Raw genomic sequence first — 57,671 nt, 5'->3', positions numbered from 1 at the left:
AAAAGGAATTAAGTCCTCGTGATCGGAGTTTAATCACAGTTACCGCTTTAATCACTAAGGGTGCCTTTGAACAACTTCCTTACCATATGCAAACAGCAAAGAATAATGGGATTACAAAAGAAGAAATCGCAGAAGTTATTACTCAACTTGCCTTTTATGTTGGCTGGCCAAATGCCTGGTCAGCATTCAACGTTGCCAAGAAAGTTTGGGATGATTAATGTTTACAGACTGAGAATTAACTCAACAGAAAAACACCGAAAATCAGCTTGCCAGCCGATTTTCGGTGTTTTTCTCACTCTCTATGAAGTTACTGCTGTTTTGATTTCAACCAAAATGATAATACAAAACCGATTAAAGCAAAAATAAAGGAAGCTAAAAATGCGTATCGATACCCATAGTTAAGCTGCTCAGCCTGCAACAAATTGTTACCTGCTACGTGCTTACTACCAAAGGCAATAATCATCATTAATACTGCTGTTCCAAGTGAACCGGCAATCTGGCGAGCAGTCGATGCTGCAGCATTTCCATGAACATATAAGTCAATTGGTAACGCGTTAAGTCCTTCTGTGAACGTTGGCATCATTACAGTAGCAATTCCAATAATTCGGAAAGCATATGCTCCTGCAACAAGTAGCAAATTAGTCTCTGGAGTAAAAAATATCATCGGCATAGTCCCCAAAATAATAATAGCATAGCCGATTAATGAGAGTTTCTTAATACCGAATTTATCATATAGTCTTCCAGCAATCGGACCTGTTATTCCCTCCAAAATCGCTCCAGGTAAGAGCATCAGTCCAGCCTGAAATGCTGAAAGGCCATGAACTCGTTGTAAATATAGTGGTAAGACTAGCTCAACACTAAGTAATGCGATATTACTAATTGCACTTAAAATAGTCGTTAAATTAAAAGTATAATTCCTAAAAACGCTTAAATTCACCAATGGCTTTTCTAACTTTAATTGGCGCCAGCAGAAAAATACTAATACGACAAGCCCCATTATTGTAATAAAGCCATTTGTAAAATTAATTGTTCCCATATTGCCGATATCAGAGAAGCCATATAATAGCGCCCCAAAGCCAAGGCAAGATTCTACTACAGATAGCCAGTCAACTCTTTGTGTTCGATCAATCTTATTAACATTTTTAGCATTAAAAAGACTGATGACCAGTAGGATAATAGTTAAGGGAATTAAAATTCCAAATAACCATTTTAAACCTAAGTTATCAATGATCCATCCACCAACCGTTGGACCTAGAGCTGGACCAAATGCAATCACCAAGCCAATTATTCCCATAATAAAGCCTCGTTTTTCTTGAGGATAGAGTACGAGAACTACATTTTGAATTAAAGGAATCATTGCCCCGGCAGCGATCGCTTGAATTAATCGGCCAAGTAATAATAGCCAGAAATTACTTGCTAAGAAGCCGCAAGCTGAACCGAGTAAGAAAATCAGTAACAGGCTAATAAAAGTATGTTTAGTATTAAAACGGTGGAAAAACCATGCGGATAACGGAATCATTAATCCTGTCACAAGTTGGTAACCAGTGCTAACCCATTGCGCTATTGACTGGCTAACACTGTATTGATTAATAATTGTTGGTAAAGCATTGTTGAAAAATGTTTCAGTTAACATCATTATAAATGCTCCAAAGATTAATACTGCTACCATTTTTACTTTTTGCTTATTAGGTGTGTCAATTGTAATCATATGTTTTTTCTCCTTCTAAATGTAGCTAGCTACACTTTGATCTAAAAATAAAGCAGGTTATTGCAAATTATTAATCATCTGATGCAACACCTGCTGAAAAGTATCGTAATCTGACTTTTTAATATTATCTCGTAATCTTGATTCCATCTTCTTAGCTGGATCCCGGATTATCTTCAGATTTTCTTTCATAAATTGTTGTCCTTGAGTTGATAACATTAAAATAATTTGACGCCTGTCCTGATCACTTGTAGTTGTTTCAACTAAATTCAATGCAACCAATCGCCGAATTATTCCTCGCACAGTAGGGTGACTAATTTTGAACTTTAATTCAATCTCTTTTTGGGTTACCGTCTTTTGATGATCATATAAAAAGGCTAAAATTGAAATTTGGGTCCCTGTTAAGTTAATTCCATTGGCAACCAATTGGGCATTCATCTTTTTTTCAATCAAAATACTCAGAGTTTTGATTTGTGGTCCAATATAATCCTGTGTAAGTAGTTCTGTTGACTTCATTCTTTAGCATCCCCTCTCTCAATAACTGTAGCTTACTACATAATTTTGAATAATACAAGAAAAGCACATAATTTTACTCCATCCGTTTGGTTGCTTTTCTCTACTACTTATTTAAAATCCACCCTTTTTGATAGCGATTACTTTCCTTGCCCAATCAGTAAAACAAGTTCATACTAATAGTATCCTATTAGGCAAGGTGTCAATTATGAAAAAATTTAATTTATTTGCCCTTTTAATGCTTACTTCCCTAGCATTATTCTTGGCATCCGCACAACCAAAAATCAAAGCAGAGCCAGTTGATCGTCAGACCCAGAGTCAACTTCAAGACTACCTAAAATCACACCATATTAACGGCGTAATGTTGGTCAATGGTAAGGGAAGCAAGGCAGTCACGATAACAAATCGCGAAACCACCAATAAACGGGAAATTGTTACAGCAAACCAGCTCTTTCCAATTGCTTCTCTCCAAAAGATCATGACTGGAACCGCAATTTATCAATTAAAACAACAAAAACAGCTAACCTGGGATACCTCCTTGCACCGTTATTTCCCGCAAGTCGATGGTAGCGATGATATCACTATCCGTGAATTAATGAACCATACCAGCGGCCTCGTTAATAACGACCGTCCCCCATTTCCATTAAAGGGAGAAAAACAGCAAGTTGCTTATATGCTAAAACATTTGCGGAATAATCATGTTCATACCTGGGATTACCAAGACGTAGACTATGAGATGTTGGCAGCGATCATTAGCAAGCAAACCCACTTGAGTTACAATGCTTATATTCATAAAACCTTTACCAAACCTCTCCATCTCCACCAAATTAAAGACTTTTCGGAAGTTAAGCAGAAAGAGGTTTCGCAGCCAATGGATTTCGCTGTTGATTGGCACCGGGTAACCATTACGACTTCTTCAGATTTTGGGGCAGGCAATCTTTTTATGTCGCCTAATAATTACTGGAAGTTTGTATATAATGATGTTCTGAGTAACCCTAAAATGATCCCTGCATTTTACCAACAAGCCAAAAATCAGGAAGTCGCTTATTTTGGCGGAGTATATTTTGATGGCGATATTATCCGCGCTAATGGAAGTATCCCCGGCTACAACTGTTGCTTTGTCGCTAATTACAAGACAAAGAGAATGATAATGCTTTTTTCAAATAATATTGATTACCTAACCCTTAAATCAGCATCAGATGACATACTGCATAACTATATGGACGAATAATTAAAATAACGACTAAAAAATACCACCTGACAAACACAAATATTTGTCGGGTGGTATTTTCAATTACTCTCCTTTTAAAATTGACATTTAGTAATTTACTAAAAGTAATAGTATCATAATCGTATGCAATTAATCACTTACATTTCTGGATCAAAACCGTTTGCCATCATGACTTCGCGACGTGGGCGATCACCGTCAGAACCTGGCTTATCAACCCCGATCGAGTCACGAACGTCCTTCTCAGGACTGTTAATGAGACTAACCACATAAGCGGCCACACTCTTTCGCGAGATTTCAGTTCCTTTAAAGGCTTCGTCGTTATTATAGCTAGTTGTTTCGTAATCAACCTCATCATTATCAGTTAACCACGCTGGTCGAATAATCGTGTAATCCAGATCACTATCACTGATAATATCAGCGGCATCACGGTAAGTTTGTAAATAGCCAGGTAATGCCCGGGCATTCAATTCGCCAAACTTACCAGGAACTTCATCGTAAATTCCCAGTGAAGAAGTCCAAATCAGGCGCTTAACACCTAACTTATCCATTGCAGCAACTAGTTTTTTCGCTTGATCAACAACATTGCCAGCCAAACTTGCATAGACAATATCCTGTCCCTTGATTGCAACTTCGAGATCAGCGCTGCTAGTCGCATCCCCAACAATTACATTTTTATCTGTCAATTCTGGATCAAGTTTAGCCTTATTCCGTACAAACATCGTTAAATTAACATTTTCATCAGCCAAAAGCATCTTGTCAGCCCATTGAGCAATCCGACTGTTAGCACCAATAATTAAAATGTTCTTTGTCATAATAAAGACCTTCTTTCTTGAATTAATCCTTAATTGTCAAATATTGATCTAAGCTCATTCGTTCTGAACGGAACTTATTAATCTTGGCGTCTTTTGGATAGCCAAGCCCTATTCCCACGGCAAATAGGTAATCATCGCTAACCCCTAATACTTGGTGTAAATAACTTGGATTGAAAACAAACTCTTCAGCGGGAATTGAATCAATCCCCATATCTTTAGCTGCTAACATCAAAGTCTGACCAAAGGCGCCTAAATCATAAGTTGTCCATGGATTGATATTGCGTGGTAAAAGCAGGTAAGCAATTGCGGGGGCATTGAAAAGTTTTTCTGAATCGCGATACATATCATTTCCATCGGCACCCAAGAAATGATGAATACCACTAGACCATATCCGCAAGTTAGACTGACCTTGCTTTCCCATGCTTCCGCGGTGGAGGGATGGGAACTCAGAATGTTCTGCCCGTCCTGATTCATGGTATGATCGAATCTTTTCCAAACTATCGCCAGTCGCAATTACCACTTTCCAAGGCTGAGTATTGGCCCATGAAGGTGCTTTACCAGCAGTTTCAACAATTTTTTCAAGATCTTCTTTAGCAATTGGTTGGGACTTAAAATCACGAACTGAATGACGATTATTTACCGTATCAATAAATTCCATTTCTAATCCTCCATTCTTTCTTTAACGCATCTCTTACTTTATGTAAGTATAATAGTTCATGCTAAAAGAGAGCGGAAGTATTAAAATGTTATTAGCTAATAACTTTAGGTTAAAAGGATAATAGTAATGAATGACCAATTAACAACTTTCATCTCGGTAGCAGAAAATAAAAGCTTTAATAAGGCAGCTAATCAGCTGTTCATTTCTGCCCCTGCTGTCACTAAGCAGATCAACACTTTAGAGAAAAACATTCACGTCACCCTCTTTAATCGTACTCATAGCGGTGTTTCATTAACCCCAGCTGGTAAATCTTTCTATCAAGATGCAAAAAAATTAGTGGCAGCTTACACCCGATCCATTAGTCACGCCCAAGATTTAGCCGATGAAAAGCAAACACTAAAAATCGGTGTCGGCCCACTCGCAACTGGAGTCGGCACTAATAATCTATGGTTAGAAATTAGTCAAAAATACCCCCATATCACTTTTCAATTTATTCCCTGTTCATGCGCTTTAGGTAGTTTCAATGAATTTCTTGCGGGTATTAATAAAGACTTCGATTTAGTTTCGTCGGTGTATGACACTAACTTGCTACAGGCATATAACCTTGAGGCTACTGAATTAGACATTACCCCGTTAAAAATTTCCGTCCCGGTGCAGAATCCATTAAGTAATAATGAACGTCTAACCTTAAATGACTTAAAGGGACAGACCATTGCCCTAGCACCGCGAGGAGAATTTAATTGTTTTGACCAAGTAAGAGATGTGTTGGAAAAAGATCCAACTATTACGATTAAGGATATTAATAGCTTTGATATGCCGACTTTGAATTCATGCGTGGAAAATAATTGGCTGCTCTGCTCAGCTGAAGATTGGCAAACTGCCCACCCAATGCTCAAAGCTAAAACTGTTGGCTGGAACTTCACTGCCCCGTTCGGTTTAGTTTATGGAAAAAAGCATCGACAAGTTGTGGACACGATTGTTGATTTCGTGAACACAGTAATTCGTTAAAAATAAGGTTCCATTTACACTGTTTGTGTAGACGGAACCTTATTCTTTGTTATTTAAAGCTGATAGTCTGACTAGCCTAGCCATTTGGGGATTTTTTTCGGTAAAAAAACAAGATTAGTAATCCTATTACTATACATGCTACTGCTCCCGGCCATAGATCTGCCCGAATGATTAAAATAAACACGGCATATGAGATTAGTGCTATTCCTGCTAAGTAGCTATATTTTTTATTTAAGCAACTAATCAACCATAATATTGCACAAAGCAAGGAAGATGTGAAACCAATAACGCTTTTATTATATGTATCGTATACACAAGCAATAGAAAGTACTAATATTACAATTATATTCCACTTATTCTTCTTAATAAATTCTTCCATGATCATTATAGAATATACTCTTACCCCCTGAAATAAATTATAAGTAAACTAATGCAATTAAGAACAAAATCGCAGATACTAGCCACATGCTTGGAATTACTATAAAAAGTAATAATCCATAAAATATAAACCAGCTTAGCTAACACGAGTTGCGTCAATTGACCATTTAGTTTTAAAGCTCTTTCATTTTATCAAAAATTAGTATAAGTAAGCTATACCTATTATTTCCGTTAGCGGAACTTGGCTATTAAAATATTTCCACTAGTGCCACCTAATTTTTAGGGTTATTTCTATTAAATAATTCTTTTTACTGAAGTTCAGCTGAAACCAAAGCTGCGCCTAGTAGTAGAACACGTTACATTTAATGAAAAACTAGAAAAGTTATCGTTTGCGCTTATGTAGAAGAAGAAAAGATCCTCTCCAATGTTGCCAAACTTTTGATATCATTGATGATGTAATGAATGAACTTTTCAACAACTAGATAAAAAATAAGGAGGCATCCCCATGTTTGACGATATCTTAAAGTATAAAAAGTGGCCATTATGGAAGAGAATACTATACCTAATTCTAATGGCTTTACCTTTACCAATTAAATAATATTAGATTCATTCTCGCATTTTTCGCTGAATTTTCCTAAACATTCTATTAATTAAGATTCCTCGATTACATTTGATTAGTTGCTTTAACGCTTATTTAACATGTCGTCGTTATTCCGTAAGCGTCATCCTAATTTACACCTAATGCAAGGTCTAGGAATTTTAAGCAAGTGTCGATTAGCAGATAATAACATTTTTCACCACAAGCCCATATCTATACAAAACTCCCATCAGAATAGACACCGATAAATTAGATATTTCCGTGCCTGCTCTGATGGGAGCATATTATTGTTTACTTTTTTGCTGATGATGAAGACAAGTTATAATAACCGCCCATAATCATTCCATTCGCCAAACATCTTACCTTGCTCTGACTGATCGATTAATTTTGCTAGGCGTTTATCGAAGACAGCCCGATCTTTCTTTTTATCACGTTGGATACTATCAATTCGTACTCGCTGATAGAGTTTAGGAAATGATTGAAAGTTTTGCCAAGCTTGGGGATGATCATTAAAAGCCGCCTGAATATCCTTATCAATTTTAAATGAATCTTCGGACATATCTGGAAGTTCTTTACGTCCCGCATTAGTCATTAACCCTAATCGTTCGAGACGCCGACAACGCTCCTTATTTAGTTCTGACCACTGACTCCGTTTTGTACGAGGCGTAAATCGTTGCATATCAACCCCGTTAATCCGTTTATGGGTCGTATCAATCCAGCCAAAGCAAAGAACTTCTTCAACCGCATCTAAGTACCATAGCTGATTTTTCGGCTTATGCTTACCCTTTTTCGCTACCGTCCAACATTCAGATTTTTTATCATGGTTTTCCTCAAGCCATTGACGAAATTCTTCTCTAGTTGTGACATCTAAAATATTTTTCGGCTCCAAAAACATTCATCCCTTTAACTATTTGATTGCTCTTTATCTGATATTACTAAAGCGTTCCGAATTTATTAACCAGCGATTTTTAGGAACGGCAATATTGAACCGTTCGTGAATATACGCTGGATTACTTTTTTGCAAGTAGTCCTTTCCCCACTTATTCAGGGCATAAATAACTGGTCGCAGGCTCGCACCAAGGTTACTTAAACTATACTCCACGCACGGTGGCACCTCTGGATAAACATGTCGGTTGACTAACCCATCAGCTGCCATTTCCTTTAGGCTTTGTGTTAACATTTTTTGACTGATTCCCATTACGCTTCGCTTTAAATCGCTATAACGTTTAGGACCCGCAAGTAAATCCCGCATGATTAAAATTTTCCATTTACTACTTAATAAAGAAATCGTAACAGCGCACGGACAAATTTTATTAACATTACTTAGTGCGTCATTCATAAAATCTCTCCCTATCTCCCAATGAATCATTATTCCTACTTTTTAGTAACTATCCCACTTTAAAGTCGGTACTTACTAATTATTAGTTCCAACTATATAATAACACTCGACATTAACATAACGGAGGATTTTTATTATGGAATTTACAGAAACAGTCTTTAATCGTCACGCCACCCGCCATTTTACAAATCAGCAGTTAGGACAGGAGCAACTCATCTCAATCATCAATGTCGCCAAGCAGGCACCGTCCTGGGCAAATGATCAACCTTGGAAGGTAGTCATTGCTACGGGAAAAACACTTGATAAAATTAAAGAATCTCATTTCAATGCATCTAATCATAACCTACCAGCACACTCTGCTATTTCACCCCTTCATCGCACCGCAATGGGCTTGCAAGGACAAAAGAATGCCGCAAACCAGTCAAAAAGGCTCGCCTCTTTCCTTGGCGCACAAGAAAAGCAAGTGATTGATAATTCAGCGCATTTATTTAACGCAGCAGCAATTGTCTACCTCCTAGTACCAAAGGAGACCTCTTTCTGGTCAGCGTACGATCTCGGCGCCTTTGGACAAACATTAATGCTAGCAGCTAAAGATCAGAGAATTGATTCAATGCCTGCCTTTGAGTTTGTTAAGTATCCCAATAACTTATACTCAATCCTTAAAGTTAATGATGATTACCAGTTTGCCATCGGGATTGGTTTGGGGTATCAGGACAAAGATGCATTAATTAACCATTTTCGCTCAACACGGATGGATCCGACAGAGTTCTTAACAATTAGAAATTAAACGTTGGGGTTACTTTTTCTCTATTTCTAGTGTCGGCACATGTTAACATTAGATTGGCACCATTTGACGTTAAAATAACGTTCCTTACCTCATATAATAATGACAACATCAAACGAAAGATAACATTTGAGGAGGAAGTTATTATGTCAAACAAAACTGCTTTAATTACTGGTGCAACTGGTGGTCTTGGTAAAGAATTTGTCCGCATTCATGCAGAAAAAGGCGGCGACCTCGTCCTCGTTGGCCGAAATCCACAAAAGCTTGAACAGCTTCAACACGATGTCCAAAACAAATACCACGTTAAGGTAACAACGATTGCCGTTGATTTTACTGAATTTAATGCTGCGGAACAAATCTTTGGTGAATTGCAAAAAGCTAACATCCGAGTTGATTACCTAATTAACAACGCCGGACTTGGTGGACAAGGAACGTTCCTTGAGCGAACAATGGAACAGGACATCAACATGGCAAAAGTTAATATGATTGTTCCAACTAAATTAATGAAACTAATTCTTCCACAAATGGTAAAGCGTGGTAGTGGACGAGTACTTAATGTTTCATCTTTGGCCGCCTTAGTCCCTGGACCACTCCAAGCAGAATATTACGCAACAAAGGCCTACCTGACTTCCCTTAGTGATGCACTCTGGTACGAGTTAAAGGATACTGGAGTAACGTTAACCACTCTAATGCCCGGCGCCATGGAAACCGGCTTTGCTAAGGCGGGTGACTTAACTAATACCAAGATGTTTGCCAATGCCGTCAGTCCGAAAAAGGTTGCCGAGGAAGGCTATCAAGCGATGCTCAATGGTAAAATGAACGTATATACTGGTCTTCGCGGTTGGCAACAACCATTTGCTAGTATGATGCCAATGATGCCGAAAAAGGCAATGATGCGCTTTGTTGCAGATCAGCAATCAAATAACAAGAAATAGGTGATTGAGTGGAAAAATTTATTATTGATGGTCGGTATGGGCAATTACTGGCTGCTAACGGCGTTCAACCGCAAGAGGTTTTAACAAAAGCCAAACTACCAGTAGATACATTCGCACATGAGCGCCTAAGGCTAAGCGAATCTGAATATTTCGCCATGATTTCGGCAATTAACGATGTAACAGATGACCCCCTGCTCCCAACGAAACTTGTTGCCAGCGACCATATTGAAACATTTTCACCACCAATTTTTGCCGCTTATTGTAGTAAAAATGGCGAACAGTTCTTACAACGGCTTGCTCACTATAAGGCATTAATTTGTCCTGTTACATACCAAATAAAGCGAGAAAGAAAAATAACAACGGTTGCTCTTGTTACCTCAAACATCCATGAACCATTACCACCATTTTTTGTCAAAGGCGAGTTTGCGTTTATGGTTCAACTTCTTACAAAAGCTACAAAGGAAGTAATTAAACCACGCAAAATCACAACAACATTTAGTGAAAAGGATATTAGTATTCAGGATTACTTCGGCTTGAACTTTACTCTTGATACTAGCAATACCATTACTTTTAGCAATAGTGATCTACAAATACCGTTTGTCAGCGAAAATACTTCGATCCTTGAATATCTAGAGCCAGAATTAAAAAAGCGGCTTGCTGATTTGGATATCGATGATTCGTATGGTAAACGCGTTCGCAATGTCCTTGTTGAAATATTACCACGTGGTGAATTTTCAATTGAAGATGTTGCTCGGGCATTGGGAATTAGCAAACGAACCCTGCAAAGAAAGTTAAAAGGAGAAAACACTAATTTCCAACAACAATTGAATGCTACCCGTGAAATGTTAGCAAAAAATTACCTGCTAAACACCTCAATGACAACCGATGACATTGCTTTCTTATTAGCATATCAAGAAACTAATTCATTTTTGCGGGCATTTAATACTTGGACCGGTCTGAGTGTCCAAAAGTATCGCGAACAGCACAATTAGGCGCCTGACAAAAATTTAAACAAGATTATAAACGGGATATAGAATTTGACTTTACCAAATTCTATATCCCATTCTTTAATCTTTAACTATTTCCTTACTCGGCTTATCTTTAATAACCACAGAAATTCGCTAATCCCACAAAGAGCAAAACCAATCACTAAGCCAAAGTTACTTTGCATTCCATAAAATGAAATTCCCGTACCGATTAGGAAGATCATCAACATCACGCAATAATCTTTTAACTGTAATTTAACATCACGATGGTTATAAACGCCATTTGCCACAAGACATATATAGTATCCCAAAATACTGATCGACAATAATAGCCACAAATTCATCCGTGACACCTCTGATTCGGCAAGATAATCAAGCCCTGCCGTCATCGAAAGAAGAGCAATCACCATGAATACGTGAGAATACATTAGGACGAAACCGCGTGAACGCTGGTGGTGATTAATCAGCAGCTCGTCCTGAATAATATATGCACCAAACATTGTCACTAGTAGTACAAAAATTAATGCAGGAAACGGCTGAATTATCGAACCCTTGAAGTAGCGCGTAATATTAACTAACGATTCACCAAAAGTAATGATAATAATCAAGCCGAGCCGTTCTACTAAGTGCGGAAAATTCACGTTCTCTGGAACAAATTGTTTATACACAACTAATGGCATTAAAAAGCCAATCAAGCCACCTAATACACACAGGAAAATGCCGTAGTGATACCCGATTAGTAATCCACTTAATACAGCAATCAATTCTAATATTAAGGTTACTGCAAAGGCCCGGACATCATGATCGCGCATCGGCTGTTTCTCAGAGCCACAGAGGTACTGCCAAATTAAACCAGCAACTATTAGTACCACTGCCGAATTAAAAGTTCCAAATGTGACTGAACATTCAGTGTTGATATTATTAGCAAGATAGGTCATTGCATACATACTGATTAGCAAACCAATTGTATCAATGATGCGACTTTTGCCGAAGCGATTAATATATAATGCCTGATAAAGCCAAATCTGCATTACCATAATAACAACAAAAACAAATTCAATGTAATTAAATAGCGGAATCCCACCTGCAACGGGATGATGAATCATTGCGGTGATTTTAGAAATTGCATAGACAAAAATCAGGTCATAAAATAGTTCCAACATTGAAACCCGTTTAGCGATGATTTTTTGCAAAACGCTCCCCTCCTAATTTGATAAATAAAATTGTTAGATTACTCCTGTTAAGTTTATCAAATTACTAATAATCCGCAATAATTTCTCTTGTACCATATATAAAAGCGTTCAAGTAGTCATCAACACGATTACTTGAACGCTTATTTAATTATCTATTTATTTTTTAATGTTTCATATGAAACATTAAAAAATAATCAATTTACAAGCTTTTAAATTTAGTGGTCATTATCAACGCCTAGTACTTTTTTAGAAGTAGCATTAATATTTACTTCTTTAGTCTTATTGTTATCAGTGACTTTAACTTCCCAAACGCTCTTATTCTTTGTTTCCTGCTTCAATTCCCATTCAACGCCACTGCCTTTTTTAGCTGCTTTTTCAGCAATTGTATTTGCTTCATCGCGGCTGATCGCTTTACTTGGATCTAGTGAATATTTTTTATCGCCATTTTCTAGTTTTTCTGTTTTGCTAGAAATCACTTTCCCGTTTTTGGCGTTAACCTTAACTTTATACTCATTTGTGTTATCAAAGCCCTTTATTTTGTACACATATTGACCATGATCGGGTTCTAATTTAACTTCATTGATTTGCTTATCTTTATATTTCTCATTAAATTTATCGATTGCCGCTTGCTGATCAATTTTTATATCTGCCTTATTTGCCTTTTTTCGTTGAACTGCTGCAATTACATCTTCGTGGTGATCATGACTTGCCATTATTCCGAGCGTCCCACCAGCACCTAATAATAATCCGCCACAAATACTCATAGTTACAATCATCTTTTTAGTTAATTTTGTATGCTTCTTTTGCTGGGGATCATTTTGTTGGCTATTTTGATTTTTATCAGTTTTTTTATTCATTTTAACTAACTCCCTTCAAGGTTTTGCTTTAGCTTATAACTATATTTTATGGGGGAATCTCCTAAAAATAACCAAAATTAGGTGAAGGTATGATGAAAAAATCTTCATTTTTGTTGAGGAAGATAAATTGTAAAAATCGTTCCTTGTGGCTGATTAGACTGCACTTTAATTTCACCCTTATATTTTTCAACAATCTTTTTTACAATCGCTAAACCAATTCCAGAACCTGCAATGCGACTAGCATGTGACGTATCCTCTCTGAAAAAGCGTTCAAAAATTTTTTGCCGATTTTCTTTGGCAATACCGCAACCCTGGTCTATTACTTGGAACATAATTTGATTGTTTATTGAATGCAAACTAACTTTAATTATCGAATTAAGCGGTGAATACTTTGCCGCGTTTTCCAATACATTGTGAACAAGACTTTGCCAATCACCAGTTACTATTTGATATTCTAACCGTTCTGGCATATTCATAATGTATTTTCTTTTATATGCTCCTTGCAAGGAGGTTATTTCTGTCTTAATAATTGCTGGCAAATCAGTTAAGTCATGTGAATTTTTTGATTGATGTCCCTCTAATATCAATAACTCGTTTACCAAGCGTTGCATTCGATGTGCCTCTTGATCAATATATCCAATAGATTTCTTAATTAATTCTGGATGCGTATCACCATGGCGTTTAATTAAGTTTACGTGCCCTAAAATTCCTGCTAATGGTGTCTTCAATTCATGCGAAGCGTTAGTGATAAACTCCTTTTCACGTTGAATTGCTTGAAATTGACGTTCAAGTAACTCATTAAATGATTTAGCAACATTACTTACTTCAATAGGTTGTTCGGGAACGGTTAAAATTTGTAATTTGCTACTCTGCGGATTAATGTTGTTAGTTTGTAAACTCAAATTAGTTAATGGTTTAGTCCACCGATGTGCTAAGTGACGAATTAATGGAATTGATAGCAGAACTACTGCTAAATTAATTACAACCATTAATCCCAGTAACCAATTCGTTAATTTAACAAGGTCATCAACATTAATCGCAACTTTAACATAACTATTAGCCATCTTTTCCTGGCGCAGATAGTAAACTCCATGGTGTGTAATTCTTAAATTTTTAATTCTAATCCCTTGGTTATTAATTCGTTTAAAAATCTTATGTGCTTTATGCGTCCGAAATTTTTGATGATGGTCTGTAATTTCAATTGCATCGTCATCTTGGCGAGCAACATAAGCTTCTAATAGTTTTTCTCGATTACTACTAGTTGCCCAATCCTTTTCAATTGTCTCAATAATTTCATCTGCTTGATCGTCCGCATACTGATAGATCAAATGTCCTGCATTAATTACAAAAAGGATATTAATTATTGCCAAAGCTGTAATAAATAACGTAAGAAAGAGCCGTGTTAACTGACCAGCTGCCGTTATCGGATGGTTTTTTCTCATGATCGATCACCTAAAACATAGCCAATTCCCCTGACCGTTTTAATTAAATTACGATAATCACCTAGCTTATTTCGCAAAGCTCGAATATAAACATCCACGGTATTTGTTTGTCCATCAAATTCATAACCCCAGATTTGATTAAGCAGGTCATCCCGTGTCTGGACAACACCTGGATTTTTCATTAAAGAATACATAAGAGAAAATTCTTTGGGTGTCAAATGGACTTCTTGATCATTAACTAAAAATTGATGTTTTAACAGGTCTAATTTAAATGGCCCAAAACGATATAAGTGGGCTGATTTGTTTTCTCGTTTTAATCGGCGTAAGATCACCCGAATCCGTGCTAAGAGTTCTTCAATTTCAAATGGTTTCGTAATATAGTCATCTAACCCTTGGTCAAGTGCCATTCTGATATCGGACGTTTGACTTCTTGCAGTAATCATAATAACTGGCACATCACTTACCTTACGAATTCGGCGAAGGACCGTCAAACCATCGTACTCTGGCAACATCCAATCGAGTAAAATTAGCGTTATCTGTTCTTTATTGAATAGGTCTAATGCCATTTGACCATCCTTTGCGCAAATAACTTTGTATCCTTCTAGTTCTAATTCGGTAGTCATAAAGCTTGCTAAGCTTTCTTCGTCTTCAACCAATAAAATTGTCGTTGTGTCCATTCAATCACCCTCTCATTTTAATTCTAAAGAAATTAGCCTAATAATATAAGTTACCTAGTCTTAAGTTTAAATGTTATTCAAAATTTTAGCGAATATTAAGTTTTTCACTCAAATACCCTTTAAATTCATTTCATTTATGATAAAATGCTAACGTTAATAAATATCAACCAATTATATCGTTCGTAAATAGCGAACATTATAAGGGAGAATTAGAATGAATAACGACATCGAAAAAGTTTTATATACTCAAGAACAGATTGACCAACGAATCGACGAATTAGCAGCTACCCTCTCCGCTAAGTATCATGATGAATTTCCGGTTATTGTTCCAGTAATGACTGGTGCGATGATGTTCGCATCTGAATTAATGAAAAGACTTAATTTTAAGTTGAATATCGATTATGTTGATGTTTCCAGCTATGAAGATAGCTCTGAGTCATCAGGAAAAGTACGTTTATTGCGTGATCTTTCCCATAACGTTAGTGGCAGACCTGTTTTAATGATTGAAGACATTATTGATACCGGACATACTTTAGAGTTTTTAAATAAACTATTTGCTAGTCGTGGCGCAAAAAGTGTTGAGATTTGTTCACTTCTCGATAAACCGGAGCGACGGGAAGCCCCAGTAAAGATTGATTACCTTGGTTTTACCGTTCCTAATGAGTTTATTGTTGGCTACGGTCTTGACTACAATGGCCTTTACCGTAACCTTCCTTACGTTGGAGTATTAAAACGCTCCGTTTACGAAAAATAGAATTTTAAAAAGCTTGCGATCAAAATTCAGTCGCAAGCTTTTTATTAGCCTAAGTTTTTCTTAAAGAAACTATCAATCTTATCAAACGGAATGTAGTTATGATCGCCACCATCGTATAAATCAGTATGGGTTGCACCGGGCACAATCACTAATTCCTTGTTGTCACCCTTTAACTTCTTAAAGGTATCTTCACCCATGTAACGTGAGTGGGCTTTTTCACCATGAACAATCAAAACTGCATTCTTAAGATCTTCGGGGTGAACCAAGATCTTAGTATTCATCCAAGCTGGTTGACTCTGCAATACCCAGCCTTCATTGGAGTTAACGGAACGCTTATGGTAACCGCGCTTTGTCTTGTAGTAAGCACTGTATTGCTTAACAAAGTCTGGTTGATCATCAGGAGCTGGATAATCGTAGCAACCACCGGCTTTAGCTAAATTCTTTTTACCATATTCTTTAGTGCGTTGTTCAGCAATTTGCTTCTTGCTTGCATAACGGTCATCAGCATTTCCTTGATCAAAGTAACCCTTTGCTCCGATTCGTGGCATATCATACATTGTTACCGCAGCAGTCGCCTTAATCCGTGGATCAATGGCAGCAGCATTCAGGGAAATTCCTCCCCAACCACAGATACCAATAATTCCGATCTTTTCTGGATCAACATTATCTAAGTTACTCAAATAATCTACTGCTGCTTGATAGTCTTCGGTGTTAATATCTAACGAGAAGACATCACGCACATCTCCACCACTTTCACCAGTAAAGGAAGGATCAAAGGCAATTGTCAAGTATCCCCGTTCCGCCATCGTTTGAGCGTACAAGCCACTAGACTGTTCCTTGACTGCGCCAAAAGGTCCTGCCACCGCTAATGCCGGTAACTTACCTTCGTAATTCTTAGGTGTGTATTGGTCTGCTGCCAAAGTAATACCAAAGTGGTTAGTAAAAGTTACTTTTTTGTGATCAACTTTATCTCTTTTAGGAAATACCTTATCCCATTCTTGAGTTAAATGTAATTCTTGCATTATTATCTCTCCTCATATACGTATGAAATATTTTCTCCTGCTGGAATATTGTGAGTAATAATTGACCCAGCACTAATTACCGCATCAGTTCCAATATGAACATTCGGCAAAATAATTACGTTTCCACCAATTTTTACACCTGAATCGATGACAATCGGTCCGCTTTGGTTACCATCAACGGTTAATAGTGAAGTCGAAGAACTAATCTCAACATTATCACCAATCCTAATTCCGGCCTTATCTGCCATCGTGACATTGCAACTGACTGAAATGTTTTTGCCAAGTTTAATATTTCGACCATAGTCACTGTAAAACGGTAATAAAAACTGATTACTATCGTCTATCTGATAACCAAAAATTTCATTTAACAACTGCTTGATTTGTCGATCATTTAAACAAGACGTATTCAGATGCCGTAACAGCCGTTGATTCTGCTCTAATAATCGTTGATCCACTTTTAACTGCTTTGTAATTATCACTCACCTCCTTTAATTAACTGTCTTTATTATATTTTTCCTTTGTTATGATGTGAAATACTTATATAATATGATAAAAAATAGCTTTTAGTTATGGGAGAGGATTAAATGGAACTTCGGGTTTTACGTTACTTTCTCGCTGTCGCCCAACAGCGAAATATTACGAAAGCTGCTCGAGAACTACTAGTATCTCAACCAACATTATCAAAGCAGCTTGCAGATTTAGAAAGTGAACTTGGTGTCAAATTATTTATCCGCGGGCATCGACAAATTACCTTAACAGACGAAGGCGAGTATCTCCAAGCCCGTGCAAAAGAAATTATTCAACTTGCGGACCAAACAGCCACTAATATTCAAAATGAACAAGTTGTTACTGGAACACTCTCAATTGGTGCTGGCGAAAGTATTGGAATGCAGCGGATTATGGAAGTACTAAGCGGAATTATTCAGGACTATCCTGATGTTAAAATTCGGCTAGTCAGTGGCAATGCTGATGAAATGGAAACTGCATTAAAACACGGTACCATTGATTTTGCGGTCTTAATGGCTCACCGTAGTCTTGACAGTTACCATCATCTTCAATTACCGGAAACTGATCGGTGGGGATTAGCCATGCAAAAAGACGATCCCCTTGCTCAAAAAAATGTTATTGGACCTGCTGATCTTATTGGCCTCCCTCTTCTGGTATCCGAACAAGCTCTTGATGAACACCGCTTCCAAGATTGGTGGGGTAACGTAGGAAAAGAAATTAACATTATTGGTACTTACACGTTAGTTTTTAATGCGGAGTTAATGGTTAAACAAGGGAGTGCCTACATACTTACTTTCGATAATCTTCTTAACACTTCAAGCAATAGCGAACTCACCTTCCGTCCGCTTTCACCATCTATTTCTGAATCAACAAATATTATTTGGAAAAAGAATGTCACCCAATCTAAAGTGGCTAAGTTATTTACCCAGCGTTTATTAGCATCACTGGACTAGCAAGCCCTTTCTTTTAGGTTCCACCTGATATCATGCTATAGTTAAAGTAATAGCTTTAGCGGGAGGCGGGATTATGCAAGAGCTTGATTGGTGTTTACGAATGTTACTAGCAGCTTTGTGTGGCGGAATCATCGGCTTTGAGCGAAAAAGTAAAGCAAAAAATGCCGGAATTCGGACCCATGCATTAATCGCTTTAGGAGCTGCCCTTGTAATGATCGTTTCAAAATATGGTTTCTTTGACTTGCTCAAAATCACGCATAGTAACTGGGCAGTTGACCCTTCACGGATTGCTGCTCAAGTTGTTAGCGGAATTGGGTTTCTTGGTGCCGGAACTATTATTAACCGCCATGATCAGATAATTGATGGTTTAACGACGGCGGCTGGTATTTGGGTTACAGGAGCAATCGGCCTTGCATATGGAAGCGGACTCTATAGTATCGGTATTATTGGTACTGCTTGCGTCTTACTGGCTGAAATTTTGGGAAAGTATATCGACCAATTTGCTTTACGGCAAGGCAATGGCTTTTCATGCTTTATTTCATTGAATGGAACTATCAGTGACCTGCACATTATCATCGACGAATTAAATGATAAGTATTTCAAAGCACCGCTTAAATACGTGGTTTATAATTATGACAATGGCAAAGTAACCTGTCGGATTTTCGGCGAATTAAAATCAAGAGCATTGTCAGAAGAAGTCTTTGAAGACTTAGCAACAATGCAAAACGTTAATAACGTTGAACTTGAATAACATAACAAAAAGGTTCGCGGCACCCAATGCTACGAACCTTTTTGTTATCTAAGCGAATTACTGGATAATAATATATCCGCCTTGTGTATATTACAAAAGTTGCTGATATAGTGGCAGTAATTCCTTAATGGCGGTTAAAATATATTCTTCCATGTTCTCAACATCATCTCGTTTACGAAAAGCAAATTTACCAAGCAAAAAACTCGATTGTTGCGCTTCCTTATTGAATTGTTGTTGAATATCCTGATTGTCCAAATATTTTGCTAACGGTAGGTGGTCATCAAATTCCATCTCATCCTTATCCCAGAGATACCAATTAGTATTATCCAGATTCCGTGCCCATTGCGGTATTTTTGCTAACAATTGATTATATGCAGCTGGGGTTCCCTCACGTTGCTCACTTTTATAATGCTGAAACATTAAATAAATCTGCAGCTGCTTCCTATCAAGCATTACGCCAATACATGGATTAGCATTCGCCATTTCACTCAATCGATATGATGCCCAATAGTGATCACGTAAATTCCAACCATTAGTCCAACTTTCAACATGAACTTTGGCAAACTTGTTAGTTGGTAGTTGACTAGCGACTGTCTGATTTACTTTTTTCCATCCTTGCCAAACTGATTTAAAAGTATTCTTTAACTCCGCAACTTCTGCTGGGGAATGATTTTCTTTAATCTTCTTAAAAGAAAACTCCGGCTGGTCAAAAATCGCAAACATATCCTCTGATAATACTGTCATTTTATATCTCCTTTTTATCCAAGAATATCATAGCCACGACTTAAATAGGTTTTAGCCAACAAAGTTTAGCAAAATCATGTAAAAACCTGTCCCTACTAGAATCGATAACGGCATATTTCTTTTCCACAAATGGATAAACAACGTTACTAGCCCTGCAACTATTTCTAATAATGCCTTGCTAGGCTCGCTGAATGAAATGTTGCGGTAACAATAAATAACTAGTACACCCATAATGGCTGCCGGAAGGAATTTGCCAAGTTCTTCAAGATATGGCGATAATTCTTTTGACTGGTCAAAGATTAAAAATGGAATAAAGCGGGTTGCCATCGTCACAGCCGCCGCGATTAAAATTGAGATAATTTGTTCAGTTAATGTCATCTTTTCTCCTCATAATTAAATAGTTCAATGAAAATAGGACTACAAGCGTCACTAATGTTACTAATAAGAAAACATTTTTACTACAGAATAACAAACAAATAATGGCAAATACTAAGCCAATCAATGCATCCCGCTGAGTTCGCGCATTCTTTAATTGTTCAGTAAATAGGACGATGAAAAGAGCGGTCATTATAAAATCTAAGCCGGCTAGATTTAAATTAATCATTCCGCCAAGCAGACCGCCTAATCCAGCACCAACGACCCAACTAAAATAATTAAACGCGGTTACGTAGAAATAAACGTACGAGTGATCAAGGTTGTCGGGAATTTTTAGCGTCGCATTTAGGGAAAAAGACTCATCACACATTCCAAAAATCAGAATTGGCTTTAATTTGCCAGTATTGGAATATTTTTTCAACATGGTAATCCCATAAAAAATATGTCGGGAATTAACAAGTGCAGTTAAGACGAGGACTGTTAACGGCTGAAAACTCTGGACTAATAAGTTTCCAATGATAAATTCAACGGATCCTGCAAAAATAGTCGCAGCCATTAAAAGCGGGTATAAAAAATTAAAACCTAATTTATGCATATAAATGCCGTAACTTGCTCCTAAAAATAAAAAGCCAAGCATTACCGGACTGGTTTTATGAAAGGCATAACGTGCTTCATTTCTCATTCATGAATTCTCCCTTCTTAAAATTACTTGAATTTATTTTAAACAGGAGTATTTTATCCATACAAGCTATTAATTGTATGGATTACAATATTGGAGGTTAACTATGCCAATAAATGATTTTTCACACCACCAACTCACTTGGTATCCTGATAAAAGCAAACTTACTCGACCGATTTATAAGAGTCTCCTTAACCAACTAAAAACGGCTATTGAACAAGGAAGATTAACTCCTGGCACAAAGCTACCGCCACAACGGGAACTAGCCGATTATCTCGACATTAACTTCACTACCGTTACCCGTACTTATAAACTAAGCGCGCAGCTGGGCCTAACCTATGGAATTCACGGCAAGGGAACCTTTGTTAATTCTAATGGTATTGACCCACTAACTGCTTCACCATTGACGCGAACCATCGATCTTGGCTTTGTCGCTTCATTTGAGCAAACCAATTACCTGCTTGATAACATCCTTAACAACACTGTTAAACAAGGGTCAGCACACCTTTTAACCTATGATTCACCAACTGGACGTGCAATTGATAAGGAGGCTTTTCGTAATTATGTGAACTGGCTTGGTGTCAACCTAATATCTAGTCAGCAAATTCTTATTACAGCGGGTGGTGAAAATTCACTAACACTCCTTTTAATGACCTTGTTTTCTAGTGGTGATAAAATAGCCGTCGATGAGTTTACTTACGCTAATTTAATTGCGACGGCCCAGTTGAATAATTTACAACTCATAGCAATTAAAAATGACCACGGCGGTATGAATGTTGAAGCATTGAAACAAGCCTGCCAAACTAATAATCTAAGCGGTCTTTATCTCATGCCCGAATATAGTAATCCAACTGGTAAAATTCTCTCGAATGCTCGGCGAAAAGAGATTGCAGCTATTGCTAAAAAGTATAAGCTAAAGGTAATTGAGGACGACTATCTAAGTTTTCTTAGTAAAGTCAATCCAGAACACCCCCTAAAACTGATGGAGATAATTCCCGACCAGACTTGTTACGTTTGTAGTATGTCAAAAGTTCTCGCTTCCGGCTTACGAATAGGGTATTTAGTATTTCCGCAACAATTTTCCCAGCAAATAAAGAATGGCTTTTTTAATACTACAGTTAAGACTTCGACGCTTAATGCGGCAATTGCTAGCACGGCAATAAACGAGCATGTTGTTCAGCAAATCGTCCAAAATAAAATTAATTTTGCCAAACAAGTAAATTTGCTTTTTAACCAATACTTTCCTTTTGCGCCGACAAAGCAATTAACAGACTACGCTTTCTTTCGCCGATTACCGCTTAAAAATATTAAAGACGGACCAAAAATTGAACCAGCCCTTGCTAAAATTAATATCCGTTGCTTTAGCTCTGAACGATTCCAAATTAATGCCGCCTCAAATGAACATTTTCTCCGCGTTTCGTTATCTGCTAGTAAATCAATGGAAGAATTAGCGACGGGATTAAAATCATTACAGCAATTTTTACAGCATAATAACTTAATATAGGCTTCAAAAGCTCAGACATTTGTCTAGCAATTGAAGCCTATTTTTACATAACTCTTTTTCCAGCCATCCAGGTTTCTTTAACGCGAATATTTTTAAGTTCATCATGTGAAACCGTAAAAATGTCATTATTCAGGATTACAAAATCAGCTGCCTTCCCTGCTTCAAGCGTTCCATTATCAGTAAAACCACCTATTTTAGCTCCATCTCGTGTATAACCAAGAACAGCTTGCGGAACAGTAATCACTTCTTCAGCGTTAACCACATCATTATTGGCTGCTTTCCTCGTTACAGCCGCATAAATGCTATAAAACGGGCTATCTGGTTCAGCCCATGGCGTACACGGTGCATCTGAACTTAATCCTAATATTGCCTTAGAATTTAACATCGATTTAACACGGTAAGCGAGTTTAAACTGTGCTGGTGAAAGATAATGGCGGTATGATTCATCCTCCGCAAAGAAAAAGATCGGCTGGGTAACTAAAGCATAATTCATTTTACTCTTAGCAATCTCTTCAAACATGTAATCACTCATTAAAGACGCGTGTTCAATCCGTACCGATGGCATCGTTGTTAACCATGGCTCCATATCTTTTGTCACTTCAATTACCGTTTGAATGGCCTTATCCCCCATTGCATGGACCGCTAATTGAAGTTTATTATCACGAGCCATCATAACCGCCCGTTGAAGTTTCTCCGTCGATGTTAGACTAACACCCATTTTACCAGAAGGATATGGTTCGCTATTATATGCTGTTTCGCCAGAGATACTACCATCCATAAATACTTTGATTCCAGCAACACGAAGCTTTTCATTCCCGCTTGGTTGTAGTCCAACCTGTGGATCAATTTCGTCAAAAACATAGTAAATAGATGCCTTAGGAGTAAATCCTTGTTTAACTGCATCCTGATACAGTTTTAACGAGGTGTATGGCTTCATCCGCCCCATCATTTCACCAATTGCTACAATTCCCTCTTTAAGGTAATGATCAGAACTATTAACCATATTAGCGACATCATTTTCATAGCTCTGCGCGGATTTAGCCCGAATAAGTAACTGGGATGCGGCTACCTCGCGCATAAAGCCGGTCGGTCGTCCGTCAGCGAACCGTTCAATTTTCCCACCAACCGGATCGGGGGTGTTTTCATTAATTCCAGCAAGTTTCAGTGCCTTTGAATTTCCAACTGATGAATGGCAGTCAGAACGATAAATAAAAATTGGCTGAGTTGTTGAAACCGCATCTAAATCATCACGGGTCGGGCTACGGTGCTCTGCTAGTTTCGTTTCATCAAAGCCCCATCCTTCAATCCAGACGTTTTCTCCTTGACCATATGCTGGAGAATTACGGAGTGCTGCTTGCATTTCCTTGATACTATTGACATTCGGCGGCGTGCATGCAACCCCGTGAAGTGCATCGGCAATATATTTGGGATGCGTATGACAATCAATTAAACCTGGCAAAACTGTTTGTCCCTGGAGATCAATAGTCTCTCCCTCAACAGGAAGATTATCACCAACTTGCTTAACTTTTCCATTTTCAACTATCATCCTGTTTGCAAAATGGTCTTCATTGTCCCCAACAAAAATTTTGCCGTTTATAAATGTCTGTTTAGGCATCATCCTCGCTCCTTTCGCTTAAAGCCTCTTTTTATTATAAAATGAAACCGCTTTAAGAATGACAGTTATTTAAAATAAAATCGCTAGGACTATTGCACGCAAAAACAGCCTAACCGCGGAATTCCGCAATCAAACCGTCTAAACTATTTTATCTATTTGCATTCGAGCCACACCGATCAGCTAATCGCTAATTAGTTCTGGTCGTTTTCTCCCTTTTAGTGCGTGACAAATCAATCCAAGAATTAATCCTGCAATCCCAAAGGCCAGCCACCCAAAGCCTAAATTGAAAAATGGGAAGTACTGTTGGGCAAAAGCAAGCAGTGTCTGTAATAATCGACTTTCATGTAACCCAGCTGGTAACGCATTTAGCATGTCAAAAAATGCTGGAATTAGGGTAAACCCAGTTGTAATTCGGTAAACGAGCCGGTCATTCTTAAACAGTGGTGAAAGTAGCCCTAAAATAATTAAGGTAATTGCTAACGGATAGAGGAACATCAGAATTGGCGTTGACCATGCAATAATCTGGTTAAGTCCTAAATTAGCAAATAGGAATGATAATCCACAATTGATTCGTAAAAATGTTCGATATGAAATTTTAGGAAACCGGCGATGGAAATCTTGTGAAAAGGCAATTACTAACCCCATTGCTGATGTCATACAGGTAATAGTTGCTAAAGTTGCTAAAATCGCATCGCCTGCCGTTCCTAAGTAGTGATGAGAGATTTGGGCAAGGGTGATTCCGCCATTAGCTGCCAGCTTAAATTGATGTAAACTGGTTGCCCCTAACCAAATTAAAGCTAAATAAATAATTGCAACTCCCGCAATTCCGAGAAAACCACTCTTAGCCGTTGCAAGTGAAATTTGCCGGGTCTTCTTAATGCCGAGTTCTCTAATTGCAGTAATAATAGTAATTCCAAAAGCTAATGCTGCCAAGCCATCCATAGTATTGTAACCTTGCAAAAAGCCATTAGAGAAAGCATGACTCGTATATGCTGCGGTTATATTAGCAGTATTTCCTGAACCGAGCGGATTAATGAATGCTAATAAGAAAATAAGGAATAATAATAACAAGAACAAGGGATTTAAAACTTTACCGATTAAAGTAGTGATCTTTCCCTCATGATTTGAAAAAAGGTAAACCAAACTAAAGAAAATTGCTGAGTAGATTAATAATCCCCAAGTATTAGCTGCCGTAGATAAATAAGGAGCAATCCCGATTTCATAAGGAACGGTTGCTGTCCGCGGAGTTGCAAACAGTGGTCCTAACGTAGCATGAATGAGAATTAAAAAGATAAGTGCGTAGTAACGGCCATTCGGCAATGCAAGGTCATAAATCCCGTTTGACCTGGTAATACTAATTGCTAACAGCGCCATTAAAGGCAGTAACACTCCGGAAAATAGAAAGCCACTACTCGCGATTAGCCAGTTACTGCCAGCTAATTGACCCAAGTGAACCGGGAAAATAAGATTTCCTGCCCCAAATAACATTCCGAAAATAAGTGATGCGATAATTATTGACTGTCTAATACTCGCTTTTGTTGTCTCCATTTTAACCATTCCTCTCGGTAAATATTAAATTAATATTGGTACAAAAAAACGTCCTTATAAGCATTTTGCTTATAAGGACGCTATCACGCGTGTTACCACCTTACTTTAGAACAATATTACTATTATTCCCTTACCCCGTACATAGTGAACTAGATACGTTGACGCTATAACGGGCGCACCCGCCTAAAGCTACGATTACTCTCACCTCAGGCACTCCTAGGCTACTTTCACTTTACTTCCCTATCCCCACTCACACTAACTCGGGTTCGCTGACTAGTTAAAGCAAAGCTAATTTCCTATTCTTAGTGGTTATTCATACCGTTTATTTACTAAGTATATTACGTTATAAATTAGAAAATGTCAATATTTTTCTAATTATTTTTTAATCAGTGGAATAAATTACATAATTACAAATACTTTGATCCTTCACGAATTGACAATGGTGCTAACTTTTGCTGATTCTGTTTAATAAAATCACGTACCCATTCTGGATTGATCTTAGAATAATCACGTAACACCCAGCCAATTGCTTTATTAATAAAGAACTCATCACTTTCCAGATTATTTTGAATGATTTTACTCAACACCTGAGTATTAGTTGCTTGTTTTCTTAATAATTGATATTCAATTGCCACACGACGAATCCAAAAATCTGAATCTCGGGACCATTCTAACATTAATTTATCGCCACGTGGATCACTCCATGTTAGGTAACCAAGTGGTTTGACTAATGTATCAATTGTATCCCACCATTGCTTACTCCGCGCATATCTTTCAATTTTGCTAATATCCGTAAAATTAAGTTTCTTCTTCATCGCAATCAAGTAATCACAAACAAAATACTGCATTTCGCGATACGGATCTTGCCAACAATGATCTAATAGTTCCCAGTCGATCTGATCCTGCTTTTTCTCTGCAAGTAGGAGGCGATGATAAAGTGCCTTTCGTTTCCTAGTCTGATAACCATAAAATTCAAATTGATTCCGCATATATTTTTTCATTTGCTTGGCACGGTCAACATTAGTATTTTTAGCAAATCGTTCCTTTAATTGTTCATAGTCTAGCATCTGTCCAACTCCTATTTTTCTTTATTCACCTATCCTATTGATTAAAAACTTAACTAGTACAACAGCATTCATTACTATTACCACTGCTGTAACTAACGCAATAACATTTAACTGATTAAATATTAATACTAGAACATATCCAATAATCGTAGTTGAAGTAAATACTAATCTCACTGGCCAGCCAACATGTAATTGCGGCTGATTATAGTAATCGGCAATTGCTAGTCCAATGTAGAATAATATGACCCCGAGATAAAGAACTGTAATTGCAAAAATTACGTTGGCTTCTGGTTCATTAATAAATTTCAAGGCAACAGTCGCTAAACTTAATCCAAAGATAATGAAGTAATGCAGGTAAATTAATAGGTTGCCCGTTTCCTGCTTACGATGCTCATCAATCAAATGGTCAAATTCAACGATATAAGTGAAGAAAAGCCCAACAACGACGATAAAGATGAAAACTGATGACCACGCTAAGTTTTCCTGAGTAAAGTAGTTCGCAATTCCTACAATCGTCTCACCAAACATTACGATAATTAAAGCGGTGAGTCGTTCAAGGATATGTGAAAAAATGATCGGATGATGATGCGTATATCTTCCAGTAAACGCGGGTGCAAGCCAACTAATGATAATTCCAGCCAATGCGACCGTAATACCAACCGGATTATAGTAAAACCCGCCGGCAAAAAGAACAACTGTCCGAAAACCAAGAATTCCCGTAAAAGCAATCGTTATTTTCTTATCAATTTCCTTTTGTACTTGAAAATAGGTAATTAGGTATTGCAAACACAGGGTCATTGAAAGCAACCCAGCAGCGATAAAGAATGTTGCTAAATGCTGATCAAAGGTGGCAGTAAAGGCATTTGACATGTAAAGAATAATTGCCATATCAATAAATGAAAAAATAATGTTTGTCCACGATGATTTTCCATAGCGGTTAGTAAAAACCATTTGGACCATCCACGAATTGATAAATACTATAATTACTAAGAAAAAGATCACTAGTGTTACTGGGGTTAAAACTCCATGATGCAGGTGATGCAATAATTCAGTTGCCCGCGAAATCATATAAACAAAGACTAAATCATAAAATAACTCAACTAGTGAAACACGTTTAGTTAATACATTTGCCACAGCTACTCCTCCATTTCTATTGGTTAGGATAGCAAAATTAACAAACTTGCTCAATACAAAAGGAAGCTACTCCACTTTAAGAATAGCTTCCTTTTGTATGTGTATTCACTTCTAATATATTTTTTTAGGCCTCATTTTCAGCCAATCGTTCTTCCTCACTCTTCAGACGGTCTTTGATGTACTTAGCCGAAGTAGCAAGTTTTTCTTTTTCGACATCTGTTAAGTCTAGTTGCAATTGTTCAACAACCCCATCACGACCAACAACGGCAGGATAGGATAAGTAAGTGCCATATTCTTCACGGTAGTTAGAAACAGGCATTTCAGTTCGCGAGTCACTTAGAACCGCATTAACTAGGCGAACTGCTGCAGTTGCTACCCCATAGTTAGTATATTTCTTCCCTTTGTAAACCAAATAGCCACCTTGGCGAGCGCGTTCCTCCATATTGGCTAAGTCTAAGTTTCGTTCTTCCACTAAATCTAAGACTCGTTTCCCGAGAACACGTACCGTTGACCAAGCAGTAAATTGTGAGTTACCATGTTCACCTAAATTAAAACCAACAACTGATCGGGAATCAACATTCAATGCTTCCCCAACACAGGCCCTCATCCGTGCTGAATCAAGCAGAGTCCCTGTTCCCATTACGTGATTCTTTGGCAGTCCGGTGAACTTTTGATACATTGAGGTAATTACATCACAAGGATTAGTTACAACAACAAGCTTGCCGTGAAAACCATTATCAACTAATTTCTTAGCAACCAATGGTACCTGTGTCCGTGTAAATTTAAATTCAGCAAATCGGTCATGGTCGGGAGTATCAACAAGTTTCGACTTTCCAAGGGTTGAAACAACCACATCACAGTCCGCAAATTGAGAATCATCGTTTACAGTTAGATTAGTGTGGAATGGTAAGTTTGCCATTGCGTCACGAAGGTCAAGCGCATCTGCTTTTACTTTCGCCTCATTAGTATCAAACAATGCCAAATCATCTGCAAATCCACCAGCAACTAAATAATGAGCAACGGTTGCTCCTACGTGTCCCATTCCAACTACTGCTACTTTTCTTGTCATATTGAAAACTCCCTTTCGTTTAATTATTTTTATGTTTTCTCTTCATTTTCTAATAAGTTTATAATATTAATAATGTCGCTATCAGACATATCCACCACCACCTTAAATGTTATATAAAACTACAAAAAGGCATCCCTCAGCTCCGTTATTCGGAACTAAAAGGATGCCTTTTTAGCATGGTACCACCTTTCTTCACAGCATAGCGCTGCCTCTCACCAACAGTTACTAACTGTAACAATCAGCTGACACGATAATGGGTGCTACCAGTACATTCTACTAACTAAAATTTTCGAAATACAACTCACGAGGGATTAGCCTAGTTAATATTCTCTACCGATTTTCAGCAACCACCGGCTCTCTGAATCGAATATTATATGCTTGTCTCGATCAATGTTTTTATTTATTTCAATTGATTACTTAGTAGGTTATCACATTTTCTCATAAAATCAAGGATAAAATTAAATTTTAATTAGAATCACATTTTACCACCATAAACAGGAAATACATCCGCATCCCCATAATCCAATGGTTTTACCCGTCTCAATAGGTCCATATCAGGCTCTGAAATTTCAAAGTCAATTGCAGCATTTTCTTTCATATGTTCTGAATTAGCAGTTTTTGGCAATACAATCATCCCTAGTTGCCAATCGTAACGGATGCACAATTGTGGAACTGACACATTATACTTTTCAGCCATCTTTTCAATTACTGAGTTGTTCAAAGCAGCTCCATGGGCAACAGGCGAATAAGCTTCAACAGCAATATCATGATCTCGAGCAAATGAAAGGAGATTAAATGGCGTATGACCAATATGTGCTAATACTTGATCAACCGCCGGAACCGTATTACTATTCTGGATAATATTTTCAAGGTCTGATTGCCCAAAATTAGAAACGCCAATTGTTCTAATTTTACCTTCACTAACGGCATCTTCCATTGCGCGCCAGGCTGCAAGATTTCCTTCGAGATAACGGTTATTAGATTGATTTACTTCTTTCCATGGCTGTGGACTGTGAATAATCATCATATCAATATAATTAAGGTCCATTTTTTCAAGCGTTTCGTCTATTGATTTCTTCGTTACATCATAATCCTTATGTTCTGCAGCAACTTTTGAGGTAACAAAAATCTTATTGCGATCGATGCTAGCTGTCCGCACACCTTCACCGACTCCACGCTCATTTCCATATGCTTGGGCCGTATCAATATGCCGATAACCAATTTTAATTGCGTTACGCACTGCTTCGGCTACCTGCGCATCTTCAATCATCCAGGTTCCTAATGCAAACTTTGGAATCTTCACGCCACTATTAAGAGTAATTGTCTCATCTAAAATCATCTTTATCATCCTTTCACGACCAAAGCTTCATCCTATAAAACCATTGTCGTTACTTTTCCAATGAATGTAAAATGAGAACCCTTATAAATCAATTGTTTCTGGTTCATATCCTTGTTCTTTAATAAAATCAAGCAGGTCAGACGTCTTAATAAAAATCGTATGGGTATTAACATTGGGGTGGAACGTTAATTCAGGCGATTCAGCAAGCATGTCCTTATCAAAGTAAACCTGAACATTATGTGCCTCATTATTCATTAAACCAAATGGCGAAACAACCCCTGCATGTGAGCCAAGTTGTTCCTTAAGGTCATCAGGCCGGGCCATTGAAACTCGTTTAGCACCCGTCAATTCCTCAAACTCTTTGAAATTCATCGGCTTCTTATCATCCATAATTACTAAGTAAAAATGATGTTTCTTTCCCTTTAGAAACATTGTTTTGGTTCGTACGCCCTCGTGCCCTTCAATGTACTTATCTGCTTCTTCTGTTGTCTCCGCTGCTGGATGATCAACCATTCCATACTTAATTCCTAAACGATCTAATTCATTAATTACCTGTTCATATGTTCCTTCTGCCATGATTTTCCCACCTTTAGCGTATTTATTAACATTGTATCACGAAAGCGATTACAAATATTCTGACGTTTAATTCCATTGTTGTAAAAGGTTTAAAAGAAGTCTATATTGCGTTAAAAAGAAAAACTATCCTATTCCCAATCTAGTTCTTGACATACAAATATCGCAGTACACAAAAGGCTACCAGTGCCCGGCAATGCCGAACGCTGGTAGCCTTTTTATGCTTATAAGGACGTGAAATAACTTCTGTCGTGCGCCCTCTTATTACTTATCATAAAAGTGTTGCCACTCTTTATTAACATTTTCTCGAGTTGTCTTTGTACCTGACCATGATGGAACCTTTACAACCCCATCAATCTTACTCTTAGGCACAAATCCCCAGTAACGACCATCATTTGAAACGCTCCGGTGATCACCAAGAACAAAATATTCACCCTTCGGAACTTTAGTGGCACCATTATCTTTCAGCCAACTATTTTGAACTGAGATACTACGCAAAGTCCAGTTTCCAGTTCCCGTTGTCCGTTGACTCTTACTAATATAGTCTTGATTGATCTTCTTACCATTGACATAAATATTACCATTCTTTGAACTAACAGTATCTCCAGGAAGACCAATCACTCGCTTAACATAATCCGTTTTTACTGACACTTGCGGATCAACACCATTAGCATCAAAAACAACTACGCTTCCATGGTGAATTTTAGCGGTTTTCAAGCAGAATACCCGTTCATTGTTTTGCAGATTGGGTTGCATGGATGGTCCATCAACACGAACAATTTGGAAGAAAAACTGCTTTATTACTAATGCGATTATTAACCCAATTAAAATGGGAATAATCCAACTCATCGCTTCACGAAATGCTTTCATTCTAATTCCTCAATTTCTTTACTTAACTATTACTAATCATACAACTAGTAATGAACCCTGGAAAGTTATTTATAATAAATAATATATTATTTTCACATTTATTTATATAAAAAAGAAGCAGAAAAGCTTTGACTTAACTGCTTCTTCTAATCTTTATTTCTTTTCAACAAAATATTTTTCAAAATTCTTCTGATAGTTATGGTTAATTCGCTGTTCCATTAACCACCGCATAAAGTTCATATCTTTAGCATAATGGAAGGTGGTCCCATAACGCCCTTCTTCAATCAATTTTTCAGCCTGTTTCTTGATCTCATTATTTTTAGCATATTGGAGGAAGGTCTTCTTTGAAACTCCCAGCCATAATTTATAGTTACTCTCGTCCTTATTTCCGTAAATTGTATCTTGGTCTTTTAAATTATCAAAGACATAATCTTCCACTGGGAAAGTAGCAAGCTGGTAACCATTTAATGACACAAAGAAGCTACTGCGACCTTGGCGTGGATTGAGGTCAAATACTTTAAACTGGTTATCCCGACGATCATATTTCAGATCAAAGTTAACAAATCCAGTAAACTCAATACTTTCAAGAAATTTCTTAATATTATCATAGATTTGCTGGTCATATGCCGGCATGATCGCAACATAATTACCAACATTTGCCGGATTACAATCTTCGAGAAGCGGATGACCGAGGCACATCATCTTTACCTTATGATCTTTATCGACATAGCAATTAATGGTCCGCATATTGCTATCATCACCTGGGATGAATTCTTGTAAAACCAGATCACCCTTATACGGACTATGCTCATAGATTGTTTCTAATACTTCAGCTAATCGTTCAGGTGTTTTAATAATATAGGCTTTTTCATATCCTTCAAAATTACCTTTATGCCATTGCACCGCATCAGCTGCCTTCAAAGCGATTGGAAAATCAAATGGTGAATTATAACTCTTATAATCAAGGTCCGGCTTCAAAATATCTGTCTTTGGATAAGGGAGTCCGTATTTTTCACAGACATTGTAAAATTTCTCTTTATCAGTTAGAGTTGCTACTTCATCATAGTCCGCATATGGACAGAACATATGCTTCGACAGCTCTTTGCGATTTTTGGCAACTAATTCAGTATAGTCGTCACCACAACTGATCAGTACCGTTTTCTTTCCTTGTTTAGCAAATTCATCAGCCGCTTCAATTAATACTTTAGTAAATACTTCTGGTGATTGTAACTGTTCATTATAATGTAAGTCCACAATTTTTGAATAACGGGTAGGTGCTAATGGCTGGCGAGCATATAATTGCGACTTGATCCCGTATTTCTCATACATTGACCGTGCCATTCCATACGCATTAAAATCACTACCTAGTATCAATGGAACAAATTCCTGCTCACTCATTGAAGTTATCTCCTCTTTTATTATTTTTCTAATTTATCAATATAATCACGTGCAATTTTTACATCAGTCGGGTATGGAGTATCTTTACCATTAATCTTTTGGTACGGATCTTCACCCTTTCCTGCAAGAACTACAATATCATCATTTTTACTATCGTCTATTGCCTTTTTTATTGCCGTTTCACGATCCATCTCAAATTGAATGTTATTCACTTTATCATGGTCGATATAAGAATCTATTTCCCGGGCAATAGTCATTGGATCTTCATAACCCGGATCATCAGTTGTTAAAATTACCTCATCTGGCTGTTCTTCCGTCAGAGCCTTACCAAATCCTGGACGCCGAGAAATTCCTTTATCACCGGTTGCACCTAATACTACCGTTACTTTCCCCGCGTTAGTTTGCCGTTTTAAGAATGCTAAGAGACGTTTTAAACTAGCATAATTATGTGCATAATCAACGTAAATCGTCCCGTGTAGCTTACTATTAATCATTTCCATCCGGCCACGAATATGAACATGATTCAAGGTTTCGACCGCATCATTAGCCTTAGCGCCAGCAAGACCACTAGCAATTATTGCGGCTACTGCATTTCCTTCATTGTAATCACCAGGCACACTTGTCTTGTAGCGGCCATCTAATTTCAGGTGTTTAGCCTTTTCAGTCAGGGCCGCTAATTCAAACTCACTCTCATGAAGGTCTTCCAAATCATTCCGATATTCAAAATCTACTTGCACATCATCAGGTAAATCTAATTTTGCTCCTCGCCGTGCAAACAAGAATATATTCTCAGGTTGAGTAGTTGCTTTAGCAGTGTAATATACATCGGTAAACTTTGAAGTTTCAGCATTAATTAGACATCTAGCTGAATTTACTAATAATTGTTCTTTACAGTGAAGGTAATCGGCAAAGGTCGGGTGTTCATTCCGCCCAATATGATCCGGCGAAATATTTAGAAAAATTCCAACGTCATACTTTAAACCATAGATGCGGTTTTTCTTATATGCTTGTGACGATACTTCCATTACTAAGTGGGTCATCCCATTATCAACCGCTGCCCGCATATCATGAAAAAGATCCAGTGATTCAGGAGTAGTCAAATCAGATTTGAATTTATCTTTCGGCTTATTGCCTAAAACACGATCAAGTGTGGAGAATAACGCAACATGGTTATCTGTACTCTTCGCCAAAACATGGTCAGCAAAGTAAGCGGTTGTCGTCTTGCCTTTTGTCCCCGTAATAGCAATAATAAATAAATCGTTTTGTGGATAACCATAAAATGCAGCACCTAATAAAGACATTGCCTTCTGTTCGTCTTTAACAATAATTGCCGGTAATCCTTCACCCTCGGGATACTCTTTCTCAGCAACATAAGCAATTGCACCTTTTTCTTTCGCTGATGCTAGATATTTTGGTAAAAAATTCCCTTTACAAAAGAATAAGGTATCTGCTTTTACCTTTCGTGAATCATAAGACACACTCGTCGCGGTAAAATCAGTTAAATTACTAACATGGTCTAGTAAATCGTGCTCGCGTAATAGCGCTAAAGCCGGTGTAATATGCAATTCCATCTTGCAAATGATTCTCCTTCAATCTAATCTGTCCTATATTATTTCATTTTTTATCATAAAAATAAATAAGGATCCGTAATTAACAAAAAAGAGACTTAGAAGAGTCTACAGCCCTTCGCCGCCTCCTTTAATATTTTTCTATGCCTCTGTTGCAGCTGCCTTTTTGGAATGATCAATTCCAGACTCATCAGGCTTGAAATTATCAATGAAGTATAACTTATACCATGTTAAGAAGGTGTAAATTGTCCAAATCTTACGACGACCATCTACTTTACCTTCAAAGTTGTCATCAGCAAGCTTAAGAAGCTTTTCTTGATCAAAGAATTCTTTTACAAATTCCTGTTCAAATAATTCACGTACTTCTTGGTAATACTTCTTTTCACGTAACCAAGCACGAACAGGCGTTGGGAAGCCCATCTTAGGCCGCGTAGCCCATTCTTCCGGTAAGTGGCGGTTAGCAGCCATCCGAAAAGCCCACTTTGTATCTTTATAGTTAAATAGATATTTAGTTGGCGTGGTTTCAGCTACTTTCATTACTTCTTTATCAAGCAACGGTACCCGGATCTCAACAGAGTTAGCCATACTCATTTTATCTGCCTTCAAGCAAATATCACCAGGCATAAAGCGGTGCAAATCAATGTATTGCTTCTTTGCTACTTCGTCAATATCCTTATCTTCCATTTTATCAAAAAGCGGATTAAGAATATCTGCAATACTTGGTCCGCAATCAAATTCTGGTTGAAGGTAATCTGCTGCTTCTTCTGGGCTGAAGATATAAGCTTGACCAATAAAGGTATCACGAGCAGGAGCTAAATTACGATACATATGTTCTTGACCATGGAAATGCTTCCCATCAAGCCACTTAGCAAATTTATACCGCCGTTCACGTGGCATCTTCTTTAGCTGGTCAGTTACCCAGCGAATAAACTTAACCTTGGTATTAAAACCATAGTCAATATAGCCAGCAAATAATTCATCGGCACCCTCACCAGAAAGAAGGGCCTTGTAACCATTGTCCTTTGCTAACTTGTTTAAGAAGTACAAAGGAACAACCGATGGATTAGAATCAGGTTCGTCTAGGTAGTATTGAATCATTGGGAAGGCATGGAAAGCTTCTTCGTTAGTCAGCTTTTCATCTGTATTCTTCAAGCCCATCTTAGCCGCAAGTTCACGCGCCTGCTTTGTTTCATCATAAGTACTATCAAATCCGATAGAGAAGGTATTATCAGGACGCATTAAAGCGGTCACTAGACTTGAATCAACCCCTGCTGATAAGAATGAACCAACTTTAATTCCCTTATCGGCAAAAGTATGCGCCTTAACTGAGTTTTGAACAACATTATCAATCTTATTAACTGCTTCATCAAAACTCTCATCTTCTGGTTCAAAGTCTTCGTCCCAGTATTGGGTCATTTCAAATTTACCGTCTTTATAGGTGAAATAATGAGCTTCTGGAAGACGATAAACACCCTTGAAGAATGTTTCTTGGGTAACCGGATATTGGAATGTCATGTATGGCTTCAAAGCTTCTTTATTAAGCTGCTTATCAAAATTAGGGTGATCAAGAAAGGCCTTAATTTCAGAGCCGACAAAGAAAGTGCCATTCATCTTAGCATAATATAATGGTTTAATTCCAAAATGATCACGCGCGCCAAACATTTCTTTAGTCTTAAAGTCCCAAATGATAAAGCCAAACATTCCGCGAAGCTTGTTAACAACATTCTTGCCCCATTCTTCATATCCGTGCAAGATTACTTCTGTATCGGCATGAGTCTTAAATGTATGACCTTTACTAATTAACTCTTCACGTAATTCTTCAAAGTTATAAATTTCACCGTTGAATTCAATTGCTTTTGAGCTATCTTCGTTAAAAATTGGTTGATTACCAGACTTAACATCAATAAAACTTAGCCGGCGGAAACCAAGAGCTACGTCATCATCGACATATTGACCTTCTGCATCTGGTCCCCGGTGAATAATCCGGTCCTTCATTTTTTTAATTAGCTGGTCTTTAATTTGTGGTTTTTCATTATCAACAAATGCAACAATCCCACACATTATAAAATCCCTCTTCTTTCTCTTAAATTCACGGATTACAAAATAGTTATTTAAAATTCGTTATTAAAACTCGAACCTAAATTATACCATATAATAGCAGCCTTAAGTATATTATCCCTTTGCCTTAATAAAACCATAATAAAATCCGGAGAACTGAACTTATACCCAGTTACTCCAGATCTTATTTCCCGGGAAATTTTATTTATGATCCTTCTTAGAAAACTTTCCTTGTCGAACATAAACACTCAAGATTGCAATATCAGCAGGGTTTACGCCGCTAATCCGTGATGCTTGTGCCAAAGTCTCTGGGCGGATCTTTTCAAGCTTTTGCCGTCCCTCCGTTGCAAGGCCATCAATATCACCGTAATCAATGTCATCTGGAATCCGCTTAGCTTCCATCCGCTTCATCCGTTCAACCTTAACTTCTTCTTTCTTAATATAGCCGGCATATTTCAACTGAATCTCAACTTGTTCAATAACATGGCGATCAAGCTCATGCTCTGGTGCAGGAATAAATTCAGCTAGTGTCTGGTAATCAAAGTATGGCCGCTTCAACAGGTCCGCTGCAGCAATTCCGTCCTTCAAACGATTATCTCCGTGATTTTCAATAAACTCATTAACCTTATTATCACTTGGCTTAAGCTTAATCTCCTTTAATCGTTTGATTTCAGCTGCTACTTGGCGCTTTTTATCCTCCATCTTTGCAAGACGTTCATCGCTAACCAAACCGATCTTATGTCCCATTTCCATTAATCGGAAGTCAGCATTATCGTGCCGTAAAATCAACCGATATTCAGCACGACTAGTAAGTAAACGGTAAGGTTCTTTCGTTCCTTTTGTTACTAAATCATCAATCATAACACCGATATAAGCATCCGAACGTTTAAGCACAAACGGCTCTTTCCCTAATGCTCTTAATCCTGCGTTAATACCTGCGATTAACCCTTGTCCAGCTGCTTCTTCATAACCCGAAGAACCATTAGTTTGGCCAGCAGTATAAAGGTTCTTAATAATCTTTGTTTCTAAAGTTGGGTGGAGTTGGTATGGCGCAACGACATCATATTCGATTGCATAGCCGGGACGCATTAATTCTGCCTTTTCCAAGCCCTTGATTGAGTGAACGATCTTTTGTTGGATTTCCTCTGGCATGGAGGTTGAAATTCCATCAAGGTAATATTCATCAGTATCACGGCCTTCTGGTTCAAGGAAAACCTGGTGGCGGGGCTTGTCAGCAAAACGAACAATTTTATCTTCAATCGATGGACAGTAACGTGGTCCAACACCCTTAATTACACCAGAAAACATTGGTGCCCGACTTAGATTTTCACGAATAATCGCGTGGGTTCCTTCATTCGTATAAGTTAACCAACAAGATAATTGTTCACTAATCGGAATGTAGGCACTATCTGGTGTATCAAAGCTAAAGTGGTGTGGCTCTTCATCCCCTGGTTGTTCTTCCGTTGCATCATAATCAATCGTATTTCCATTAACACGTGGCGGAGTACCGGTCTTAAAACGTTCAAGGTCAAAGCCGAGTTCTTCCAAGTTTTCAGATAACTTTACTGCTGACTTAGAGTTATTAGGACCAGATTCATATTGTAATTCACCAATAATAATTTTTCCCCGTGCTGCTGTTCCCACGGTCAATACAACTGTCTTAGCATGATAACGAGCACCAGTATTGGTAACTACTCCTTTACAAACACCATCTTCAACAATTAATTGGTCAACAGTTGCCTGGCGAAGAGTTAAGTTAGGTTCTTCTTCAATCGTCTGCTTCATTGCACGATGGTATGCATGTTTATCTGCCTGTGCTCGTAATGCCCGAACTGCCGGACCCTTACCAGTATTAAGCATTCGCATTTGAACATAAGTCTTATCAATGTTATGACCCATTTCGCCACCAAGAGCATCGATTTCTCGGACTACAATCCCCTTTGCCGGACCACCAACAGAAGGATTACATGGCATAAATGCAACCATTTCAAGATTAATCGTTACTAATAAGGTATTATTACCCATCCGTGCTGCCGCTAATGCCGCTTCACTTCCAGCATGTCCTGCGCCAACAACGATTACATCATATGAGCCAGCATCGTATTGTACAGCATCTGATGTTTGCAATGCTTCTGAACTTTTCATTCTTTTCCCTACTTTCCTAAACAGAATTGACTAAATAGCTGATCTAACAGTTCATCTTGATAACTGTCACCTGTAATTTCACCTAATAAATCCCAGCACCTGGTCATATCAATTTGAACAAGGTCAACCGGCATCCCATCATTAATACCTTTCAAAACATCATTTAAGGCATCGTTTGCTTGATGTAACAATCCAATATGCCGCGCATTAGTAACCATCACATTGCTTTGACTACTCTCAATTCCTTCGTTAAAGAACATGTGACTGATTTGGTCACCAAGCTGATCCATTCCATCATGATTGACAATTGAAGTTTCAATAACTGCGCTGTTTTCTGCTAATTCTTTTAATTCATCTAAGTTAACCTTCCGTGGAAGATCCGTTTTATTCAAAATAATGATTCGTTGTTTATCCTTCGTTGCTTCAAGTAATTGACGGTCTTCATCAGTTAAGTCAGCAGCGCTATCGATTAATAGAAGAACCAAGTCAGCGGCACTTAATGCTTTTCGACTCCGCTCCACCCCGATCTTTTCTACTTGGTCATTAGTATCACGAATTCCAGCTGTATCGATTAATTTTAATGGCACACCGTTTACATTTACATATTCTTCAATCACATCACGGGTCGTTCCTGCGATGTTCGTGACAATTGCCTTATCTTCATGTAACAGTGAGTTTAGCAGACTCGATTTACCGACATTTGGCCGACCAATAATTGCTGTCGCTAAACCATCCCGTAAAACTTTCCCTTGTTTAGCTGTTTTTAATAAACTTTGGATTCGTTGCTGAATATCTGCCGCCTTCTCTTTTAAGAGCTTCGTTGTCATTTCTTCAACTGCGTCATATTCTGGATAATCGATATTAACCTCAACTTGCGCTAAAACATCCAAAATATCTTTACGCAAATGCCGAATCAGCCGTGACAAATCGCCATCTAGTTGATTCAGCGCAACTTTCATTGACTTATCTGTTTTAGCCCGAATCAAGTCCATTACAGCTTCAGATTGTGATAAGTCAATCCGTCCGTTTAAAAAGGCGCGTTTAGTGAATTCCCCAGGCTCTGCCATCCGTGCGCCAAAGCTGAGTACTAATTGCAAAATACGATTAGTTGCTAATAATCCACCATGGCAGTTGATTTCGATTATATCTTCGCGGGTATATGTATGAGGCGCCCGCATTACTGAGACCATTACTTCATCAACTTCTTGGTCCGTATCGGGGTCGACAATATGACCATAATTAATAGTGTGACTTGCTACCTTTGCGAGATCTTTGCCCTTGTAAATCCGTTGTGCAACTTTCACCGCATCATCCCCGCTAATCCGGATAATGGAGATGCCTCCTTCACCGACTGGCGTTGAAATTGCTGCAATCGTATCATTCTCGCTGTTTGCCATCGCTACTTTACTCCTTTCTAACAAAAAAAGTGCCAGTCCATGCATAATAACGAAAATCGTTACTAACATGGTCAAAGCACTTTCACTACTTTAACGAGTATTAAAATTTATAACCGCTCATATTCTAAAATTATTACTACAAATTGTCAATAAATAAGTTAATCTTTGGGCGCAATTACAACACTGCGGTATGGTTCACGCCCATGAGAGTAGGTCTTAACATGATCATTACTCTCTAATTCTTGGTGAATTTGTTTTCGTTCACGTGCTGGCATTGGATCCATAAAGACAGCTTTCCTATTAGCAACGACTTCTGTAGCTGCCTTTTGTGCCAAGTGGTGGATCGTTTCTCGTCGACGTTCACGATAATTAGATGTATCAAGAACAACATTTACCTTGGCAGCTCCATGGTAATCCATGAATGTGTTGCTAAGCTGTTCCATTGCATTGATTCGCCGGCCATGTTTACCAATTACCCGGCCATTTTCTGCTGTTTCAAGATCTATTTTTAGTTCATGAGCTTCTAATTCGGTAATTTTAGGCTTAACAATAATACCTAGTTCCTTAAATACTGTTACAAGATAATCCACTAGTTGAGTGCTAGTTTCTCGAACCTTCTTTAGGTTAGCTTCCTGCCGGCGTTTAATTTCGGCTGGATCTAGTTCCCCATCTTTAATATTTGATGGCGCCTCATCTATTTCTTTGCTCTCTTCTTTTATTGAAGCTGAAAGTCTTTCCTTATCTTTTACCACTACATCAATTTTAGCTTCTCGTCGACCAATTCCTAGAAATCCGTGCCGTGGCTGCTGAATAACCTTAATGTCAATTGTTTGTCCCGCAGTTAGCTTTAATTGTGTACTTGCCTTTTCCTTTGCTTCTTCAATCGTTGTCCCAACAAAGATTGTCATTGTCCTATCCCCCACATGTTTTGTTTATGACCTGTAATCTACTTAAAGTTCCCAACAAATAAAAAGGCTTGCAGTAATTTTCTTACTACAACCCCCAAAATTTATTTCCGCCGACTTTGGTAAGCCCGACGTTTTGCTTTTTCAATCTTGCGACGCTTTACCTTTTCAGCTTGTTGCTTTTCTTCTCGCTCACGACGAATCTTAAATGGATTCTGAATGATAAGTGTTTGAACAACTTGGAAAGCGTTTGTTACCACCCAGTATAGGGTAATAGCTGATGAGAATCCTAATGCCATGAAAAATACCATAATTGGCATAAACCATGTCATTGTAGTCGTCATCGAGTTCTTCTCTGGCATTGAAGCCATTGATAACCAAGAACTAATAAACGTAAATAACGCCGCTAAAATTGGCATGATGTAATACGGATCCGGGTGTCCTAATTGCAACCATAGGAAAGTTCCGTTCCGCAATGCGCTTGTTCGCCAAATTGCTTGGTAAAGTGCCCACATAACTGGCAACTGAACCAATAAAGGTAGCATTGATGCCCACGGATTAACTCCTGCTTCTTTATAAAGCTTTTGGGTTTCCATTTGCATCCTTTGCATTGATTCTCGATCACGTGATGAATACTTTTTCTGAATTGCCTTTAGCTTAGGAGCAAGTTCTTGCGTTTTCATCATCGTCTTCGTTTGATAGAACATCAATGGTAGCAAAATAATCCGAATGATGATCGTAAAGATAATGATCCCCATTCCATATCCGCCAAAATGCTTGGATAGCCAGATAATGAATTGCGAACAATTATAGATAATGTAATGATCCCAGATACCAGTACTATGACTTGTAATCGGCTTATTAGAGCAAGCAGCTAATAATAACGTTAAACTCATGATTGCCCCTAAGCTTAGGAATTTTTTCGTTTTCTTATTCAAATCCTAATCCTCACTTTTTTCATCTAACAGATGTGCTCGTTTTAAGACATGCACTAGGTTTTTCTTTGTTTCTGCCATCGATAAACCATCTGCCGCTGTCCTAGCAATAACCAAAAAGTCAACATCAGACCGCAATTGTGGTTTTACCTCTAATAGGGTTTGACGAATTCGCCGCTTAACCCAATTACGATGAACAGCATTTCCAATCTTTTTCCCAACAGAAATGCCGACTCGAAAATGTTTCTGTCCTGGTTTTTCCATTTGATACACGACAAATTTATGGTTGGCTACGGAATTATGGGTTTCAAAAACCCGTTGAAACTCACTTTCCTTTTTTACGCGATATGATTTTCTCATGTATATAATCCCCAGCCTTAATTTTAAGTAGATATAAAAATAGGGCTGGACATACGACAACTTTAACGATTCCAATGGCTCGTCAAGCTGACTGCCCTGCCCCACACAATAAAAAAAGCCACTGTAAAAGTGGCCGTGGTTATGCAGATAATACTTTTCTGCCCTTTTGACGCCGACGTGCTAATACCTTACGGCCGTTACTGGTGCTCATGCGCTTACGGAAGCCATGGACACGTGCACGGTGACGCTTCTTTGGTTGAAACGTGCGCTTCATACAATTGCACCTCCTATTATATTTCGAGTGGTTTGGTTTCTAGAGTCTAAAAAGACGATCTCTTCAAACATACTTTGGTAGTATACCACACTTAATGAAATTAATAAACGTTGAATTTTTATTTAAAATTTTTTGGTTATTAACAAAACGGGATAAATAATCCACAGCGTTGTGTAATTTTTGCTTTTGTGGACAAGTTATCAACAGGGTTATTCAGCCCTTATCCCCAAATCCACACCTGTTTATAAAGTTATCCACAAGTACCCTTTTAGTTGTTGATAACTCTTACTTTTGCTATTATATCAACAACCTATATCAACATATTTTTGTGGATAACTCTACACAAACTATTAATTTTGAGTTTTTACACAGGCATATTAGTATTTTACACACAGCGTTGTGTAAACTTTTTTATTATTCTTCACTTGGTTGTGGAAAACTTCGCTATGTAATGATAAAATACCGTTTGTAATTTAATACTTTAGGGGGAATTATTTTGACTGAGCTCGATTCTCTGTGGGAAGCGATCCAAAATTCATTTCGTCAAGATACCACTCCGGTTACCTTTGACACTTTGATTGCTCCGGCAAAAGCAATTTCTCTCTCTCAAAATCAACTAGAAATCGAGGTGCCCACTCCGGTGCACCGCGATTTTTGGCGCAAAAATTTAAATACGCAGCTTAAGGATTTCGCCCAGCGTGAGTTAGGCCATTCCGTAGAGCCGCATTATATTTTAGAGGGAGAATTTACCTACACAAATAAAAAAACGCAAGACGACATAACCCCTTCTTTCGAAATGGATACTCCATTAAATCCTCATTATAATTTTGGAACATTTGTTGTTGGAGAAGGAAATAAAATGGCTCACGCTGCAGCATTCGCTGTTGCTGAAAGTCCAGGTAGTCTTTATAATCCGCTCTTTATTTATGGTGGTGTTGGATTAGGCAAGACGCACCTAATGGAAGCTATTGGTAACCATATGCTGCAAGTTAATCCAAATGCGCGCGTTAAATACGTTACTAGCGAAGATTTTACAAACGACTACATTAATGCTATTCGTAACAACACAACTGAACAATTACGGGAAGAATATCGTAACCTAGATTTACTGCTAATTGATGATATTCAATTTCTAGCCAATAAGGAAGGGACACAATTAGAATTCTTTAATACCTTCAATGCCCTTCATGATCGTAAAAAGCAGATCGTCATGACTTCTGATCGCATTCCTAATGAGATTCCAGAACTACAAGACCGCCTTGTATCTCGTTTCCGCTGGGGCTTAACAGTAGAAATTACGCCACCAGACTTAGAAACACGAATTGCCATTTTACGCAGCAAAGTTGAAGAGGACCATATTGACATTGGTAACGATACCCTTAACTATATTGCTGGTCAGATCGATACCAATATTCGTGAACTTGAAGGTGCACTAACAAAAGTACAAGCCTTTGCTAATCTTAGTGGCGAACGGATTACACCTAGCCTAGCATCTCAAGCATTAAAGGGTCTTCATCGCGAAGCAAAAACTGAGATTTCAATTGCAACTATTCAAAAACAAGTTGCTGATTTCTACAATATTACCCAAAGCGACATCCTCGGTAAAAAACGGGTTAAACAAATCGTCATGCCACGACAAATAGCCATGTATCTTTCACGCGAACTTACCGATTCTTCACTACCAAAAATTGGTAACGAATTTGGTGGAAAAGACCATACCACAGTCCTTCATGCAATCGATAAAATTGAAGCAGGACTGAAAAAAGATACCGACTTACAAAATGATATTACAAAATTAAAAGCTAAACTTCGCTCATAGGTTGTGGATAACTATTATTTTTATCCTCAAAGTTATCCACAACTTATCAACAGGTGGATAACTCATTATATTTAGCTTTTATCGAGTTATCCACAATATTAACAAGCCCTACTACTACTATATTTTAAATTATTAATTAAATATATATATATCCACTCAAAAAAGGACTGAACCATATGAATTTTACAATTAATCGAACAGCATTTATTAGTCAATTAAATAATGTCTTACGTGCTATTTCATCTAAAACTACTATTCCAATTCTTACTGGATTAAAAATGGTTGTTAATGAAAACAACATTGTGTTAACTGGTAGCAATTCAGATATCACAATTGAAAGTGTTATTGATGCTAACAACACAGATAACGATTTGTCCATTGAAGAGACGGGAGCAATTGTTTTACCAGCACGTTTCTTTAGTGACATTGTAAAAAAACTTCCAGATAAGAAAGTAACTATTGAAGTTACAAGCGGTTTCCAAGCCGATATCACTTCTGGTTCTGCAAAGTTTCAAATTAATGGTCAAGATGCGGAAAACTTCCCTCACTTACCAGAGGTCGAAACCGATAAAACTGTGACGCTTCCTAATGACATTCTCAAAGAAGTGATTCGCCAAACGGTAATTGCAGTGTCAAAACAAGAGAGCCGACCAATTTTAGCAGGGGTTCACATGACCTTAAAAGATGGTATTTTGACTGCTGTAGCTACTGACAGCCACCGTTTAGCACAACGGAAAGTGGTTTTAGAAAATATTGATAATGGAATCGACTTTGACGTGATTATTCCAGGAAAGAGTATGGAAGAACTTTCGGGAATGATCAGCGACGTTCACGAAGATGTTCAAATGCAAGTAACCGAAAACCAAGTATTATTCATTTTTGGAAATACTCATTTCTATTCACGACTACTTGAAGGAAATTATCCGGAAACTAGTCAGTTGATTCCTAAAACTGCTGATACCACGGTGGAACTTGAAGCAGGTAGTTTTCTAGCATCAATCGAACGGGCTTCGCTTTTATCTCACGAAAGTCGTAATGACGTTGTTAAGTTAAGTTTAAAGCCGTCAGAAAATCTTGTGCGGATTAGTGGCGATTCTCCTGATATTGGGATGGTTGAAGAAGAGGTTACGACAAGCGCCTTAAACGGAAATGACCTTGAAATTTCATTTAATCCAAACTACATGAAAGATGCATTGCGTTCATTCGGTCAAGCAACGATTAAGATTTCATTTACTTCACCGTTGCGGCCGTTTACATTAGTTCCAACAGAAGATCAAGAAAATTTTGTTCACCTGATTACACCAGTGCGGACATTCTAATAGAAAAAGCAACCCGGGAAGTTAATTTTCCTTGAGTTGCTTTTTTGCTTAAATTTGAATTTGTTTTTAGAAGAGTGTTGGTACCAGTCCGCCATCGAGTCGGAGTGCTTCTCCAGAAAATGATGAAGAATAAGGGCTAGCTACAAAGGCGGTGAATCGGCCGACTTCTTCTGGGCGAATCAATCGCTGTATTTGTGAAAGGGGCCGGTGATTTTTCATAAAGTCGCTTTCCCATTCGTTTTCTGGAATATCTGTATTACTGTACATGTCGACCAGCATTTGTTGGACACCTTCCGTAAGTGTTGAACCTGGCATTATTGTATTAACTGTTACGTGAGTTCCCTTAGTTAATTTTGAAAGACTCTTTGCTAATGAGAGATTCATTGTTTTCGTTAAGCTGTATTGTGGCATTTCACCTGATGGCATAACTGCTTCTTCGCTTGCAATAAAAATAATTCGGCCAAAATCTTTTTTCAGCATTTGAGGCAGGTAAAATTTTGCAAGAGCATTTCCAGAGTAAAAATTAACATCGATAAAATGCTGCCACGTTTCTTCTGAAATATCGAAATAGTCCATTGGTTTAAAAATGCCCATATTATTAACTAAAATGTCAACTTCTGGAAAAGCATTAAATAATTCTTGGCGCTGATCTTTTTGGGAAATATCATAGGGTGCTCCTTGCGGGGTCGTATTAGGGTATTGCTCTTTGATCTCATTAACAACCGCATCAACATCTTTTTGCTTACGACCATTAATAATAACGTTCGTGCCTTCTTTTGCCATTTCGGTTGCAATAGCCTTACCGATTCCTTTAGTAGAGCCGGTAATTAAGGCTACCTTACCCTTTAATCCTAAGTCCATGTTACTTTACCTCCATAATCATTTTTAATAATTATTACCCTGTTTTTAGTTTCAATACAAGTAATTGACTTAAGTAATACATGCAAAATGCGTTGCCAATAAATTATTTTTAACTGATATTCTTAGCATATATTAAAAATTTGAACGTAGAGCCATTTTAACTTGATTTTGATAAAAAAGACTAAATTAAGTTAATGCGCTTAGAAAGGCTAATAACGCAAAATTAGGGTGAATAATGTGGTATAATATACTTACAAAAGTAGGTGAAAATATTGGAAGAAAAGACGGTATTGATTGACAGTCCGTTTATTACACTCGGACAGTTACTCAAGGAAGAAGGAATCATTCCGACTGGTGGAGCAGCAAAATGGTTCTTAAAAGAAACTGCTGTATTAGTAAATGATGAACCAGATGATCGGCGTGGACGTAAATTGTATCCTGAAGACAAAATTAAAATTCCTGATCACCAATTACTTGTTATTAAGAGTAAGTAGGGATAAATATGATTCTGACGGAATTGCATTTACATCATTTTCGAAATTATCAGGATCTTACCGTTCACTTCAATCCTGGAGTGAACGTTTTAATTGGACATAATGCACAAGGCAAGACAAATATGCTAGAGGCGATTTATGTTCTTTCGTTGACTAAGAGTCATCGGACAAGTAATGATCATGAGCTTATTAATTGGCAGGAAAAATCAGCATTAGTAAGCGGGATTGTTGAAAAAAGCACCGGCAAGATTCCTCTTGAGCTACAGTTTACAAGTAAGGGGAAAAAAGCCAAGGTAAACCACTTAGAACAAGCCCGATTATCACAATATGTCGGTCAACTAAACGCAATATTATTTGCCCCAGAAGACCTAACACTCGTAAAAGGGTCACCTGCACTGCGGCGCCATTTTATGGATCGTGAATTTAGTCAGATGAGTAGCAAGTATCTTTATAATGCTGGACAATATCGTGCATTGTTGCGACAGAAAAACAAATATTTAAAGCAACTAAAATATAAGCAACAAACTGATCGTGTTCTTCTAGGCGTATTATCTGATCAGCTTGCTGCTTTTGGTGCGGAAGTAATTGTGGCACGTCAACATTTCTTAAAACATCTTGAAGGATGGGCTGCAGACCTTCATCGCGAGATTTCGTTAAATAAGGAAACATTGCGGCTTGAATATGTTAATCAATTAAAGGTTAGTGATGAAACAACAGTTGAAGAAGCATATCAAGCACTTTTTAAGCTGTATCAGGATAATGAGCAGCGTGAAATTGAACAGGGAACGACAATTTATGGCCCTCACCGTGATGATATTCGTTTTCTAGTAAATGATAAAAATGTTCAGGCGTTTGGGTCGCAGGGACAGCAGCGTACTACTGCATTGTCAGTTAAATTAGCAGAGATTGATTTGATGAAAGAACAAACGGGTGAATATCCGCTATTGTTGTTAGATGATGTATTATCCGAACTCGATACGATTAGGCAGACACACTTGTTAACGGCAATTCAGAATAAAGTTCAAACTTTTTTAACGACGACAAGTCTAAGTGATGTTGCCCGTCAGTTAATTAATGAACCCACAATCTTTGAAATTGAGCACGGCACTTTGAATAAGGAGGAAGTAAAGTGAGCAACGAGCAACAAAAAGAAACCAAAGAGGAATTGGCTAGCGAATATGATGCTAGTCAAATTCAGGTTTTAAAGGGATTAGATGCAGTTCGTAAACGTCCAGGGATGTATATTGGGTCAACATCAGCCCAAGGACTCCACCATCTTGTTTGGGAAATTGTTGATAATGGGATTGATGAAGCACTCGCTGGATTTTGTGATGAAATTAATGTGGTAGTTAATCCCGACAACAGTATCACCGTTAAGGATAATGGACGTGGTATTCCGGTTGATACACAAAAGGAAACCGGCAAGTCTGCATTGGAAACAGTTTTCACGGTTCTGCACGCTGGTGGTAAATTTGGCGGTGGCGGATACAAGGTTTCAGGTGGGCTGCATGGTGTTGGTGCATCAGTAGTTAATGCTTTATCCACTGAACTAGATGTAAAGGTTGCCCGTCAAGGAAAACGGTATTACATGGACTTTGATCACGGTCATGTTAAGTCTTCCATGAAAGTAATTGAAGAAGGGCTTCCAGAAACAGAACATGGTACGACGGTTCATTTTAAGCCAGATCCGGAAATCTTCCGTGAAACAACAACTTATAACATTAAAACGTTAACAGATCGTTTAAGAGAGTTGGCTTTCCTGAACAAAGGGCTAAAGATTACGATTGAAGACTTGCGTAAAGAAGATCATGAGCGTAAGGAATTCCATTATGAAGGCGGAATTCGTCACTATGTTGAATATTTGAATGAAGACCAAAATGTTTTATTTGATCCGCCAATTTATGTTGAGGGTAAAGAAAATGACATTACGGTTGAAGTTTCTTTACAATATACTGATTCGTACCGCAGTAATCTTTTAACTTTTACTAATAATATCCATACTTATGAAGGTGGGACCCACGAAACAGGGTTTAAGATGGCTCTTACCCGCGTAATTAATGATTATGGACATAAGGCAGGCATACTTAAAAATAACGAGACGCTTTCAGGTGATGACGTTCGTGAAGGTTTAACCGCAGTCGTATCTATTAAGCACCCTGATCCGCAATTTGAAGGTCAGACCAAAACTAAATTAGGTAATTCAGATGCACGGACAGCTACAGACCACGTTTTCGCTGCGACATTTAATCGTTTCTTATTAGAACATCCAGATGAAGCACGGCAAATTATTGAAAAGGGGCAACTGGCTTCTAAAGCACGGGTTGCAGCTAAACGGGCTCGTGAGGTTACTCGTAAAAAGAGCGGTCTTGAAATTAGCAACTTGCCTGGTAAGTTAGCAGATAATACAAGTAAGGATCCAGAAATTTCAGAATTATTTATCGTCGAGGGGGACTCAGCCGGTGGTTCTGCTAAACAAGGGCGGTCTCGGTTGACTCAGGCAATTCTCCCAATTCGAGGGAAGATTTTAAATGTTGAAAAAGCAACCCTTGATCGTGTCTTAGCTAACGATGAAATCCGTTCACTATTTACGGCATTAGGTACTGGCTTTGGGGATGACTTTGATATTACTAAGGCCAATTACCATAAGCTGATTATTATGACCGATGCGGATGTTGATGGTGCCCATATTCGGACATTATTATTAACCTTGTTCTACCGTTTTATGAAACCGATGATTACCCATGGCTATGTTTACATTGCTCAGCCACCGCTATATCAGGTTCGGCAAGGTAAGTTTGTGAAATATATTGATTCTGATGAAGAATTGGAACAAGTAGTAAGCTCGCTTCAACCTAGTCCCAAGCCAGTTATTCAACGGTACAAAGGATTAGGGGAAATGGATGCTGAACAATTATGGGAAACCACAATGGATCCAGAAAATCGGCACCTGTTACGAGTGAAATTAGATGATGCAGAACAGGCAGATAAGATTTTCCCAATGCTAATGGGAACTAAGGTTGGACCACGGCGCGATTTCATTGAGGAAAATGCGAAGTTTGTTGAAAACCTTGACTTGTAATTGACTGTTGTTTACTACTAATGCGAAAAAGGAGGAACGACATTGGCTGAACATGATATGCCTAATCGGATCACGGATGTAAATCTTACGAGCCAGATGAAAAACTCATTCCTAGATTATGCGATGAGTGTTATTGTTTCACGGGCGCTTCCAGATGTTCGTGATGGATTAAAGCCGGTACAGCGCCGGATTTTATACGGAATGAATGAATTAGGGGTTACCCCGGATAAGCCATATAAAAAGTCTGCCAGAATTGTTGGGGACGTAATGGGTAAATTCCACCCTCATGGTGATTCTTCAATTTATGAAGGATTAGTACGAATGGCCCAAGACTTCAGTTACCGCTACATGCTGGTTGATGGTCACGGAAATTTCGGGTCTGTTGACGGGGATGGAGCAGCTGCTATGCGTTATACCGAAGCAAAGATGAGTAAGATTGCTGTTGAAATGCTTCGTGATATTAACAAAAACACCGTTGACTTCCATGACAATTATGATGGTACTGAAAAAGAACCGGATGTATTACCAGCTCGTTTTCCAAACTTATTAGTTAATGGTGCTTCAGGAATTGCCGTTGGGATGGCAACTAACATTCCCACACACAATTTGGGTGAAGTTATTAATGGTCTTCACCTGTTGATGGATAATCCAGACATTACAACTGAAGGATTGATGAAGGCTATTCCAGGACCTGATTTTCCAACTGGCGGAGTTGTAATGGGTAAGTCTGGTATACGGAAAGCATATGAGACTGGTCGCGGAACAATTATTGTTCGTGCCAAAGTTGATATTGAAGAACAAAAGAACGGTAAACAACGGATTATTGTTCATGAAATTCCGTATATGGTTAATAAGGCTAAGTTGATTGAACGGATTGCTGAATTAGCGCGCAATAAGGATATTGATGGAATTACAGACGTTAATGATGAAACTGACCGTGATGGGATGAGAATTGTAATTGATGTCCGTCGTGATGCAAGTGCAGAAGTTATCTTAAATAATTTATATAAAATGACTTTGATGCAGACGACCTTTAATTTTAATATGCTTGCAATCGTTAATGGTGCTCCAAAGATCTTAAGTCTTAAGCAAATTCTGCAATATTACCTTGAACACCAAGAAGCGGTAGTTCGTCGGCGGACAGAATTTGAATTAAAGAAAGCCCAAAATCGTGCACACATTGTTGAAGGATTAAGAATTGCCTTAGATCATATCGATGAGATTATTAATATTATTCGTAGTTCTCAAACGAGTGAAGTCGCAAAGAATGAACTGATGAGTAACTATGGTTTATCAGATCGTCAAGCTCAAGCCATTCTCGATATGCGGCTAGTTCGTTTGACAGGATTAGAGCGTGAGAAGATTGAGGATGAATATCAAAAATTAATGGCCGCAATTGCTGATTACAAAGATATTCTTGCTCACCGTGAACGTATCAACCAAATTATTTATGACGAATTAATGGAAATCCAAAAGCGGTTTGGAGATGAACGACGGACTGAACTGCAAGTTGGTGACATTACCAATATTGAAGACGAAGATTTAATTGAGGAAGAAGACATCATTGTTGCTTTAACTCACAACGGATACATTAAACGATTACCAGTAGACGAATTTAAGTCACAGCATCGTGGTGGACGTGGTGTTAAAGGGATGGGCGTTCATAAAGATGACTTTATTGAGCAGTTAATTTCTAGTTCTACTCACGATATGCTCCTCTTCTTCACCAATTCTGGGAAAGTATACTCGATGAAGGGATATGAGGTTCCAGAATATGGCCGGACTGCACAAGGTATTCCGATTATTAACCTTCTTGGTATTAATAATAAAGAAAAGATTAGCGCCGTTATCAATGTTTCACATGAAACTAATGATGATGATAAATATCTCTTCTTTACTACCAAGTATGGAACGGTTAAACGAACGCCAGTAACGGAATTTAAGAACATTAGGAGTAATGGACTAAAGGCAATCAACCTTCATGAAAATGATGAATTAATTGATGTGGAAGTTATTAGTGATGAACAACCAATGATTATTGGAACTCATAATGGATATGCTCTTAGCTTTAAGTCATCAGTTGTTCGGTCGATGGGAAGAAGTGCAGCTGGGGTTCGTGGAATTCGCTTGCGTGGTGAAGACTATGTAATTGGTGCTGCTCCTCTTAATCCAGGCAGTAATGTCCTAGTAATTAGTGAGAATGGATTCGGAAAGCAGACAGCGGCGTCAGAATATCCAATTAAAGGTCGTGGCGGTCTTGGTGTAAAGACTGTTAATGTTACTGAAAAGAATGGGCCATTAGTTGGTTTGACAACTGTTAATGGTGACGAAGATATTATGCTTGTTACTGATCAAGGTGTGATTATTCGTTTTGGTATTAAGAGTGTGTCACAAACTGGACGTTCAGCTGTTGGGGTACATTTGATTAAGATGGATAATGGAGCCCGAGTAGCTACGATTGCTAAGGTTGATAAAGAAGATGACAGTGAAGAAGCTGAATCTCCAAAAGAAGAAGTAACAGACACAGCTAATTCAGAAAATCAACCAACAGAAAATTAAAAAATAAAAATGGAAAAGTAGAGATTTTACGTATATATATTTATAGTGACCGCAACATTTAGGATTTTCTTATTAGATGTTCCTTGTTTTAAATAGAATTTTATGCTATATTTTATGTCTGTGAGTATACGTACAGACGTCTACTTTCCTTGTTCTTCTCAAATAGTAAGAAGAGCCAGAGTCCATAAGGAGGTGTAACATTCATGGAAACACGCAAATATGAAATTACTTACATCATTCGTCCTGATATCGAAGAATCTGCAAAGAGCGAATTGGTAGACCGATTCGACAAGATCTTGGCGGACAATGGTGCAACAATCGCTGACTCAAAGGATTGGTCAACTCGTCGTTTCGCTTACCCAATCGCTAAGTACACTGAAGGTACTTACCACGTGGTAAACTTAACTACTGACTCTGACCAAGCTTTAAACGAATTTGATCGTTTAGCTAAGTTCAGTGATGATATCCTACGTCACATGATTGTTAAGCTTGATGCTTAATTAATTGTCAATAAATTAAGAGAGGAGAAAGATCTATGCTTAATCGTGCAGTCTTAACTGGGCGTTTAACAAGAGATCCCGAGTTGCGGTACACAACCAGCGGGACAGCAGTTGTTTCATTTACTCTAGCTGTTGATCGGCAATTCCGAAACCAAAATGGTGATCGTGATGCTGACTTTATCAATTGCGTTATTTGGCGTAAGTCCGCTGAAAACTTTAGTAACTTTACGCATAAGGGTTCACTTGTTGGAATTGAAGGGCGCATTCAAACCCGAAATTATGAAAACCAACAGGGTAACCGTGTTTATGTTACCGAAATTGTTGTTGATAATTTTGCCCTGTTGGAGCCGCGTCAAAATGGTGGCATGAACCAACAAGGTGCTCAACAGCCATTTGCTAATAACCAGCAACCGTTTGGTGGTGCACAAGCTCCACAATATGGCAGCCAACCACAACCTGGAAATAATGCTCCTCAAAGTAATCCGTCACCTAATGCAGGTAATGGTTTCGACAACAATCAAAATGCTGGCAACCAGTTCCCTGGAAGCAGTGATGATGGTGGTCAATCCATCGACTTAGCAGATGACGAATTACCATTCTAAATAATTTTTACTCAGAATAGGAGGGTAATTTCATGGCACAACAACGTCGAGGCGGTCGTCGTCGTCGTAAGGTCGACTTTATCGCCGCAAACCACATCGAATACATCGATTACAAAGACACTGATTTATTACGTCGGTTCATTTCTGAACGTGGTAAGATTTTGCCACGTCGGGTAACTGGTACTAGTGCTAAGAACCAACGTAAGTTAACTATCGCTATTAAGCGTGCACGGATCATGGGTCTTTTGCCATTCGTTGCAGAAGATTAATTTCCGCGAAAATAAAAATAATAAAGAGGCCGGGATTTGCTCAGCCTCTTTATTATTTTAAACTACAATTGTCTTCGCTAAAAGTTTATGATTGATACACTAACTTTTTAACACATTGATAATCATTAGATGATATAATCTTTGGACTAAGTAATTGATGTGATATGATAGATTTATCCGATTAATAGTCAAATTAGAGCTATTTTGGGAGGACTTGTATGCAAAAATTTTTCAGTCGTGAAAATTGGGAGTTCTATTTTGAACACCCTGCCGTCCGCTGGAATATCTGCTATATTGGGATTTTAACAGTTATCGGACTTATTTTAGGGTTTATGGATAACTGGATTATTGGAATTATAGTGTTAATAGTTGCAGTTGTTGGTGGAGCTATTAGTATACAGCGATTAAAAAAGTTAGTTGTCGATACTCATGGATATTTGAATGAATTAACATATAAGGTTCAAAGTGGACAACAAGAAGCATTATTAGAAATGCCGGTTGGAATGATTATGTTAAATCAACGTCATGAAGTTGAATGGATCAATCCATATATGGCACGTTATTTTAACCTGGAGATTGTTGTAGGAAAACCGATTGCAGATGTTGATGCGGACCTAGCAGAATTAATAAAAAAATATGTGGATGATAAGAAGACACAGGTAGTAACTTGGCGAAATCATCAATTTGAATTTCTAGTTCAACATCATGGTCAAGTAGTCTATTTACTAGATATTACAAAGTATGAACAAATAAGTGCCCAGTATAAGGATGAACAAATCTTTATTGGAAATATTTATTTAGATAATTATGATGAATTAATTCAGGGGATGAATGATTCTGATGTTTCAAATCTTCATAATTATGTTACTTCTGAAATAAGTGATTGGGCCGTTGAGAATCACCTATTAATGAAGGTTATTGATGATGATAATTATTTGATCATCGGTCACCAAGCATCACTAAGAGAATTAGAAAAGCAGAAGTTTAAGATTCTTGATGTTATTCGTGAAAATACGTCTAAGCAAAATTCGCCGGTAACTCTTAGTGTGGGAATTGCTTATGGCGAAAATGACTTAATAAAGCTCGCTGACACAGCCCAAAATAACCTTGACCTTGCACTAGGTCGTGGTGGGGACCAAGTAGTTGTGCGGGCTCAAGACCAAGAAGCACGTTTCTACGGTGGAAAGACTAACCCGATGGAAAAACGTACTCGAGTTCGGGCAAGAATGATCAGCCAGGCCTTACAAGAATTAATGGCGCAATCAGATCAATTATTTGTAATGGGGCATACCAACCCTGATATGGATTCAATTGGTGCCTGCTTAGGGATTCGGCGGATTGCTGAGATGAACGGTAAAGAGTGCTGGATTGTAATAGATGATGAACATCCGCATTCTGATATCCGACGCCTTATGCACGAAATAGATAATTATCAAACAATTAAAGACCACATTATTTCGCCAAGTGATGCATTAGAAAAAGTCAATAACAACAGTTTATTAGTCATGGTTGACCATGCTAAGCGAGGAATTACCATTGCACCAGAGTTATATGATCGAATGCAAAATCGACTTGTAATAATTGACCATCACCGGCGTGGCGAAGATTTCCCTGAAAATCCATTACTTGTTTATATTGAACCGTATGCATCATCAACATGTGAGCTGATTACAGAAATGTTTGAATATCAGCCACGGGAAGGAAAAGGTTTAAATAAACTTGAAGCTACGGCAATGCTAACAGGGATTCAGGTCGATACAAAGTCCTTTACTAAGAGTGCTGGTACGCGGACTTTTGATGCGGCGAGTTACTTACGGTCCGCTGGAGCAGATGGACTAATGATTCAATCGTTTATGAAAGAAAATCCAGAAACTTTCATGAAGCGTAATCATTTAATCTCAAGAGCTGAAATAAATGATAAAATAGCATTATGTACGGGTGAAGAAGGACAGGTATATGATCCTGTAACGGCTGCCCAAGCTGCTGATATGTTACTTCAGATGAGTGGAATTGAAGCATCATTTGTAATCTTTGAGCGTGCAGATGGTAAAATAGGTATCTCTGCGCGATCAATGGGTGATATTAACGTCCAAGTAATTATGGAAGAGATGGGCGGCGGTGGTCACCTTGCAAATGCAGCTACGCAAATCAGTGATAAAACTATTGCTCAGGTTAAGCAGGAGTTAGTTGATATCCTAACAAAGTCTGACAAAGAGCAAGATGAAACAGAGGAGTGATCATAATGAAAGTTATTTTTACGCAAGATGTTCGTGGTCGCGGTAAACGTGGTCAAGTTAAAGAAGTACCAGATGGTTATGCACAAAACTACCTAATTAAGCGTGGTTTGGCTAAGCAAGCTACTAAGGCAGCAATGAGCCAATTAAAGGGACAACAACGTGCAGAAGAAAAACATGCTGCTGAAGAATTAGCAGATGCCAAACGCATGAAGAAGGTCCTTGAAGATGACAATACGGTTGTAGAATTGAGTGGAAAAGCCGGTACAGATGGCCGGATGTTTGGTTCAATTTCAACAAAGCAAATTGCTACTGCTTTACAAAAACAATTTGACCTTAAAATCGATAAGCGAAAGATTGAGCTTGCAGCCCCAATTAAGGCTCTTGGCTACGTTAATGTTCCAATTAAGCTTCACCCAGAAGTCGAAGCTCAAATTCGCGTTCACATTGCGGAAAAGTAGTGAGGATTAATAGATTTAAGGAGCGGTATCGTCATGGATAATGCACCAGTGCAAGAAGAGCCACGCGATATTGAAGCAGAAAAAGCAGTTCTAGGAGCTGCTTTTTTGAGTAAAAACGCGTTGGCAGATGCGATGGAGTATCTGGAGCCGCAGGATTTTTATCGCAAGGCTCATCAAGTTATTTTTGAAAAGATGATCCAATTAAATGATGAGGATCAGCCGATTGACCCGTTAACAATGAAAAACGTCCTTGATCAGGATAATCAAACGGAAAATGTCGGTGGTGTTGCTTATATTGCTGAACTTGCAACAGCGGTTCCGACGGCTGCAAATGTAGTTTATTATTCTAAAATTGTGCATGATAAGGCAATTTCTCGACGATTAATCAATACAGCAACCAAAATCATAAATGATAGTTATGCTGGCAATGATAGTGTTACTGACCAGCTTGACCATGCTGAACAGGCAATTATGGCGGTTTCAGAAAATAGCCGTCAGACTGGTTTTCAAAGCATTAGCGACGTACTTCAACAGTCGATTGAGCATGTTAGTGATTTGTCGAGTCAGGACTCAGAAATCACAGGATTATCGACTGGCTATGCACAATTAGACGAGATGACAACCGGACTTCATAAAGATGAATTGGTAATCATTGCAGCACGTCCAGCGGTTGGGAAGACGGCATTTGTCCTTAATATTGCCCAAAATGTTGCCACACGAACTGATAATACTGTAGCGATTTTTAGCCTGGAAATGGGTGCTGAATCATTGGCAAACCGAATGCTCTGTGCTGAAGGTAATATTAATGCTAATC

The 57,671-nt window shown here is 38.1% G+C and carries 56 protein-coding genes and 2 other annotated features (2 of these 58 only partly in view); of the genes, 22 read left to right on the top strand and 34 right to left on the bottom strand.

From position 1 onward, the window contains the following. Window positions 1-218, top strand: partial view of a carboxymuconolactone decarboxylase family protein gene (locus tag IEU90_RS00785; protein ID WP_102169277.1) — the 3' portion only. It extends 103 nt beyond the left edge of the window; the window shows 218 of its 321 coding nt (coding positions 104-321); its start codon lies beyond the left edge, outside the window; its stop codon occupies window positions 216-218. A gap of 89 nt (window positions 219-307) precedes the next feature. Here the strand turns inward: IEU90_RS00785 and IEU90_RS00780 are convergent, their stop codons facing one another. Both IEU90_RS00780 and IEU90_RS00775 read right to left on the bottom strand, forming a co-directional pair. Continuing rightward, entirely contained in the window at window positions 308-1,708 is a 1,401-nt protein-coding gene (locus IEU90_RS00780) for an MDR family MFS transporter (protein WP_188357595.1), read from the bottom strand. 57 nt (window positions 1,709-1,765) lie between these two features. Next, a complete protein-coding gene (locus tag IEU90_RS00775) occupies window positions 1,766-2,221 on the bottom strand; it encodes a MarR family winged helix-turn-helix transcriptional regulator (protein ID WP_188357594.1) in 456 nt (151 codons plus the stop codon). A 205-nt stretch (window positions 2,222-2,426) separates the two neighbouring features. On the opposite strand from IEU90_RS00775, the gene IEU90_RS00770 reads away from it, so the two are divergent. Then, window positions 2,427-3,449: a serine hydrolase domain-containing protein gene (locus IEU90_RS00770; RefSeq protein WP_153709380.1), complete on the top strand. Its 1,023-nt coding sequence runs from the start codon at window positions 2,427-2,429 to the stop codon at window positions 3,447-3,449. A 137-nt stretch (window positions 3,450-3,586) separates the two neighbouring features. Here IEU90_RS00770 and IEU90_RS00765 read toward each other — a convergent pair whose 3' ends face one another. Both IEU90_RS00765 and IEU90_RS00760 read right to left on the bottom strand, forming a co-directional pair. Then, window positions 3,587-4,261: an NAD(P)H-binding protein gene (locus tag IEU90_RS00765; protein ID WP_153709381.1), complete on the bottom strand. Its 675-nt coding sequence runs from the start codon at window positions 4,259-4,261 to the stop codon at window positions 3,587-3,589. Between the two features lie 22 nt (window positions 4,262-4,283). Then, on the bottom strand, window positions 4,284-4,919 hold the full coding sequence (locus IEU90_RS00760; protein WP_153709382.1) for a nitroreductase: 636 nt from the start codon (window positions 4,917-4,919) through the stop codon (window positions 4,284-4,286). A 126-nt stretch (window positions 4,920-5,045) separates the two neighbouring features. On the opposite strand from IEU90_RS00760, the gene IEU90_RS00755 reads away from it, so the two are divergent. After that, window positions 5,046-5,927 (top strand): LysR family transcriptional regulator, encoded by an 882-nt coding sequence (locus IEU90_RS00755; RefSeq protein ID WP_188357593.1) that lies wholly within the window; start codon window positions 5,046-5,048, stop codon window positions 5,925-5,927. 76 nt (window positions 5,928-6,003) lie between these two features. On the opposite strand, the gene IEU90_RS00750 is transcribed toward IEU90_RS00755, so the two are convergent. The 3 genes from IEU90_RS00750 to IEU90_RS00740 form a co-directional block, all read right to left on the bottom strand. Next, window positions 6,004-6,312 carry a hypothetical protein gene (locus IEU90_RS00750; protein WP_153709384.1) on the bottom strand — a complete coding sequence of 103 codons (309 nt, stop codon included), beginning with the start codon at window positions 6,310-6,312 and terminating at the stop codon, window positions 6,004-6,006. A gap of 910 nt (window positions 6,313-7,222) precedes the next feature. Next, complete coding sequence (locus IEU90_RS00745; protein ID WP_429247666.1) at window positions 7,223-7,798, bottom strand: YdeI/OmpD-associated family protein; 576 nt, start codon at window positions 7,796-7,798, stop codon at window positions 7,223-7,225. A gap of 27 nt (window positions 7,799-7,825) precedes the next feature. Then, window positions 7,826-8,242 carry a winged helix-turn-helix transcriptional regulator gene (locus IEU90_RS00740; RefSeq protein WP_153709385.1) on the bottom strand — a complete coding sequence of 139 codons (417 nt, stop codon included), beginning with the start codon at window positions 8,240-8,242 and terminating at the stop codon, window positions 7,826-7,828. A gap of 136 nt (window positions 8,243-8,378) precedes the next feature. Here IEU90_RS00740 and IEU90_RS00735 point away from each other — a divergent pair, with 136 nt between their 5' ends. The 3 genes from IEU90_RS00735 to IEU90_RS00725 all read left to right on the top strand — a co-directional run bounded on the left by IEU90_RS00735 (window position 8,379) and on the right by IEU90_RS00725 (window position 10,953). Then, entirely contained in the window at window positions 8,379-9,029 is a 651-nt protein-coding gene (locus IEU90_RS00735; protein WP_153709386.1) for a nitroreductase, read from the top strand. Between the two features lie 143 nt (window positions 9,030-9,172). Then, window positions 9,173-9,961, top strand: coding sequence for an SDR family NAD(P)-dependent oxidoreductase (locus IEU90_RS00730; RefSeq protein ID WP_188357591.1), 789 nt, complete (start codon window positions 9,173-9,175; stop codon window positions 9,959-9,961). Between the two features lie 8 nt (window positions 9,962-9,969). Further along, window positions 9,970-10,953 carry an AraC family transcriptional regulator gene (locus IEU90_RS00725; protein ID WP_188357590.1) on the top strand — a complete coding sequence of 328 codons (984 nt, stop codon included), beginning with the start codon at window positions 9,970-9,972 and terminating at the stop codon, window positions 10,951-10,953. 86 nt (window positions 10,954-11,039) lie between these two features. Here the strand turns inward: IEU90_RS00725 and IEU90_RS00720 are convergent, their stop codons facing one another. The 4 genes from IEU90_RS00720 to IEU90_RS00705 all read right to left on the bottom strand — a co-directional run bounded on the left by IEU90_RS00720 (window position 11,040) and on the right by IEU90_RS00705 (window position 15,116). Then, the gene (locus IEU90_RS00720; protein WP_229723507.1) at window positions 11,040-12,140 is read right to left on the bottom strand and encodes a low temperature requirement protein A; all 1,101 of its coding nucleotides are present in this window, start codon (window positions 12,138-12,140) and stop codon (window positions 11,040-11,042) included. 215 nt (window positions 12,141-12,355) lie between these two features. Continuing rightward, window positions 12,356-12,997, bottom strand: coding sequence for a PepSY domain-containing protein (locus IEU90_RS00715; protein WP_188357589.1), 642 nt, complete (start codon window positions 12,995-12,997; stop codon window positions 12,356-12,358). Window positions 12,998-13,101: 104 nt separating this feature from the next. After that, the gene (locus tag IEU90_RS00710; RefSeq protein ID WP_188357588.1) at window positions 13,102-14,439 is read right to left on the bottom strand and encodes a sensor histidine kinase; all 1,338 of its coding nucleotides are present in this window, start codon (window positions 14,437-14,439) and stop codon (window positions 13,102-13,104) included. Beyond that, window positions 14,436-15,116 (bottom strand): response regulator transcription factor, encoded by a 681-nt coding sequence (locus IEU90_RS00705; protein WP_153709390.1) that lies wholly within the window; start codon window positions 15,114-15,116, stop codon window positions 14,436-14,438. The genes IEU90_RS00710 and IEU90_RS00705 overlap by 4 nt, the downstream gene beginning before the upstream one ends. 214 nt (window positions 15,117-15,330) lie before the next feature. On the opposite strand from IEU90_RS00705, the gene hpt reads away from it, so the two are divergent. Continuing rightward, window positions 15,331-15,870, top strand: coding sequence for a hypoxanthine phosphoribosyltransferase (hpt, locus tag IEU90_RS00700; RefSeq protein ID WP_153709391.1), 540 nt, complete (start codon window positions 15,331-15,333; stop codon window positions 15,868-15,870). A 44-nt stretch (window positions 15,871-15,914) separates the two neighbouring features. Here the strand turns inward: hpt and IEU90_RS00695 are convergent, their stop codons facing one another. Further along, window positions 15,915-16,892 (bottom strand): alpha/beta hydrolase, encoded by a 978-nt coding sequence (locus IEU90_RS00695; RefSeq protein WP_153709392.1) that lies wholly within the window; start codon window positions 16,890-16,892, stop codon window positions 15,915-15,917. A gap of 2 nt (window positions 16,893-16,894) precedes the next feature. Next, window positions 16,895-17,371 carry an LbetaH domain-containing protein gene (locus IEU90_RS00690; protein ID WP_153709393.1) on the bottom strand — a complete coding sequence of 159 codons (477 nt, stop codon included), beginning with the start codon at window positions 17,369-17,371 and terminating at the stop codon, window positions 16,895-16,897. A 105-nt stretch (window positions 17,372-17,476) separates the two neighbouring features. Between IEU90_RS00690 and IEU90_RS00685 the strand changes: the two genes are divergently transcribed. Beyond that, window positions 17,477-18,352, top strand: coding sequence for a LysR family transcriptional regulator (locus IEU90_RS00685; RefSeq protein WP_153709394.1), 876 nt, complete (start codon window positions 17,477-17,479; stop codon window positions 18,350-18,352). Between the two features lie 73 nt (window positions 18,353-18,425). Beyond that, window positions 18,426-19,103 (top strand): MgtC/SapB family protein, encoded by a 678-nt coding sequence (locus IEU90_RS00680; RefSeq protein WP_163705153.1) that lies wholly within the window; start codon window positions 18,426-18,428, stop codon window positions 19,101-19,103. A 90-nt stretch (window positions 19,104-19,193) separates the two neighbouring features. Here the strand turns inward: IEU90_RS00680 and IEU90_RS00675 are convergent, their stop codons facing one another. Genes IEU90_RS00675 through IEU90_RS00665 form a run of 3 tightly spaced genes read right to left on the bottom strand, consistent with a single transcriptional unit; the run spans window position 19,194 to window position 20,904 of the window. Further along, window positions 19,194-19,847, bottom strand: coding sequence for a glucose-6-phosphate 1-dehydrogenase family protein (locus tag IEU90_RS00675; RefSeq protein WP_153709396.1), 654 nt, complete (start codon window positions 19,845-19,847; stop codon window positions 19,194-19,196). Between the two features lie 51 nt (window positions 19,848-19,898). After that, window positions 19,899-20,225 carry a branched-chain amino acid transporter permease gene (locus tag IEU90_RS00670; protein ID WP_153709397.1) on the bottom strand — a complete coding sequence of 109 codons (327 nt, stop codon included), beginning with the start codon at window positions 20,223-20,225 and terminating at the stop codon, window positions 19,899-19,901. Further along, window positions 20,212-20,904 (bottom strand): AzlC family ABC transporter permease, encoded by a 693-nt coding sequence (locus IEU90_RS00665; RefSeq protein WP_153709398.1) that lies wholly within the window; start codon window positions 20,902-20,904, stop codon window positions 20,212-20,214. Before IEU90_RS00665 ends, IEU90_RS00670 begins: the two co-directional genes overlap by 14 nt. A gap of 103 nt (window positions 20,905-21,007) precedes the next feature. On the opposite strand from IEU90_RS00665, the gene IEU90_RS00660 reads away from it, so the two are divergent. Then, on the top strand, window positions 21,008-22,405 hold the full coding sequence (locus IEU90_RS00660; protein ID WP_188357587.1) for an aminotransferase-like domain-containing protein: 1,398 nt from the start codon (window positions 21,008-21,010) through the stop codon (window positions 22,403-22,405). Between the two features lie 43 nt (window positions 22,406-22,448). On the opposite strand, the gene IEU90_RS00655 is transcribed toward IEU90_RS00660, so the two are convergent. The 17 genes from IEU90_RS00655 to rpmH all read right to left on the bottom strand — a co-directional run bounded on the left by IEU90_RS00655 (window position 22,449) and on the right by rpmH (window position 42,660). Continuing rightward, window positions 22,449-24,020, bottom strand: coding sequence for an amidohydrolase (locus IEU90_RS00655; RefSeq protein WP_188357586.1), 1,572 nt, complete (start codon window positions 24,018-24,020; stop codon window positions 22,449-22,451). A gap of 180 nt (window positions 24,021-24,200) precedes the next feature. Beyond that, the gene (gene brnQ / locus IEU90_RS00650) at window positions 24,201-25,568 is read right to left on the bottom strand and encodes a branched-chain amino acid transport system II carrier protein (protein WP_188357585.1); all 1,368 of its coding nucleotides are present in this window, start codon (window positions 25,566-25,568) and stop codon (window positions 24,201-24,203) included. Between the two features lie 70 nt (window positions 25,569-25,638). Continuing rightward, window positions 25,639-25,881: a binding site (T-box leader), on the bottom strand. 94 nt (window positions 25,882-25,975) lie between these two features. Next, window positions 25,976-26,635 carry a DNA alkylation repair protein gene (locus IEU90_RS00645; protein ID WP_188357584.1) on the bottom strand — a complete coding sequence of 220 codons (660 nt, stop codon included), beginning with the start codon at window positions 26,633-26,635 and terminating at the stop codon, window positions 25,976-25,978. 21 nt (window positions 26,636-26,656) lie between these two features. Further along, the gene (locus IEU90_RS00640) at window positions 26,657-27,769 is read right to left on the bottom strand and encodes a low temperature requirement protein A (RefSeq protein ID WP_188357583.1); all 1,113 of its coding nucleotides are present in this window, start codon (window positions 27,767-27,769) and stop codon (window positions 26,657-26,659) included. Between the two features lie 124 nt (window positions 27,770-27,893). Next, window positions 27,894-28,838 carry an L-lactate dehydrogenase gene (locus IEU90_RS00635; RefSeq protein ID WP_153709402.1) on the bottom strand — a complete coding sequence of 315 codons (945 nt, stop codon included), beginning with the start codon at window positions 28,836-28,838 and terminating at the stop codon, window positions 27,894-27,896. A gap of 156 nt (window positions 28,839-28,994) precedes the next feature. Further along, window positions 28,995-29,238 (bottom strand) — a binding site (T-box leader). Between the two features lie 75 nt (window positions 29,239-29,313). Next, on the bottom strand, window positions 29,314-30,177 hold the full coding sequence (locus IEU90_RS00630; RefSeq protein ID WP_188357582.1) for an aldo/keto reductase: 864 nt from the start codon (window positions 30,175-30,177) through the stop codon (window positions 29,314-29,316). 81 nt (window positions 30,178-30,258) lie between these two features. Further along, window positions 30,259-30,753: a prolyl-tRNA synthetase associated domain-containing protein gene (locus tag IEU90_RS00625; protein WP_188357581.1), complete on the bottom strand. Its 495-nt coding sequence runs from the start codon at window positions 30,751-30,753 to the stop codon at window positions 30,259-30,261. Between the two features lie 261 nt (window positions 30,754-31,014). Continuing rightward, window positions 31,015-31,620 (bottom strand): signal peptidase I, encoded by a 606-nt coding sequence (gene lepB / locus IEU90_RS00620; protein ID WP_153709405.1) that lies wholly within the window; start codon window positions 31,618-31,620, stop codon window positions 31,015-31,017. Window positions 31,621-31,773: 153 nt separating this feature from the next. Next, complete coding sequence (locus IEU90_RS00615; RefSeq protein ID WP_153709406.1) at window positions 31,774-33,018, bottom strand: carboxylate--amine ligase; 1,245 nt, start codon at window positions 33,016-33,018, stop codon at window positions 31,774-31,776. Window positions 33,019-33,038: 20 nt separating this feature from the next. Further along, on the bottom strand, window positions 33,039-34,589 hold the full coding sequence (locus tag IEU90_RS00610; RefSeq protein ID WP_153709407.1) for a UDP-N-acetylmuramoyl-L-alanyl-D-glutamate--2,6-diaminopimelate ligase: 1,551 nt from the start codon (window positions 34,587-34,589) through the stop codon (window positions 33,039-33,041). Window positions 34,590-34,727: 138 nt separating this feature from the next. Continuing rightward, on the bottom strand, window positions 34,728-36,647 hold the full coding sequence (gene asnB, locus IEU90_RS00605; RefSeq protein ID WP_153709408.1) for an asparagine synthase (glutamine-hydrolyzing): 1,920 nt from the start codon (window positions 36,645-36,647) through the stop codon (window positions 34,728-34,730). Window positions 36,648-36,845: 198 nt separating this feature from the next. Further along, the gene (gene mnmG, locus IEU90_RS00600; RefSeq protein WP_188357580.1) at window positions 36,846-38,789 is read right to left on the bottom strand and encodes a tRNA uridine-5-carboxymethylaminomethyl(34) synthesis enzyme MnmG; all 1,944 of its coding nucleotides are present in this window, start codon (window positions 38,787-38,789) and stop codon (window positions 36,846-36,848) included. A gap of 8 nt (window positions 38,790-38,797) precedes the next feature. After that, on the bottom strand, window positions 38,798-40,186 hold the full coding sequence (gene mnmE, locus IEU90_RS00595; protein WP_153709410.1) for a tRNA uridine-5-carboxymethylaminomethyl(34) synthesis GTPase MnmE: 1,389 nt from the start codon (window positions 40,184-40,186) through the stop codon (window positions 38,798-38,800). 158 nt (window positions 40,187-40,344) lie between these two features. Beyond that, window positions 40,345-41,094 (bottom strand): RNA-binding cell elongation regulator Jag/EloR, encoded by a 750-nt coding sequence (gene jag / locus IEU90_RS00590; RefSeq protein WP_153709411.1) that lies wholly within the window; start codon window positions 41,092-41,094, stop codon window positions 40,345-40,347. A gap of 101 nt (window positions 41,095-41,195) precedes the next feature. Then, window positions 41,196-42,029 (bottom strand): membrane protein insertase YidC, encoded by an 834-nt coding sequence (yidC, locus tag IEU90_RS00585; protein ID WP_188357579.1) that lies wholly within the window; start codon window positions 42,027-42,029, stop codon window positions 41,196-41,198. 3 nt (window positions 42,030-42,032) lie between these two features. Next, a complete protein-coding gene (gene rnpA, locus IEU90_RS00580) occupies window positions 42,033-42,386 on the bottom strand; it encodes a ribonuclease P protein component (RefSeq protein WP_153709413.1) in 354 nt (117 codons plus the stop codon). A 139-nt stretch (window positions 42,387-42,525) separates the two neighbouring features. Next, on the bottom strand, window positions 42,526-42,660 hold the full coding sequence (gene rpmH / locus IEU90_RS00575) for a 50S ribosomal protein L34 (RefSeq protein ID WP_003665227.1): 135 nt from the start codon (window positions 42,658-42,660) through the stop codon (window positions 42,526-42,528). Between the two features lie 496 nt (window positions 42,661-43,156). Between rpmH and dnaA the strand changes: the two genes are divergently transcribed. Continuing rightward, window positions 43,157-44,479 carry a chromosomal replication initiator protein DnaA gene (gene dnaA, locus IEU90_RS00570; protein ID WP_153709414.1) on the top strand — a complete coding sequence of 441 codons (1,323 nt, stop codon included), beginning with the start codon at window positions 43,157-43,159 and terminating at the stop codon, window positions 44,477-44,479. Window positions 44,480-44,655: 176 nt separating this feature from the next. Next, window positions 44,656-45,798, top strand: coding sequence for a DNA polymerase III subunit beta (gene dnaN, locus IEU90_RS00565; protein WP_153709415.1), 1,143 nt, complete (start codon window positions 44,656-44,658; stop codon window positions 45,796-45,798). Window positions 45,799-45,864: 66 nt separating this feature from the next. Here dnaN and IEU90_RS00560 read toward each other — a convergent pair whose 3' ends face one another. Next, a complete protein-coding gene (locus tag IEU90_RS00560) occupies window positions 45,865-46,659 on the bottom strand; it encodes an SDR family NAD(P)-dependent oxidoreductase (protein ID WP_153709416.1) in 795 nt (264 codons plus the stop codon). Window positions 46,660-46,931: 272 nt separating this feature from the next. Here IEU90_RS00560 and yaaA point away from each other — a divergent pair, with 272 nt between their 5' ends. From yaaA to dnaB, 10 genes are all read left to right on the top strand, one after another. After that, window positions 46,932-47,153 carry a S4 domain-containing protein YaaA gene (gene yaaA, locus IEU90_RS00555; RefSeq protein ID WP_153709417.1) on the top strand — a complete coding sequence of 74 codons (222 nt, stop codon included), beginning with the start codon at window positions 46,932-46,934 and terminating at the stop codon, window positions 47,151-47,153. Between the two features lie 8 nt (window positions 47,154-47,161). After that, window positions 47,162-48,286 carry a DNA replication/repair protein RecF gene (gene recF, locus IEU90_RS00550; protein WP_153709418.1) on the top strand — a complete coding sequence of 375 codons (1,125 nt, stop codon included), beginning with the start codon at window positions 47,162-47,164 and terminating at the stop codon, window positions 48,284-48,286. After that, window positions 48,283-50,232 (top strand): DNA topoisomerase (ATP-hydrolyzing) subunit B, encoded by a 1,950-nt coding sequence (gyrB, locus tag IEU90_RS00545; RefSeq protein ID WP_188357578.1) that lies wholly within the window; start codon window positions 48,283-48,285, stop codon window positions 50,230-50,232. Before recF ends, gyrB begins: the two co-directional genes overlap by 4 nt. Before the next feature lie 42 nt (window positions 50,233-50,274). Then, window positions 50,275-52,791, top strand: coding sequence for a DNA gyrase subunit A (gene gyrA / locus IEU90_RS00540; protein WP_188357577.1), 2,517 nt, complete (start codon window positions 50,275-50,277; stop codon window positions 52,789-52,791). Window positions 52,792-52,994: 203 nt separating this feature from the next. Further along, window positions 52,995-53,291, top strand: a complete 297-nt coding sequence (rpsF, locus tag IEU90_RS00535; RefSeq protein WP_003665235.1) for a 30S ribosomal protein S6 — start codon at window positions 52,995-52,997, stop codon at window positions 53,289-53,291. A 35-nt stretch (window positions 53,292-53,326) separates the two neighbouring features. Next, on the top strand, window positions 53,327-53,893 hold the full coding sequence (gene ssb, locus IEU90_RS00530) for a single-stranded DNA-binding protein (protein ID WP_153709420.1): 567 nt from the start codon (window positions 53,327-53,329) through the stop codon (window positions 53,891-53,893). A gap of 32 nt (window positions 53,894-53,925) precedes the next feature. Beyond that, window positions 53,926-54,162, top strand: coding sequence for a 30S ribosomal protein S18 (gene rpsR / locus IEU90_RS00525; protein WP_003665240.1), 237 nt, complete (start codon window positions 53,926-53,928; stop codon window positions 54,160-54,162). A 218-nt stretch (window positions 54,163-54,380) separates the two neighbouring features. Then, the gene (locus IEU90_RS00520) at window positions 54,381-56,399 is read left to right on the top strand and encodes a DHH family phosphoesterase (protein WP_153709421.1); all 2,019 of its coding nucleotides are present in this window, start codon (window positions 54,381-54,383) and stop codon (window positions 56,397-56,399) included. Between the two features lie 5 nt (window positions 56,400-56,404). Continuing rightward, entirely contained in the window at window positions 56,405-56,857 is a 453-nt protein-coding gene (rplI, locus tag IEU90_RS00515) for a 50S ribosomal protein L9 (protein WP_153709422.1), read from the top strand. Between the two features lie 33 nt (window positions 56,858-56,890). Further along, window positions 56,891-57,671, top strand: partial view of a replicative DNA helicase gene (dnaB, locus tag IEU90_RS00510; protein WP_153709423.1) — the 5' portion only. 611 nt of this gene lie beyond the right edge of the window; the window shows 781 of its 1,392 coding nt (coding positions 1-781); it begins with the start codon at window positions 56,891-56,893; the stop codon falls past the right edge of the window.

The sequence above is a fragment of the Limosilactobacillus caviae genome, assembly GCF_014635905.1.
Classification (GTDB): Bacteria; Bacillota; Bacilli; order Lactobacillales; family Lactobacillaceae; genus Limosilactobacillus; species Limosilactobacillus caviae.
Note: the sequence above shows the minus strand (reverse complement) of the source record. Positions and strands in the feature narration are given on the sequence as shown.

Coding starts and splice junctions, on each gene's coding strand:
- IEU90_RS00780 (WP_188357595.1), bottom strand. CDS start 1,708: ATGATTACAATTGACACACCTAATAAGCAAAAAGTAAAAATGGTAGCA.
- IEU90_RS00775 (WP_188357594.1), bottom strand. CDS start 2,221: ATGAAGTCAACAGAACTACTTACACAGGATTATATTGGACCACAAATC.
- IEU90_RS00770 (WP_153709380.1), top strand. CDS start 2,427: ATGAAAAAATTTAATTTATTTGCCCTTTTAATGCTTACTTCCCTAGCA.
- IEU90_RS00765 (WP_153709381.1), bottom strand. CDS start 4,261: ATGACAAAGAACATTTTAATTATTGGTGCTAACAGTCGGATTGCTCAA.
- IEU90_RS00760 (WP_153709382.1), bottom strand. CDS start 4,919: ATGGAATTTATTGATACGGTAAATAATCGTCATTCAGTTCGTGATTTT.
- IEU90_RS00755 (WP_188357593.1), top strand. CDS start 5,046: ATGAATGACCAATTAACAACTTTCATCTCGGTAGCAGAAAATAAAAGC.
- IEU90_RS00750 (WP_153709384.1), bottom strand. CDS start 6,312: ATGATCATGGAAGAATTTATTAAGAAGAATAAGTGGAATATAATTGTA.
- IEU90_RS00745 (WP_429247666.1), bottom strand. CDS start 7,798: ATGTTTTTGGAGCCGAAAAATATTTTAGATGTCACAACTAGAGAAGAA.
- IEU90_RS00740 (WP_153709385.1), bottom strand. CDS start 8,242: ATGAATGACGCACTAAGTAATGTTAATAAAATTTGTCCGTGCGCTGTT.
- IEU90_RS00735 (WP_153709386.1), top strand. CDS start 8,379: ATGGAATTTACAGAAACAGTCTTTAATCGTCACGCCACCCGCCATTTT.
- IEU90_RS00730 (WP_188357591.1), top strand. CDS start 9,173: ATGTCAAACAAAACTGCTTTAATTACTGGTGCAACTGGTGGTCTTGGT.
- IEU90_RS00715 (WP_188357589.1), bottom strand. CDS start 12,997: ATGAATAAAAAAACTGATAAAAATCAAAATAGCCAACAAAATGATCCC.
- IEU90_RS00710 (WP_188357588.1), bottom strand. CDS start 14,439: ATGAGAAAAAACCATCCGATAACGGCAGCTGGTCAGTTAACACGGCTC.
- IEU90_RS00705 (WP_153709390.1), bottom strand. CDS start 15,116: ATGGACACAACGACAATTTTATTGGTTGAAGACGAAGAAAGCTTAGCA.
- hpt (WP_153709391.1), top strand. CDS start 15,331: ATGAATAACGACATCGAAAAAGTTTTATATACTCAAGAACAGATTGAC.
- IEU90_RS00695 (WP_153709392.1), bottom strand. CDS start 16,892: ATGCAAGAATTACATTTAACTCAAGAATGGGATAAGGTATTTCCTAAA.
- IEU90_RS00685 (WP_153709394.1), top strand. CDS start 17,477: ATGGAACTTCGGGTTTTACGTTACTTTCTCGCTGTCGCCCAACAGCGA.
- IEU90_RS00680 (WP_163705153.1), top strand. CDS start 18,426: ATGCAAGAGCTTGATTGGTGTTTACGAATGTTACTAGCAGCTTTGTGT.
- IEU90_RS00675 (WP_153709396.1), bottom strand. CDS start 19,847: ATGACAGTATTATCAGAGGATATGTTTGCGATTTTTGACCAGCCGGAG.
- IEU90_RS00670 (WP_153709397.1), bottom strand. CDS start 20,225: ATGACATTAACTGAACAAATTATCTCAATTTTAATCGCGGCGGCTGTG.
- IEU90_RS00665 (WP_153709398.1), bottom strand. CDS start 20,904: ATGAGAAATGAAGCACGTTATGCCTTTCATAAAACCAGTCCGGTAATG.
- IEU90_RS00660 (WP_188357587.1), top strand. CDS start 21,008: ATGCCAATAAATGATTTTTCACACCACCAACTCACTTGGTATCCTGAT.
- IEU90_RS00655 (WP_188357586.1), bottom strand. CDS start 24,020: ATGCCTAAACAGACATTTATAAACGGCAAAATTTTTGTTGGGGACAAT.
- brnQ (WP_188357585.1), bottom strand. CDS start 25,568: ATGGAGACAACAAAAGCGAGTATTAGACAGTCAATAATTATCGCATCA.
- IEU90_RS00645 (WP_188357584.1), bottom strand. CDS start 26,635: ATGCTAGACTATGAACAATTAAAGGAACGATTTGCTAAAAATACTAAT.
- IEU90_RS00635 (WP_153709402.1), bottom strand. CDS start 28,838: ATGACAAGAAAAGTAGCAGTAGTTGGAATGGGACACGTAGGAGCAACC.
- IEU90_RS00630 (WP_188357582.1), bottom strand. CDS start 30,177: ATGATTTTAGATGAGACAATTACTCTTAATAGTGGCGTGAAGATTCCA.
- IEU90_RS00625 (WP_188357581.1), bottom strand. CDS start 30,753: ATGGCAGAAGGAACATATGAACAGGTAATTAATGAATTAGATCGTTTA.
- lepB (WP_153709405.1), bottom strand. CDS start 31,620: ATGAAAGCATTTCGTGAAGCGATGAGTTGGATTATTCCCATTTTAATT.
- IEU90_RS00615 (WP_153709406.1), bottom strand. CDS start 33,018: ATGAGTGAGCAGGAATTTGTTCCATTGATACTAGGTAGTGATTTTAAT.
- IEU90_RS00610 (WP_153709407.1), bottom strand. CDS start 34,589: ATGGAATTGCATATTACACCGGCTTTAGCGCTATTACGCGAGCACGAT.
- asnB (WP_153709408.1), bottom strand. CDS start 36,647: ATGTGTGGGATTGTTGCATTTGTTGATAATGAAAAACCACAAATTAAA.
- mnmG (WP_188357580.1), bottom strand. CDS start 38,789: ATGAAAAGTTCAGAAGCATTGCAAACATCAGATGCTGTACAATACGAT.
- mnmE (WP_153709410.1), bottom strand. CDS start 40,186: ATGGCAAACAGCGAGAATGATACGATTGCAGCAATTTCAACGCCAGTC.
- jag (WP_153709411.1), bottom strand. CDS start 41,094: ATGACAATCTTTGTTGGGACAACGATTGAAGAAGCAAAGGAAAAGGCA.
- rnpA (WP_153709413.1), bottom strand. CDS start 42,386: ATGAGAAAATCATATCGCGTAAAAAAGGAAAGTGAGTTTCAACGGGTT.
- rpmH (WP_003665227.1), bottom strand. CDS start 42,660: ATGAAGCGCACGTTTCAACCAAAGAAGCGTCACCGTGCACGTGTCCAT.
- dnaN (WP_153709415.1), top strand. CDS start 44,656: ATGAATTTTACAATTAATCGAACAGCATTTATTAGTCAATTAAATAAT.
- IEU90_RS00560 (WP_153709416.1), bottom strand. CDS start 46,659: ATGGACTTAGGATTAAAGGGTAAGGTAGCCTTAATTACCGGCTCTACT.
- recF (WP_153709418.1), top strand. CDS start 47,162: ATGATTCTGACGGAATTGCATTTACATCATTTTCGAAATTATCAGGAT.
- rpsF (WP_003665235.1), top strand. CDS start 52,995: ATGGAAACACGCAAATATGAAATTACTTACATCATTCGTCCTGATATC.
- ssb (WP_153709420.1), top strand. CDS start 53,327: ATGCTTAATCGTGCAGTCTTAACTGGGCGTTTAACAAGAGATCCCGAG.
- rpsR (WP_003665240.1), top strand. CDS start 53,926: ATGGCACAACAACGTCGAGGCGGTCGTCGTCGTCGTAAGGTCGACTTT.
- IEU90_RS00520 (WP_153709421.1), top strand. CDS start 54,381: ATGCAAAAATTTTTCAGTCGTGAAAATTGGGAGTTCTATTTTGAACAC.
- rplI (WP_153709422.1), top strand. CDS start 56,405: ATGAAAGTTATTTTTACGCAAGATGTTCGTGGTCGCGGTAAACGTGGT.